The sequence below is a fragment of the Desulfitispora alkaliphila genome (assembly GCF_050433185.1).
Classification (GTDB): Bacteria; Bacillota; Desulfitisporia; order Desulfitisporales; family Desulfitisporaceae; genus Desulfitispora; species Desulfitispora alkaliphila.
The window spans coordinates 1-57,671 of record NZ_JBNPXS010000004.1; the positions used below are offsets into that span (position 1 = coordinate 1).

A 57,671-nucleotide genomic window follows, 5' to 3' on the forward strand; every position below is an offset into this window, starting at 1 on the left:
GTCCTACTCCTCATAAAAACCAGTTTTAAGACCTGGGGTAGGAAGCGCACACTGTTTCAAACTGCTGAAATCCAACGAAAGATACCCATTGGTTGTTTCTGTGTTCTGGTGGCCCAAAACGGTGCTAATGATGGGGAGAGAAACGTTCTTTTTCAGCATATTGGTAGCGAGGCTATGCCTCAATGAATGAGGACCGTGCTTTTTTTGCTGCCAATGGCGGATGTTAGCTCGTTTCATATATTTACTAACAATAGAATGAACCGTCGGTCTGCTCAATTTTTTTCCCCGTTTGCCTGTCTCACAGGAAACGATAATCTCTGGTTCCTCTGTCTGTGGTCTGCCATGCTTTAGGTAATCAATAATGGCGTTTCCAACGGATGAAAGGAGTGGGTATATGACTGCACTGCTAGTCTTTTGCTGACTTAAAGAAATAGTGTTCCTGTCCCAGTCAATCTGTTCGAACTTGAGATTCACAATATCGGAGCTTCTCCAGCCATATTCAGATGCTAGCAGCAGAATTACATAATCTCTTTTACCTATTGCGGATGCTCGCTCAACAGCCTTAAGGATTCGGTGGATTTCTTCTTCTTGGTAGGTCGTTGGAATTTTTCGTTGTTTTTTGTATGAGTCCGGCAAGATGTGGATGGAGTTGTCCTGATCAGTCATGCCCGAATCGTAGGCATAGCGTAGAAACAATTTGAGTGTCGAATTGCAGTTGTGTTTAGAGGCCAGTGAATAGTTTTGGCAGCAATAGAAGTCAGCGATCATGTCTGCGTTGACATCTTTAAGTGCAATAGTATTCTTTTCCAGATAGTTGTTGAAGTAATAAAGGTAATGGCGTTTGTTTGAAATGGTGGCCTTCTTCAGACAAACATTTTCCCGAAGATGAGTAAGATAGGTTTCCATGAGTTGACCAGACTGTCCTGAAAATGAACGCAGAACCGAAGGTGTTCTGAATTCAAAATCACCTTCTTTCTGATAAGAGATGAGCATGCGTATGGCTCGCAATGGCAGTTGGTCTTTCTTTTGGATCCCGGACAAATCACGAGAACCAAAGGTTTCATCACAGTATTTAAAGCCAATACATTCATCAAAGATATCGTATTCTCTTTGTGCCATCCATTGGATCAAATCCTCCCATGTCATACTTATAATTCTGTGGCGGTTAAATGTGTACTCACGGCTGGTCAGTTCCTGTTCACAAAGCTCGACAAGTTTCCTAATCTCTTTTTCCATAAATCAATCCTCCTCAAAGTATATTGATTTATGGATATCATAACCTGTACATTATGTAAAGAGTATTGCTGTATTTATCATTAGTATAAAGGATTTCCGCATATCTTTTTACATAACGGAAGTATTAACATAACCCTTATTATGTAAAGATTAACATAATAAGGGCAAGATTGAACGCTTTTTCCTGACGGTGAGAAGACGATTTCTTCCCCTGCTTGAGGAGAGTGACTTAATTTCCCTCGATACCCTGAACAGAAAATTCTGGATCTGGCTTGAGTCTGATTATCACCGAAAGGTTCATAGCTCTTTAGGGATGACTCCACTAGATAAATTCATGTCTCAAATGATTGAAGTCAAGGTTATCGATAATCCTAATATTTTAAAGCCTTTGTTTCTAAAAAGAGAAAAACGAAAAGTGAAGCACGATGCCACAATTTCTGTCAACAGCCAGCTTTATGAGCGGCTTTATAGCCGCTTTTTCTTTTCCCAATTTAATGTGACAATATGAAAAATCTACCGCTAACCACTAATCTAATATGAATAATTGTCACTTTGCACTAGTTTTTAGACCTACTTTATTGTGAAAATTTCAGGAAATTTAATTTGACAATTCACATTTTGTTTTAGGTATTCTTCGATGGGCATGAGTTAGCCTCCTTTTCCCAACAAACCTATCTTATTTTGTTAGGTGTGAAAATAAATAAGTTGTCGAGTAGATGCAGGCCTCTCAACGGCGTCGATTGTACCTGCACCCCTCCCAGATCCGTGCTTGCGGAACTCCCGCACACGGCTCCTCAATCCTATGGTTCGCTACTGGCTTATCCATAAATGTTCACATAAATCTTGGGTTCTGGCAAAGGGTTCCATTTCAAGTATTGATTAAATTTCTCATAGGTGTAACTTCGTCGCTGACTTCTTCTATTAAGCCATTTAAACAATAGTTTAGTGATGGCATATTTGTAGCTTTGCAGCATTTTGATGTTATCGGTAATGCCGTAGTATCTGTAATGTCCAATTAGTTTCTTTTGTGTTGTTTTGTGTACTAGTTCTTGGTCTAGTGCTCTGAATTCTTTTATCCATTCTTTGAATGCTTTGACTTTAGCATTAAATTTCTTGCGACTGGTTTTGCGTTTGACTCGGTAATTACCATTTCTACCTTGGCTACAATAGTGGGTAAAGCCAAGAAAGTCAAAGGTGTCAGGCTTTTTCTTGCCTTCTCTGTAACACTTTTGTGCTGCAAATCTCCCAAAGGCTAACACTTTGCTTTTCTCTGTAGAGATTTCTAGACCAAACTTAGCCAATCGCTGTTTAAGCTCTTGATAGAACTGGATTGCTTCTTCCTTGTATTGAAAGCAGCAGATAAAGTCATCGCAGTATCGAACCATTTTGGCTTCCCCACGGCAATTCTTCCTAACTACTAATTCAAACCAAAGGTCCAGTACATAGTGCAGGTATATGTTCCCAAATAATGGTGATATGTTACCTCCTTGGATTGTTCCTCTTGTGCTGGGCTCCCAGTGATTGTTCTCTATGATTCCTGATTTGAGCATGCGCACTATTAGTCTTTTAATGTTAGGGTCTTTAATTCTTTGCTCTAGGCATCTCATCAGCCACTGGTGGTCTACATTGTCAAAGAACCCTTTGATATCAACATCTACTATGTAGTTGGTTTTCCCGCGTTGTATAATCTGGTGTAGTTGTTTTAGTGCATCATGACAGTTTCTACCGGGTCTAAACCCATGGGAGCAGTCTAGAAAGCGCTCTTCAAAGATGGGTTCTATAATTTTGTTTAATGCTAGCTGGACTAATTTGTCCTCGTATATGAGAATTCCTAAAGGTCTACTTTTGCCGTCTGCTTTGGGAATGTTTACTCTTCTTACAGGTTGGGGTTTGTACTGATGGTTCTTTAAGCGTTTTACTAAGCTACTAAGGTTTTCTGTCAGATTTTCTTCATATGCTTTCTTAGTAACCCCATCTATTCCCGTGGCCTTGTTAGCTGGTAGTTCTTGGTGACACTCCCTCAGCAATTCCTCATTTATGTGATGATATAAAGCTGTGAACGGTTCTTTTGGATATTGTTTTGCTCGTTTTGCTATGCTTATCAATTTAGTTTCCATCATTATTATCTACCCCTGTGTGTAGTTGATGTGTCCTCGACAAGCGTCATAGGACTGTTGCTGCCTTCCCTCTTCAGGCATTACCCTGCGTCATTAGTACTATTCAGCAATCCGACTCCCTGCTAGTTATTTGGTTTCCTCACTGGTTAAAGTTTGTATACCATACTCCATACTACTGGAGGACTTGCAGGGTCTCCCGGGTTACCGTGTAATCATTGTATAACATGCCTGGCTCTTAGACCCCGGAGAAGTTTCACTGGACTCGCCAATTATCGTTCAGTGTAATGTTGTCTTCCGGCCTTGTCACTCCGTCGACCTTCTCAATTACACCGTTTCGAGGCTCAATCACTTTCAGGCCTATTATCTAACTGTCAACGCTTAAAGCGCATAGTTGCCTATGCGCCTCCATGACTCGCTACTGGTGGCTTGGCTTTAGCCTTTCCAGACGGGAGTTCCACCCGTTAAATTACACGACCTTGCCCGGCCGCACGATAAGTCGGTGTCAGGCACGGGGTCTATCACGTGGTCTATCACGGGGTCTATCACGTGGTCTATCACGTGGTCTATTAGAGTGAGTCTCATTTAATGCACCTTCAGCTGTTTGAATAAGTGAAATACCATCTTGAGCATTTCTTGAAGCTTGATTAAGACCTCTAATTTGTCCTCTCATTTTCTCATTTTCTCACTAATACTTAGTCCTGCTGCGTCGTCTCCAGCTCTGTTAATTCTAAATCCTGAAGATAGTTTTTCCATCGAGTTAGCACCACGGTTCTGTGCCATGCCCAACTGACGATAGATAACGCCCAATTGTTGTTGTGCTTCCTAAAACTTCCTAGCCACAATCCTAAGCAAATCAAACAGTCTAGGACCTTGTTGCTAGTTCCATTTGTGGAAAACAAGAGAAACAAAAGCAACTTTTCCTAAGCTGAAGTTTCCATAGCTGAAACTAAAAAAAGAAAACCTAAAGCCATAGGCCCTAGGTTTTACAATGTTTTTCTCTATAATGTAATGTATTTTACAACTACAAGTTAGTTGCTTTGTTCTGATTTGACTTTTTCCTCTATTTCTCGTAATTTCTCCAGTGGTAAGTCTGTAATTTCTACTACAAAAGCTAGATTTGCACCATTCCTAAAAGCTTTTTCTGCTGTTTCAATCTTACCCAGCTTGATTCCTTGCTTCTCAGCATAAGCAATTTTAGAAATTTCATCTCTCCTAGCCTTTTCTCTAGCTCTATAGGCTTCTAGCATTTTCTCATCAGCACTAACTGTTTCTAGTGACTCTATTGCTTTGCTCATACTCTCACTCCTCCTTTTCAATTTCTCAATTTTCTCCTCATTACCTACCCTCCCGGCTTCTTTTAGAAAGGCAATCCATAGCTCTATTCCCTCTAGTTCTTCTATGTCTTTTGTCAGCTTAGGTACTTCTAAATAGTGAATTTGCAGGTCTTCTGTTAAGGTGAAATATTCTTCTCTTTCTAATAGTTTAAAGTGAGTGTGGAGTTTCTTGCTTTCACTAATAGCTTCATAATCCATGATGTTAATAACTATTGTCTTTTTAAGTTCTTCATAGGGCTCTGCTTCTCCTATTGTTTCTGCATAGGTTCTTGCCCAGTAGTAGAGGCTTCTCTTTCTATAGCTTACCTCTGGTTTTACCTGAACCTCAATGTTTACTCGTTCTCCTTTTTCCGTTTGTGCCTTAATATCTAATACTGATAGTCTGTCAAATTCGTGCTCTTTATAGTTGAATGGATTGAGATACTGTATGCTTACAATTAAGTCCTCCCCCTTAGCTCTTAGGGTATCATTTAGTAGGTCTATAAGCAATTGCTTACTTGTAGCATCTTCTCTCCCAAATAGTGCTTTAAATACGAAATCGTTCAAAGGGCTTAGCATTTTCATTTAATCACTTCCTGTAACTAGATTTCTTCTATACTTATATTTTACCATATTTAGAGAGCTCTTAACTATTTCTTTAGTAATATTTCTACTTCCTGCTTGTAACCATATTTCTTGAAAAATTCAATCAGTGCAGTAGCTACTAAGTCGTTTTGCTTAATATTTTTCTCCTTGCTGAAGTCTGTAATCATCTGAGCTAATGATGATTGCATGTAGATAGATTTAGTTATAGGATGCCCAGAAAGGGTGTACCTGGGAACCTGACCTATTTCTTGTTTCTCTCTACTTGAAACTATCAAATTCTTCAGTTCTTCTTGGTGCTCCCATAGGTAGGATAGTAATTCTTCATATTCAGTAAAGCTGGCATTTTGTTTTGTTTCAGCTAGTTTAACTACAGGTTGATTGAAGTCATCTTCTGAAATACTACCTACTTCTTCCTCTGCCACCTCACCATTACATTTGTAATTACCTAAATCATCATCCCAGTAATATCCTTTTGACTTCATATAAAGAGCTAATTCCCTGTGGTCTTTAAATCCTACTTCCTTAGATACTCTCTTGGGATCAGGACCTAACCTGTCAAAACAGTGAATAACCTCTCTCACCTTGCCTTGTGGAGAGGGGTTTTGAAATTCCCTCTCCTCTGGTAAGAAGTACTTCTTCAGATGCCTATCCCAAGAGTACCCCTGCCTCCTTACAAACATATCCATACTCTTGTAGTTCTTATAGCCTAAATCCTTAGCTAGCTGTTCCCGGTCTTTTCCTTCATCTATTCCCTGGATAATATAATCTACTTTTTCCTGATTGCCTAAGTCCATTGATTCAATAGCCATAATAGCCCCCTTTCTAGCAGCTTTTGCACTTAAAGCTACATCATTGCTACTGCTTCTTCTAACATATCTAACCCTGCGTGAGTGTAAACAGAGGTTACTTTAATGTCACTATGCCCCATCAACTTAGAGATTGACACAATATTAACCTGCTTTTTGACTAGATGAGAGGCAAATGAGTGCCTAAAAGTATGAGGTGTAATTTGCTTTTCTAATCCTAATCTTTTTCTAGTTTCTCTAACAATAGCTTCAATTCTTACCTTAGAAAATTTTCCTGTTTGTTCTGATGCAAAGAAGTATTCTGAGTCCACTCTCCACTTCTCATAGTCCTCAAACACACTTAAAAGCTTCGTGTTAATTGGAACAACTCTATCCTTAGCACCCTTTCCTTGGACTACTTTAATTAGTTTTTTCTCTAGATTTACATCATCTACTTTGAGATTGACACATTCTGATACCCTAAGACCTGCATAGAACATAGTGTAAATCACAACTTGACAGAGCCTGCTCTCAACTGCACCTACAAATTCTCTAACTTCTTCCTCAGTCAAGTAGTCTCTCTCCTTAGGCACTACTTTGATAGGCTCTACCTGCAATGTAACATCTTCAGGACAGAGCTCCTTCTTGTGAGCAAACTTGTAAAACATTTTAATTGCAGCTAAGAGTCTCCTTCTACTAGCTGCTTTGTAGTTCCGCTCATCCTTTAGCATCCTGAGAAAATCTTCAATATCATCTAAAGTAATATCCTCTAAATAAGCGGGACAGTTGTACTTCTCCTTTAGCCATTTGCTGAAAAAGGTTAAGTCCTGTAAGTATCCTTCAATAGTTCTTTGACTTCTATCGGTCCCTTCTAAGTAATCCTTGTAATGACCTAAGGCTTTAGATAGTAACATTTAGTCAGCTCCCTTCACCTGATCGTGGTAGTATCAGGATTATAATATATATTTATAAGTTACCTCATTCCAGGGTTCTACTGCATCAGCATAGTATTTTCCGTTTTCCCGAATTTTTTCAGACATTAAAAATCACAAGGGGTTGAATAGTTACTGCTGAAAGTCGGAAATTCTGAAAAATATTTTAATTTTTTTCGAGAGGATTGTATTAAAAATTAGTGCAAAATCTCTTAATTCTAGGTCAAACCACTTTTGTTTTACATCATTTTTCCGACTTTCAGACAGTCTAACTAACTATTTTTCAGCCCAGCTTGTAGTTATAATGGCTTCAGCTACAACCGGTACTTCTTTCAAATACTTTTCACCAACCTTTTCCATTGCAACTTGTAGCATTACAGCTATTTTCTCAGCCTCAGCTTCCTCACATTCAATTATAATTTCATCGTGAACACAGGCAATTATTTTTGCTGATGTTCCATTAAATATTGTAGGTAAAAAACTCAATACTTTTTTCAGAATATCCGACTCACTGCCTTGGATAGGGTTATTAACTAATTGGGTATACCTTGCTTCTTCATCAAACAACCTGCGTCTGTTGCCTAATGTTCTTGACTCTTTTGTTTTCTTTCTGCCCTCTTTTTTCTGCCAATGTTTAAGCCCTGAGTACTTCTTAAAAAACTTCTCTATGAACTCACTTGCTTCTTGTTCAGTTAATTTCACATTGTAGCTACTCCAGGCATATTTGACCAATCCTGCTGCTCCCATCCCAAAGAGCATTCCAAAATTCAAGGCTTTAGCAGCAGTTCTCATCTCCTTTGTAACTTCATCTACACTCTTACCACTAATTAATGAAGCTGTTAGCTTGTGGAGGTCATCTCCTCTTTGGTACGCTTCAATCATTTCATAGTCCTTGCTAATTTCAGCAGCTATTCTAATTTGCATTTGAGAGTAGTCAGCTACTACCAGAACATTCCCCTTGTCAGGAACAAAGCAATCTCTAAATTCCCTTCTGTTAGGTACCTGTTGTAGGTTAAAATCAGTACAGGATAGTCTCCCAGTGGCAGCCCCTAATTGAAAGTAGTTGGAGTAAATCTTACTAGTGCTCACATCTACACATTCAGGGATTTTTTTAGCAAACTGAAGCTGCTTTTCTATTTCTTTGTGCTTGAGAATTAAGCTCACCTCTTCATACCTAGGAGCAATTTGAGAAAGCTCTTCATGCTTTGTAGAGGTAATCTTTATACCTTTTTCCCCTAATGCCTGTAAGAGTTGGTTAGGGCTATTGAAATTAATATCCTGGGGAAAGTGAGCTCTTAAACTGTCTAAGCATGCTTCCTTTTCCTGCTGCAAGTTCTCCTTTAGTAAGGCTAGTTTTTCCTTGTCTACTCCTACACCGTTTAGCTCCATCTGGACAATTGCTGGTATCGTTTCAAACTCAAGCTTTGCTGTTTCTTTCAAGTCTGAGTTTTCCAGTTCAGCAGTTAATTTTTGTCTCAGTGGAAGAAGGACAGAGGCATCGATTGCAGCATATTTTAATTGCTCATCAGTTAGAGGATCTCTAGCCCAGTTACTCTTTTGCTCCTCTTTGTCTAACTTAATTTTCAAGTGTTTTTCCACTAAACTCTCTAAGCTTAATTTTGGGTTCTTTCGCCCTAGTGTCAACACACCAGCTGCTAAATAGGTATCAAATATATACTCCTGCAAGTTAATCCCTTCATTAAATAAGAACTTTAAGTCAAATTTGGCATTGTGAAATACTTTAACTGTTGGTCTCTCCAAAAATTCTTTTACTACCTGCTTCCCCTCGTCTGAAATTTTGGTCCAATCTACAATCATTACTGGTGACTTTTCCACTGCAATTTGCAAAAGTCTAATCTCACCCTTTCTAGGACATAAGGGATCTTTCCCCATGGTTTCTATGTCAACTCCAATCACCTCAGAGTCTGAGTATTTCTCTATTGATTTTTTTAGAGTTTCATCCTTAGTAACATATATATAATTAGCCATGACATCTTCCCCCTCAAGTTAAATTTGGTAAAGAGAGATGTGCTTTAAACAAACACATCTCTTTTTGAATCAGTTTTAGTAATAATGCTTTCAACAAATTGCTCAATCTCAGTTGCTTCTTTAGTCGGAAATTCTGAAATTTTTTCGGACTTAACATCTACTTTTTTAGAATTATTATTGATTTTTATTTTCATCTCACTTCTAGTGCTAGGGAGGTCAGAACTTTTTTCAGTTTCTCCGGCTGTATCAGTGGCCTCCCAGTCAATGAAAACACAGTCCTGGTTTGGTCTAGTGGGTCTCTCAACTCTTACATTGGGGATATTGCCTAACTCTCTTTTAAATGCTCCCCTGGCAAGGGGTTTAATTTGTTCTTCATAACAAAAGTCTCTATATCTATCCAAGCACTGCTTTAGCAGGATATACTCACCGTCTCGCTCTAACTCTGCCACTTCACTGTTAAACCAGTGGAGAACACTATTATTTTTCTCTTTGATTGAGTATTTTAATTTCTGCATGGAGGGACTCTCTATAAATCTTTCTCTTTCATAAAGCCGTTTTCGCCCTTCTATAGCCCAGTTCAAAATACCACTAAGCTCCGCCTTCAATTCATCCTTAAGCTTATAATTGCGCTTTTTCTTAGGCACTACTTTGTTCATCGGTATACATAGGGCCCTCTCATACATGGCATCAGAACTATCTAATATTATTGGGACATGATTTGACGCAAACATGAACTTAGCATTGTTTCTAAAGGAGACTAAGTTCTTGTGCAGGTATCTCCCAGAGATTAAATCTTCACCTAGAGCCGATTTTACAAAGGCTACATTAAACTTCTCATTTTGTCCTATTTCCGGGCCGATGTTAACTAGCTTGTCAAACAGGTTGATTGCATTAAACTCCTTGTCAATCTGCCCGATTGCCATGGCAGAGATGTTTTCTTCCCCCAACAGTGCTGAGAGGATATCTAAGATTACCCCTTTACCTGTTCGTGACTTGCCAATTAAGAACATCATTCTATGAAAATCATTTCCTGCTATTAGACAGTAACCAAACCACTCTTGAAGTGCACTAATGCTTAATTCTCTATCCTCAGGGTTTAGCAGGCTAAAGGTTTCCTCTAGAAAGCTTTCCCATTTAGGGCATTCTGCATCGGGTTCGTACTTAATGTTTACTTGATTTAAGGCATAGTAATCTTTGTCATGAGCAAGTAATGAAGGTCTGTCGTCTGAATTCATCTTTAACATCCCGTTGTCAAGACAAATCATGTTCTTCTCTCTCTGCCTGTTAATTTTGCTAACATCTATGTAGCTCTTTGTTTTAAGATAGAAATTAATATTATTTAAGTTATCCTTAGTGTACCAGTCGGCAATTTTATCTAGAATTACCTGATTAATGTTACCATCATATTTCTTCCAGCAACCAGCTCGGTAAGTATAAAATTCTTCCCCAATATAGGCTAACTCGTGTTCTTCTAAAATTTCCTCTCCTATTTTTACAAACAAGTTCTCTTTAGCTTGTTCGCTAGTATCTGTTTTGATTTGCTTTTTAAGGGCCGAAAAATTGCCCCTTTCCGGGATATTTAATTTTGATAAAGCTTTTCTAAGAAAAGCTTCTTTCATTGCTATAGAAGCATCCACTTGATTAAGTTTAGTTTCAATAAAATTTTCCAATAATTTCAAGTCTTCAATCTCATCTTCTTTAGAAAACAAGTTTTCAATTTCATCAGTTATATTAATTTCATTATTCTTCCTTTTATAACCCTTGCCTTTTTTCATTAAGTTACTTAAAATCATTCCTGCCGGGGTTGTTTGTTTACAGTTTTTCGAGCATTGAAACCCTGCCTCGCCAATGGTGGTGCACTTAGAAGGCGTATATTTACCACCCTCAACATTTCTTAAGGTATCGTTGAAGATTTTTTCACTCTCTGCTTTACTGTATCCACGATATTTTTCACTAATTTTGTGGAATATTACTCTCCCATCCTCACCAAAGACTGCTAGGTTAATGGCTAGGTGAAGCCACAGGAAGTAGTTTTGCTCTGTCGGATTTCCAGATAAATGGTTTAAGAAGTCGCATTTACTAGCCTCTTCTTTCAAGTCTTTCGCTAAAACACCTAACTGCTTATATGTATCACTCATGGTCCCTTCAGAGGGGTTTTGGTTTACAACTAGCTCTTTTTCATCAATCTCTAAAACCTCAATCAGGTACTCCAAGTCGTAAAGATTGTCTTCTTCCCAAATAGTTTCACATGGCTTTATATTTTCAGGATCCTTCATATTGTTGGTCCCTGGCATTCTGAGCATATGAGCTATATTTGTAACTGCCATATCCCCTTGAAACCTATCTGCTAGTTTCGCTATTCTTTTCGAAACCGCTTCGATTACTCTTGCCCGCTCTTGTGCATTAATTACTTCTGTTAGCTGCCAGTATGCCTGTACGCCATTACCTGAGCTAACAATGGTTGTGGGCTCAATCTTGAGCGTTTTTAATTCCGCTATTATTTTCCCCTTACAGACTTCACGATCTTTTTCAGGCATACTCTTCAATTCCTGGCCCTCAAATTCATCGTAATCTGCATACATAGAAATTGCATAGTTTACATTCTCTTTTTTGCCATCTGGTTTGTTAAAAGTATTGGGGCAAATGTATATGTCACAGTTGCTGTTTTTCTGTACAAACTTTACGGCTTCGTCAAATGTCTTGTTAAAATCTTCATCTATTTCGAAAAACTCTTGTTTGTAGAAGTTAGCTTTCCTGTTATTAATTCCAACTTTTATATAGCTGTTAACTAATTCCGTTTGAGCAAACAATTTTTTCAGGTAGGTTCTGCATTGAGTCTCATTAATGGTCATGGTGGTAAATCCCCCTTAGTATTATTTAATTAGCTGCAGCTAAAAATTTCTTAACACATTGATGCTTTTCTGATATTATATAAGTAACATAATTCATTAATTAGATTGGGTCGATTGTTCCAGCAATCGACTCCTTTTTTTAATCATCAGATGGAATGAAAGTAGGTACGGTGCTGTAATCATTTATTCCACCTTTCTCCAGCATTTTCGCTAGCCTTTCTTCTAGTAAACTTACCTTGTAATCAAATTCTTCTACAGTATCTATCTCTTCTCCCATTTTCCCACAAGCCTGTCCTTCGACAGACCCCGGTCTCTGGTACGCTCAAGCTTTCGCTCGTCATGGCATACTCTGTTGTGAGAGAACTCTTATTCAGTTGTAGCTGGCATCACCTCCTTGCTGTTCTGAATTCATCTTAACTCACAACTCTATGAATAGCACTGACAGAAAAAATCAAAAAAAATGTCATTGACAAACAAAAAAAAAAGAGCCCTATTTAGGCTCCTTGGTCCGTTTCCTCTAGTAGACATTCTAGCTCTTCAATCCAGTTATCTAAGGGCTCATGCAAACTTTTAATTACTTCAACCCTCTTTTTAACTGGTAATTGATTAACTATACTTACGGCTTTATTAACTCTTTTCATTGTTTCATCATATAGTGAGTTTACCTTATACATCATAGCGTCTTCGGCTAATTTTATTGCTTGACTTCTAAGAGGTTCATTAAATTCTTCCGCTTTTTGCAACAACTGGTCATGAAATTCTCTAGCTTCTTCATAGGTTGTCTCTTTTTTAAGCAAAGTGTTTTTTAAGTATGGTGTATCTAGCTCACTAATGAACCACCTTATGTATTCAGCAAGTTCTTTATCAAACTCTAAGCCTCCCTTCTCATTTTTAAATTCATCTTGATGTATTCCTAAAAAATCTAGTAGCTTATAAAGGCGTCTTCTCACAGTTTTTTCCTCCAAATATAGCCCTTCTGCTAGTTCTTCAAAGCTTATTGTCTCCACCTTCATAGCTTATCACCTCCGGGTAATTTTAGTTGCAATTCTATCAGCTATTTTAACATTTTATTCATTCGTATAGAAGAAGAATTTAGCACAACTTACTAAACTACAGAATTCTGTACAAAAAAAGAAGAGGGTGTCCTCTTCAAAATCAAAGTCCTTGCTTTTTAAAACGCTTCCATTGGTCCGTTATACAAAACTTGCTTACCTTAACAAGTTTCCTCCCTACTTTTTCACCCTTTTATCCGCAATTAAGATTATGATTTCTGCAATCAAGTCTACAATTTTGGTTGTTAGTCTCATTTTCATCTTAATTCCCCTTTCTTATATGTGACCTAACTCTTTTAGGCTTTTGAATTTATTCTCGCCAATTATGATGTGGTCTAGGACAGGTATTCCCATTACCTCACCAGCTTCAACTAGTCGCTTAGTAATTGCAATATCCTCACTACTTGCTTCAGGGTTTCCGCTAGGATGATTGTGGGATACTATGATACTAGCTGAATTAGAAATTACTGCTACTTTGAATACCTCTCTAACACTCACATTGCAAGAACTTAAGGATCCTATTGCGACTACATTTATAGCTGTGGGTTGGTTTTTGGTATCTAGGCAAATTACTATGAACTTTTCTCTATCTGCTTCAGCAAGAAATTCCTCCATCAGACATGCCACATCTGATGGAGAGGTTATTTTCCTCTGCTGGTACAGGACTGTTGCTTCTCTGACCATTTTTAGGCTCACTATGTTTACTCTTTTAGCTGGATTGTGCTTTTTCATTTATTTCGTCCTTTCTTTATTAGGTTTAGAATTCTTTTAGGGCTGCCAGTAGCACAGCTTGGTTATTAAGGATACAAATTTCTACAAACTCTAGCTTCAACAGCTCCACATGGGGCTCTCTTATCTTCATTAGTTCATCTACTGCCTCTTCCTTAGTGGTGTTGTCTATCCACATTTCAACTATCTGTTCCTTATCAAAGAATTCTTCTACATAGTAGCTGTCTTCTAACAGCTCTATGAGTGTGTCTCTAGTGTAGTCTTCCAGGTCTGCATCCCTGAGTTTCAAGAGGTAGTCATCAGTTTCTATGTAGCCTTCCATTTCTAAGTCTGTTATGTATTGCTTGGCTGTATCTATTGAGATTGGGTTGTCATGCTCATTTAGCCAGAGGTAGAGAGCTATTACTGGGTATTCTTCTTCAGCTAGCTCTAGGGCTAAGTCTAGATCTAGTTCAGTTAGGTAGCTTTCTTGGGAGGTGCTTTGGTACAATTGCTCTAGTTTATTAGCTCTTTCTCTAGAAATGCCTTTGTATTTATCCACCAGCTGCTGCAGCTCTCTACTAAAAAATCTCTGCAGCACTGGTTCCTGGGGTAGCGTTATATTTATATTCACGGCTAATCATCTCCTTATAGGTTAATGCAGTTATAAATGTCTGTTATTACTTCCTTAGTAATTCCAATGTAGTTAAGGGTCATGGTCTGACTGCTATGGTTTAGCATTTTCTGCAGGGTAGGCAGGATCATGGGGTTTTTGGCTGCGTTATTTATATAGATTTGGTAGGCCCAGGTCTTCCTTAGGGTGTGACTGCCAAAGTTACCTTTTATATTTAGCTCCCTGAGGGTTTCTTTGATTATTTTTCTAGCTGAGTCTACACTAAGGTGGGTATTACCTCTTTGACTGGGGAAGAGGTAGTCATTAGGATTTGGCTTATTGTGTGAGTAGGTGCTTTGCAGGTAGGTCTTAATTGCTTCTTTGGCACTGCTGTTTAAGACAAATTCTCTAGGCTTCCCTGTTTTTTCTTCGTAAATATAGACACTATCAGCAATTCCTTTCTCTGTAAGCACATCTTTTAGCTTTAGTGAGAGTAAATCTCCTGCTCTAAGTCCCACATTAATTCCCATTACAAAGAGCATGTAGTCTCTTTTGCTCCCTTTTCCAATCAAGTACTGCTTAACCTTCTGAATGTGTTTTGGGTTTTTGATGGGTTCAACTTCACGAGCCTTTGGAATTCCCCTGCTGGTGCACTCATTTTTCACTCATCCTTCACCTCCAGGTTCTAGCTGACTTTTTGTTCTAGGTGTTAGTTAGTCAGCATTTGGTTTTTGTTTTTGACTGAGGTTAGTGACTTGTTTTCCCTCAATCCCTTACAGCCCAATGATTTTAGTAAAAATTAAACTCGCTGACTTCTTTAAGAAGTTAGCGAGTCTGGTTAGGTGTAGGTCAGGTCACTTTTTTATTTTCAGCTTGTTTCTGAGGCTGCTACTGGCCCTACAGGTGGTGCTTTTTGATGTAGTCTTCAACTGCAAGATTAATTAGAGCAGTGATGCTCGAAATCTTTCCAGTGGCTTTTAGTTGGGTAACCTTACTATGAAGCGACTTTTCTAGGTAGGTTGTTATCCTTTTATGGCTATCTTCAAAGGGTAGTTTTGGTGCTAGGGTATTGTCTATTTTTGGTGAGGTAGGGGGGACTTGAGGTGAGGGGCTTTCTGGTTGAGTTTCTTTAGGTTCTTTAAATTGATTTTTAAACTTCTTTTTGCTTTCAATGGCCTGCTTGGCAGTTTCAGCTAGCTTAATTTTCTTCATTTAATCAGCTCCCTATTTTTAGATTTGCATCAACGGCTACATCAACATCTTCGTAGAGGTCTATGTAGATGTATACGTAGATGTCTATGTATTTGTTTAGGGAGATGGTGCTTTTTTTGTTAAAATTAACTCTTGTCTTGAGGTCTGCTTTTTACTAATGGTCTTAGGATACTAGCTACTATTTCTGCCTTAACATCATCTAGGTTATACCAGGCTTTTGAGGTAAAGAGAGTAGGTAGTCTTCCTTTTAGGTGCAGGGTCAGAATGTAGCTGCCACTATGCTCTTCTCTGCCTGTGACTAATAGGTATTCTTCTTGCAGGACTTGCTCTAGGATGCTTTGGTAGAACTGACACAGGTTAAGCTCATTGTATTTTAGGCTGTAGTCAGCTAGGTTTTCTACATCTAGTTCTTGAATTACTTTCTCTAGCTTGTTCAGCCAGACTTCTAGCTGTGATGGATTGTCTAGTTTTAGGTAGTATAAGTCTGCTAGCTTATAGGTCCAGTTTAGGGCATCCACAACTGTTCCTCCGTGGAATTTAGGCTCGTAGGAGGCCCACAGGTATTCGAAACGCTGACAGTCAGCTAGTCCCTTGTCTAGGTCTAGATGGAAGTAGACATCTGTTCCATCTACATAGGGTGAGCAATCAGTTTTTATTATTACTCTAGCAGTGTGAGTGGGTAGCTCTCCTTCTTCTAGGTCATCTGTTCTTTCATCTCTTTCAAATGGTGCTACTGCAACAGCCATTACCCACTGACTGTTACCTGTATCATCCTCTTGGTCTATTTCCCTTTTTAGTGCTTCTAGGATTAGCTTCTTTCTCATTGGCTCTTTGATTAGTCTTTCTTCTAGGCTCATTTTCATCTCCTCCTAAGTTTGGATTTAGACATAGATTAAGCCCAGAAATAGAGGTTTGATTTATCTCTTCCTGGGCCTGTCAAGGTAATAATATATTATTGATTTGTCAGTTATTTCGGGTAGGTTAGCTGCAGCTAACTTAGGAGGAGACTTAGGGTTACTTACTGTAGAATTATTTTTAACAGCGAGTTTTAGGAGGGCAGTTTTAGCAGAAGTTCTTAGTATTAGTGGAAAGCAGACAAAAAAAGCCCCTCTTAAGAGCTTTTACCCCTTCACATCAAGCTTAGCTCCTAAGTGGGGGTTAACCGATTGTTCCATTAGTTTAGCGTTTGAGTCCATCAGCTTTTCAAGGCCTGCTCCTTGCTGGCCCATGGCCTTCTTTAGGACCGATGTGCTCACTTCGTTTTTAAGCTGCATTTGGCTTAGTCCCATGGATAGGGCTGCTATGTCCATTTAATCAGCTCCTTTCTTTTAAGATGCTGTATACTTAGCAAAACTCTTTTCCAGTTCTGCTTGCCACTTCTTGTACCTAGGTAGTAGTGTGAATTGCATTACTTCCACTGGTCTCATGTTTTCCTCTTTTTCGTAGGCTGCTAGCATTAGCTTAAATCCTTCTATTAGTGATGCGGTTAGCGGTTCGATTTCATTCTCATCTAATTCAGGAATGATTGGTTTAATGGCCTGCTCTACTTCAGTAAAGGCGTGGAATACATCTTTAAACAGGATAGCTGTTTCTTCAAACTGGCCCTCTATTGTTTTCTTGTGGATGTGCTCTAGTCCTTCAAGTCCTGTTCGGGATAGTTCTATTGCTTTTGTCATCACTTCTGTTTGCTTCTCCATTTTAAACTCCCTTTCCTTAGTTGCAGTCTCGCCAGAAGGTTCTGCTCTTATCGTCTAGTTGGTTTACTTCTTTTTCTAGTAGCTGTACTTTGCGGTTGAGGTTTGCTCTTTCGACATCGGTGAGGTCTTCTCCTTTAGCTTGCTCTGCCAGCTCCCGCATTTCAAGTAGCTTTGCTTCTATTTCATCTAATACTTTTAATCTATATTTAACCCATTCTAGCTTTTGCTTTAGGTATTCTTCATTGGGCACGGATTAGCCTCCTAGGATGTTATAAAAGGTTTTTAGAGTTGAATACAAAGGAACCGTCCCTATGTGTTCCTTCTATGTTTCTTTATTTTCAGTCTTGTTAAACTTAAAACCTAGGGTCATTGCATTTAGTAGGATCGTATTCCCACAACTATTACATGTTAAGGTTATAACTGGAACCATTTGTCTGTTAGTTTGACCTGTCAATCCAAATTGACCTATTTCATATATTTTATCAGATACAGTCCACTTTTCTTCCATGCAAATTAAACATTTTTTATTCGATTTCATTATTTGGTTTATTTTACTTATTACTATCTTTTGTTGTTCTTCAGTTAGTTGCATTAATATTCACTCCTTTATGTAATAAGAGGGTCAGAGATTGCTCCCTAACCCTCTATTTTAGAATGATACTGCTCAAATTAATTCGAACCTACATATTTAATTATCCCAATAACTGTAGCACTGATTGTGGTGCTTGGTTTGCTTGAGCTAACATTGCAGTTGAAGCTTGTTGTAAGATGTTTTGCTTAGTAAGCTCCATCATTTCTGCCGCCATGTCTACGTCTCTAATTCTAGACTCTGCTGCTTGTAGGTTTTCTGCAGAGTTGTCTAAGTTAGAAATTGTATGCTCCAGTCTGTTTTGGAAGGCTCCTAGCTTAGATCTTTCTGCTGATACCTTTTCAATAGCTTGATTAATTACTTCAACTGCTGCTGAAGCATTTTCATGACTAGAAACATCTAGTGCATATTCAGCTTGTGTGCTATCTGTTCCATCTGTAACATTTTTAGTAGATACAAACTGAGCTCCAGCTGCTTTTTCTCCTATTCCGTCAGCAACTGCTTCTGCTGTAGTTCCAGATATACCTAGAGCTGCCGCTCTCATATCTGAAATATCAACTCCAAAACTTTGCCCCTGGTTTGCACCTACTTGCATGGACAAAGAATTGTCTACTGTACTGTCGATTATCTCTAAAGAAGCTTGAGCACCATTCGTTACACTATTATCTGTCTCTATGCTTAGCCCGGTAGTTCCAAAGGTGATAGTATCTCCTTTATCAAATTGCTCAGCACTTCCTATTTGACCTTCTCCTACCTGTGTTAGTGTTGCTTCGAAGATTTCAACACCGCCTTTTACTGAGAAGAAATGACTTCCACCATCAGTTCCAAGGTTATCTCCTTCATAGCTAAAGCTTACACCCTCACCAAGATCAACAACAGTAGTTCCACTGTCATTAGTTAGTGTAAACATTCCTGCAGGAGTCGCAAGGTCTGTACCGTCGGCATTTTTTAATTGTGCGATATTTCGTGTAGCCTCTTCAACAGTGAAATTAATAGTATCTGTTCCTACACTCATTGTTGCTAATTCCGAACTATTCAAGTCAACAAACAAACCGCTTCCAGCATCGCCTAAAGCAATGTTTGTAACATTTGCTGAATCAGCAATATCCGCCGCACTTAATATTACTGCATCACCAACTTCAGTACTACCCTCTTTCAGTTGTATAGAGTATGTTGTTTCTTCTTGAACGAAGGTTGTATGGGCTCTATCGCCAACAAAATTGGCTCCTGTATAATCTAGTTCTAACGTTCCACCATCACCAGCACCAAATGTGAATGTTTTTGTTCCATCGTCACCTTGGTTTATAGTGTCTGTTTGAGTATTAGCCGTATCTCCTTCATAGGTAACAGAAATCTGGTCTTGGATTGTGTTATCACCAAAGGTAATAGCATCTCCATGGAAACTACTGTTTGCATCTGTGTCACTCGCTGTCGGGTCAGTAGCACTCCCATATACAGCTTGCTGGTCTACATCAAAAGAAATATCCCCTAACTGTATTGTTCTTGCCCCTGATGTATTAGTAAAGGTAGCTGTCACTGTTTCTTGTGCAACACCATCGAGTTGCAATTCAAATGTAAGTTCAACTTCGTCAGCAGTAGTTTGATTATCGCCAACAATATTAATTGTCCATGCACCAGCACCATCTTTCATAGTTGAGTCAGCAGCAATATTGAAGTTTGAAAGCGCTTCACTACCTGATTCCATAATGGCATCTGTACTAGTCGCACCAGTTAATTTACTTGCATCAAAAACAGTAGCCGTTTCAATAACAAAGGCTCCTGCCTCGGCAGAACTGGAATCTATATTACTGATACCATCAGCACTCACTGGTGTATGAGATTTGCTTGTTGCTTTCTCAATCTCAATAGAGTGGGCTCCATTCGCAAGGCCAGAGTTACTTTGAATAGAAATAGCTTCATTTCCACCTGTGCTATTTAATAGGTTCGTATCTCCAGTAGCTGCACCATCTAGAGCTTTAGCTGTATTATTCGTAATCTCTACTTGGTAACTTCCTTCTGATAGTTGTACATCTGCTCCAATTACATCCGTATTAGCACTAGGTGGTAGAGTATTAGATTGTCCACTGGCAACTTGATTTACTGAAGAACTGGTGATATCCACTTCATAATTACCCGTTTTCAAGGTAGAATTTGCTTCAACTTCTAAGCCTGAAAGACCTGTGTCATAACTAGCTCCTGATGCCACTACTCTTCCATCACCAGTAATAGCAATATCACCTGTTAACAACTTTTGCGTATTAAACTCAGTAGTATTCCCGATTCTATTGATTTCTGAAGATAACTGATTCATTTCTTTTTGGATTTCTTCACGGTCAACATCCACATTAGTGTCATTCGCTGACTGAACCGCCAATTCTCTCATTCTCTGAAGAATAGAATGAGTCTCACTAAGAGCACCCTCAGCCGTTTGGATTAACGAAATACCATCTTGAGCATTTCTAGAAGCTTGGTTAAGACCTCTAATTTGTCCTCTCATTTTCTCAGAGATAGATAGACCTGCTGCGTCATCACCAGCTCTGTTAATTCTGAAGCCTGATGATAATTTCTCCATCGAGTTAGCACCCTGGTTCTGTGCCATGCCCAACTGACGTTGAACCTTATTTGAAAAAACTGCTTATGTTATTTTTGATAATATGCTCTCTATTATCCACACTGATTAAACCCCGTAATTTCAAAGGTTTCAGGCTTTTTTATCCTTACATTTTTACCTAAAAATTCAGTTGGTTCTATCAACGATAATCCCATGAAACTATCAATTAATCGCTCTCGTCATTTGTGTTTCAAAGCTTAATGGAAGTGAGAATATTACCTTATCTAACGTTAATTTAAGCGACTATTCCATGAGAATAGAAAAAAGGCCATGCAGATTCTACATTTTCTGTAGTTCCCACATGGCCTTTTGCTTTTCTTATTCTATGCTTTTTAGCATCGTCTCTACCTCTTTATGGTATCCATACTTTTTAAAGAAGTCTACTAATGCAACCTCAAAAATATCTCTTTGTGAAATATTGTGGTCTGCACTAAAGTCTCTCACCATTTGGTCCAGTTGATTACTCATGTGAACCGATTTTGTAAGAAAAATCCCTGGCACCACATATCGCGGCATACTCCCTGACTCTCCTGCTAGATTAGACTCTATAATCTCTACAAGCTTTTCCTTTCTCTCAAAGAGATATTCTAAAAGAGGTTTGAACCTTTCAATTGTAAACTCCTCATCATATTCTCCTTCTTCTAAATCTTCCGTAGGTTCTAAATCAATCTCCTTTTGCTCAGGGATATAGTTATTACGATGAGAGTCCCAAATAAACCCTTTGGACTTCATATAGTTTGCCATCTCTTTTGAAGTCTCAAATCCTGATTCGTGGGCGATTCTTTTAGGACTCATCTCCCCTTCATTAAATCGTTTAATAATCTCTAGAGCTTTATTAGTAATACTGGCTTTATGGGGCTTGTTTTCATTTTGAATAATGCCTCTACCGTTTTTAGGAAAGTAATTTCCTAGCCGCTTTTCTTTAATATAGCCTTCTCTTCTCATAAACATATCCAAAGATTTATAATTCTTATACCCTAAGTCTTTTGCTATATCATCTGTGCTTTTACCTTCCTCAATACCATCCAAAACATACTGAATTTTCTCTTCATTATTTCTAAACTTTTTCATAAGAACCTCCTCCTTTAAAGACTTTTTATAGCTTCAACTAGCTGCTCTCTAGAAGTGTGGGTGTAGATTGATGTAGTTTTTAAATTTGAGTGCCCGAGAAGTTTTGAAATGCTAACAATGTTTACATCATTTTTAACTAACTGGCTTGCAAATGAGTGGCGAAATACATGGGCTGTTACATGTTTTTTAAGACCCATTCTTTTTCTGGTCTCCTTAATAATTGCCTGGACTCTTCCTACTGATAAAGTACCCGTTTTTTCAGTTGCAAAGAACTGGGGACTTTCTACTCTCCATTTTAAATAATCCTCAAGTATAGGTTTAAGTTTATCACTAATAGGCACTTTTCTTGGTTTCCTTCCTTTACCTTGCTTTACATTTATCCAAGAACTATCTAAATCTACATCTTCCAAAGTAAGTGCTAAAGCTTCAGAAATTCGAAGTCCTGTATAAAGTAGGGTCGTGGTAAATACTCTAACTACTGGATGCCTAATTTCTTTTATAAAATCAAGTGCTTCTTCCTCTGTTAAATACTCTCTTTCTTCTTGAACACATCTTACATTCTCAATCTTTAATGAAATATCATCTTCTATTAGTTTTCTTTTCCATGCATATTGAAAAAACATTTTAAGGGAAATGGACATTCTCTTTCTACTTGCTGGTTTATAGTTTCTTTCTTCCCTTAAGTATCTCAAGAATGTTTCTACATCCTTAAATGAAATGTCCTCCAAGTAAACAGGCCCATTCCATTCTTTTTCTAGCCACTTTCTAAATAAATTTAGGTCTTGTGTATAACCTGAAATTGTTTTCTGACTTTTCTCTTGCTGCTGCATATTCAGTTTATAATTCTCTAGTACTTTTTCTAAAATCATTTTACATTCTCCTTTCAATAGGTATTCCAAAATCATTAGTTTAACTAAGCTTTGGTTAGTGTCACACATTACCTCTATAAGTGTTATATAGCAAGTAAATTCAAAGGTTATCGGGAGGTTTATAAGTAAAAAAAGAAAGGCCCAGGGGATTTCTCCCCTAAAGCCTATGGTCTAAAAATCATAATGGTTGCATCAAAACCTGCGTCTTTTAGTCTCTTTACCTGACGGTTGGCATTATCTCTGTTAGCAAAGGATCCTGCCATTACTCGGTAGAAGACTTTTTCATCAGCGGGAGTTGGTGATGGTGCTTTCGCAGGAGTGGATGGTGCAGATGCCTTTTCTTGATACTTCACTCCTAGCTGCTGTAAAATAGCTTTTGTAATACCATCAATCAGCTCCTGCCTTTTCTGGTCAAATAACTGATTGTCTCCCGTATTATCTAAAAATCCAATCTCAATCAGAATGGCAGGGCATCTGGTCTCTCTTAAAACATGGAAGTTAGCATTCTTCACTCTACGGTTCACAAACCCCACATCCACCATGGCCTTTTGCACTTTATCAGCCAGCTCTTTGGATTTTGCTGAGGGTCTCGTAAAGACAAAGGTTTCTGCCCCCCTTGCCTGTTCTGGTCTAAAAGCGTTACGGTGAAAGGAAATGAAGTAATCATAATCCCCACGATTAGAAAAATCACTACGTTCCCTAAGACTCACCGTTTGGTCACGGGTTCTGGTCTCTCCGACTTCCACACCGTGACGTCTTAGCTCTTTTGTGACTTCCAGACCTATGGCTAAGTTATCATCCGACTCTTTCCTTCCTTGATATACAGCACCTGGATCCGTTCCACCATGGCCATAATCTAAACACACTTTACTCATTGTTCTTCTCCTCCTTCATCTCCATGAATACTTTCTTCAGCTTCTCTGGTATGGGCAGTCCAATGCGACTGGTATTTTCCAAGATACTCAGTCCCTCATTGGACAAATAGAAAAACACCACCGCTGTTCTGATGGCGCTTCCGTTTTGGATAATGTAAAAATCCAGCATCTGTCCAATCCCTACAAGAGAGAATATCACCACCTTCTTGGCGATCCCCTTAAATCCTATACGGCTTGAAACTTTCTCTGTTGTAATGGCAACCATTAAACCGGTGATGTAATCAATGACTACAAATACCACTAATGTATAAATCAGTCCATCAAATCCACCTAAGAACCATCCGATAACTCCTCCGAGTGTTGCAAATATTATCTGAACAACATTCCAAATCTCCCTCATGTTCTTTCCCTCACTTTCATAAAAGTTTTATCTATTAAAAAAACGCCCGGTGAAGGACGTCATATCATTCTCTTAAGTTGTTGTATTTAGTAAGGAGCGTAGTATACAAACCCGTTCCCCTTTACATAAAAACCATCTCCTGGCACATAAATAGCCCCACCAAACATATTCCCATGAGGTGAAAGAGAGAAGCCCGGCTGCTCTACCCCTTCCCAATAAATCCCGTCTGCTGAAGCGTACAGCATGTTCTCAGTAAAAAGGGCATATTTCCCCCAGTCCTTCATCCATACGATGTTTTGAGGATTTGGTGCTCTGTTATCTGCCAAATCTCCATAGTGTGATAGATTGGTCTCAATAAGCTGGGTGGCGCTATCGTTTAGAACACATAGATTTACACTAAAATTCCCCGGAGATCCATGGTATCTAAACCGGTGGACAAAGAGTTTATTATTAACGGAGCGAATATACATATAACGGTGGTCCAGTGGATCTTCTGGAATGGTAGTGGTCCAGGACCAAGGGGAAGCTGAACTTGCCCGAGCGATGGATTTATCTCCTCCAACCACCCCTACAAAGTTTCCTTTATGGGCAGTCATATACTTAAAAATCGGTACTGAGTTTCCATCAGAGCCTGTAAGGGTCCATTCTGTTCTTTCTTCTAAAGAATCGAAGCTATAATAGACGGGTGACTTATACCACCACCAGCTTACAACCCCTACATTCCTTGTAATGTCGTAAGCTCCCGTTTCCATATGGTTTTGAGCTCCTCTACAAAACCCTGCGTTGTGCCAGGTGATGCCGTCAAAGGACGCGATGATGTTGGCAAGCCCGACAATCCTTGCTAAAAACACACCATCTCCTGCCCATAGAATTTCTGGTATTCCGTGATTCCACCAAGGCACATCAACGATGGTCCACTGCTTCGTTTGATGGTTAAAATATGACATCCTGGGGTTGGCCGCACGGTACACAGCGATTTGGGCATTCCCATTATCAAAGACATCAATCCTTGTGGCACTGCCGGTTTGAGGGTAGCCAAAATGGTGATAATAGCGTTTTTCCCACTTTAATGTTGGAATAGGAAGAATAAGATTTCCCCTACCACCAAAGGCCGTCCATATGGCCAGTGTATTATTAAATCTTTCATGATAGGTCACTTTACTCCCCCTCCCATACCTTTTCTATTGCTGTAATTCTTCCACTGCTGTCTGTGGTGTAGTTGTATTTTGCTTTTTTCCCATCAGCGTAAACAATGTCGAAACTTGTCATATCGACTGTCAAAGTGGATACTTCTTTTAATAGTAGCTTTGAAAGTATTCCTTCAAGGGTAATACTGGTCATACGGCCTGAGTCATCTAAGGTAAAGCTATAATCTGCATGGTACTGATGGGTACTGCCTCTTTCTACTTCATAGGTGACGTGGATCATATTTTCTTCAATCCTAATGTTTTTTACAATGGTATAGGATACTCCCAAATCATCTAACTGGGTCCTAATACCACCAATAGATTCATCCACCTCTTGAAAGTTTTCATCGACATTCTCTTTAAATTCCTCAATGTACTGGTCTAGTGTATAAAGAGGTTTTCCCAGTTCCACTTTGGTATTTTGAGATCTTAGGATGTCCTTTTCTATGGAGATTACTTTTATTTTAAAATCTACTCCCAGTAGCTTATGCTTTACGGTTACGGTGTCTCCAATGCTTACTTTTAAAAGCGGCTTATATTCTTCATATTCTCTTGTATGTTCAAGCTGGATAAAATCTACTTGATAGTTTACTGCAAAGCCTGCATGTTCATAAAGGTAGTTCTCTGCCATTTGTCTAAGGGTTTCTTCATCCTTGGCTTCTTTAAAGTCCACTCTCTTAATCAGTTTAAAGTCAGGATAATCTGCTCCTGACCACTGGGCATTAATAAGATATTTCTCTGGTAGGGTTATTCCTTCTGCCCCTACAGGATAAATTCCTGTTAGGACTTCATCAGCACTGAGCTTCTCGTTAATCCCCGTGATGTTTTTTCCATGGGCTACAGTAACCCCTTTATCATTTAAGTGTCTTCCATTAATCTTTATATGAAAATTATCTCTGAAAAGCTCACCCTTCCACCTATTAGCTACCATAAACATGGCCTGGGAAGCGGACCTTCTAATAAAATACTGGGTGTTTAATGCTTCAATATCACTTTCAACGGTATAGGTCCCAACGAGACCTGATTCTTCTAAAACCATCTCCATAGCATCAATAGCCTTTTTATCTACTGCCCTTCGATCTTCGATGAAATAATGATTAAGATCATAAAAGATATGCCTTCCACTAACCCTTAGAAGGTTACTGGGTGTGTCTTTTTCTACATGATAAATCCTGAAAAGCTGTCCATCTGCTTTGATAATATTAAAAGGCTTTAGATGCTTTTTCTTCTCTAAATGCAGGGGATAGGAGAGCTTAATTTCATAAATTCCGTTTAGCTTTTCTAGGGTTTTACACTCTGAGCATTTATCTAAAATACCTAGGCCATTAGATGAGAAGTTACTTTCCTTCTTGTCATAAACCGTAATCATTATAACCACCGCCAATTTGGAAGTACTTCAAGTTTTGTCACATTCCCAGTCCAGGATATAATATTCTCACCAGACTTTAGAAGTGGAAACTCTCCTGCCATTTTAGAGTTAAGATTGTTCATGGTATCATCATAACAGTCCTGGATTTCAGAGTTTAAGATGATTTTTCCTTCAACTCCACTTAGCCCTATGGATTGGTCATTAATATTTAATAGGATATCCCCACTTCCATACACATAAATCACAGGCTCACTCTCTAGAGAACCTGGATTGTGGACTGTTGCATCTGTTTCATTAAGAGTGATTATTTCATTTTCTACTTCATATTTAAAAGGCTGGCAGTTAAAGATTACCGGAAAACTTGAAGTGTATTTATAGACTTGGGTGAAGTCGATGGCATTTACCACTTGAGCGATGTATTTCTTATCCTCAGAAAAACTAAAAATAAGGTCATTTTCCTCAGCATTAAAAAGCCAAGCTTTTATGGTATCAAATCTTTCTACTAAATTCTCTGTATCTTTTAGGCCACATTCCACCACAATGGTAATATCTTCATAGGTGTTTTCATCGTACTGAACCCTTCCATGCCTTCCTGGAATATCCATATAATGTACTCTTCTTTTAGGAGAGGGAAGGTTTGGCCTTTTGGCAATAACTATCCCGTAATCTTCATAGCTGTTTTTCCCACCAAATGTAAAACTAAGCATTAGCCTCTCCCCCTTCCAAGTGATACTCTTTGACGATAAAACTCAAGCTCATAGGCAAGCTGCTCGATATCTTTTTCAGTGTTGTTTACAAATTTATCTATATTAAGGGTAAGCCCTCCACCACGACCAGTGCTATCTCCCATAATTTGATTGGTCTGATAATCGTTATAGATTTTACTTCCACGAGGTAGTTCTACAAGCTCTGGTCCAAGCTCTCCTACCATGGTTAGTCCCCCTTGGAAGAAGGAAGTTCCTGCAAAGTTCTTTCTAAAAGGAGCGGTTACGGTGTTAACCACATTCTCTGTAATATTTCTAATTCTATTGGTGAAGGTGGCTTCTTTGTTTTCCACCCTTTGGTTATTCCATTCACGGATTCTGCTAATTCCACCTTGGATGGCATCTCTTACCCTTGAAAAGGCACCGGATACTTTACTTGCCATAGAGGAAAACTTTCCACCGGTTACGCTATCCATGGTGTTTAGTGCTGCGCCCCAAACGGACTTATAGCCTTCAGTATAGGTGGTAATAACCCCTCTAATACCTCCACCGTTTTCTTCGATTCTTCCTTTGATGTTACTCCAAGCTGAAGCTGTGTTAGTTTTTAGAAAATCCCAAGTCTTACTAGTATTATTTTTTACATTGTCCCAGCTAGAGCTTATATTTTCTCTAATATTCCCTAGAGTCTGTGAAGTGCTGTCTTTGATGTTTCCCCACTTATCTGAAATACTTCCTCTAATGGATTCCCATCTTTCAGCTGTATTCTCTCTAATTTTATTCCAGCCTTCACTGACCGACTCCCTCATGGAAGATAAAGTTTCGCTAGTGCTTTCCTTGATGCTATTCCATCTTTCACTGATCCCTGCTTTAACATTTTCCCAAGCTTCAGCTGTGCTTTCTTTGATAGAGTTCCACCGTTCAGCGATCGCGTCTTTCAGTTCCCCTGCCTTCTCTTTAATGGTGTCCCAGTTTTTATAAAGAGCCACACCAACTGCAGTAATTCCAACAATAGCTGCAACAGCAATCCCAATAGGTCCTGTTAAGGCTGTAAATGCTGCGGCTAATACTCCTTTTATTGCAACAAGTCCACCTGCAGCTGCAGAGGCCCCTCCCACTGCTGCTGTTTTGCCTGCGATAGCGAGTGATATCTTAGAGAATGCACCAATAATGGCTCCTGCTCCTGCTACAATCTTTCCTCCAATAATTAAAAGAGGTCCTACTGCTGCAGCCAGAGCCGCTACTTTTACTATGGTTTCTTGGGTAGCTGGACTAAGGTTAGAAAACCACTCCACCGCTCTTTGAAGGTTTTCAACTAAAGTCTTCAGATGCGGAACGAGAATTTCAAAGATCTCAATGGCCACTCCTTCAAGTTGAGATTTTAAAATGGTAAGTTGCCCCTGAAGGTTGTCCTGCATAATATCTGCCATTTCACCGGCGGCACCGCTATATTCTCTTGTAGCATCTGTAAGCTTTTTATAATCCTCATCGGTGGCATTAATAACTGCAAGCATCCCACTCATGGCTTCTTTCCCAAAGAGAGTGGCGGCATATTGGGCCTGTTGTTCTTGGGTAAGCCCATCAAAAGACCCTCTTAATTGATCCATTACATCTTTGAAGGGCAGCATATTCCCCTGTGCATCGGTAAGATTTAAACCTAATTCATCAATAATTTTAGCCGCTTCCGATGTAGGTTGAGTAAGCCTTGTAATGGCACCTCTTAAAGTTGTACCGGCTTGGGACCCTTTAATTCCCGCATTGGCCATAAGCCCAAGGGCTAAAGCCGCATCTTCAGCACTGTAGCCTAAAGAACCAAAAAGAGGCGCTACATATTTAAAGGACTCCCCTAGCATTCCTACATTGGTATTGGCATTACTGGATGCACTGGCAAGTAAATCTGCAAAGTTCCCCGCATCTGAAGCCTGCATACCAAAGGCGGTGAGGGCATCTGTGACGATATCAGATACTGAAGCTAAACTTTCTCCACTGGCTGCTGCAAGCATCATGACACCATCTAGACCATCCATCATCTGAGTTGTGTCCCAACCTGCCATGGCCATATAGTTTAGAGCCTGGGCCGATTCGCTGGCACTGAACTTTGTAGAAGAACCCATCTCTTTTGCCTTGTCACTAAGCTTCTCTAAATCCTCTCCTGTGGCGCCAGAGATGGCCTGAACTTTACTCATTTCAGCTTGAAAATCTGAACCGATCTTCACTGCTGCTGCTCCAATACCCACAATAGGGAGGGTGACTTTTTTGGTGAGGTCTTTTCCTACGCTCTCCATCTTTTTACCGATGTCTTGCATAGACTGGCCGATTGGCTCTAGACTTTTGCCAAGCTTATACCAACTGGAGGACTGGACTTCGATTTGTCGATTAATGCTGGTTAGGTCCTGCTCCATCTGAACAAGTCTTGTTCTTGCTTGATTTAGCTTTATTTCTAAATCTCCAGTGGCCTTAGCATCTTTCCCTTTAGTCTCCACTGACTTTTGATGAGCCTTTTCTAAAGCTTCTACTTTTTGTCTTTGGAGTTCTTTTTGTTTGGTTAAAGAGTCTGATTTAGTTCTTAGTTTATCCAGCTCACTACCATGTTTCCCAAGCTCTGTACTTGCCAGTTTAAACTCCGACTGGACCTTTCTCATTTCTTGATTCAGTTTTCCAATCCCGTTTTGAAATCCAGTAGAGTCAAGACCTACCCTGACATTTAATTGACCGATATCTGCCATATCCCTCACCTCCCCTTGGCATAAAAAATACACCCATTACAGGTGTTATAGAATCTCATCGATATATGTTTGTTGGTTTATCATTTTTCTTTTAAGAAGCTTTAGATAATAAATCATGTCCATATCATCGATTTCATGAAGCTTCCAGCCTTTATCTAATAGAGCTAGATAAAACTGGTCAATAAACTCCTGGGGATCCATGAAGTTCCCCTCTATTCGTTTTTTTCATCACCTGCTGTGGCTTCTCCCATTTCCCCTACCACTTCATTGATGCAATTCATCATGGTTGGAATCAGCTCTTTTGATGGTAGTCCATCATAGACATCGTCAATGGTAAACTGATGAGAAAACAGTTCTACAATAAAGCCTACCATTTGATCCAGTTCCTCTGGACTCATGTCGTTAAAGTTAATGCCCTTTGATACTTCAATGGTTCTTCTCACCATTCTTGCTGAAATAAAATCAGTTATAAAGGTTTTATCTTTCCCCTTTATCTTTAATGTAATCTGCATCTTTTAGCCTCCCATCTATTCTTCTAGTCCTTCACCATTTTCCTCTTCAATTGCATCACCTGGTACTTTTTCAAACCAAGCATCTGCTCCGGTAAATTCAGGTGTGCCTTCATCGGCAGTTCTCTTCCACTCTCCATCATAAGCCCTTGGCATAAAAACAAACTTTAGCTGTGGCGTCTTATGCTCCACATTGTCCTTTTTTGTTGAATAATCCTCTGCCATTGGCTGGGCCACACCTTTTAATAGCCAGATGTATCTATACTTCCCATTTGACTTTTGACTTCTAAAACCTAGGGCCACATGAGGTGGTTTATCCGAGGCCTTTTCAATTAAAACTCCATCTTTAACCTCACTACCTGTAAGCTCCCCTCTCGTTTCAAGCTTAAGGTCTGCAGTTTCAATTTCTACATCAATCTTTCCAAGAGCCGATACGGATTCCCATAGCTGATCGTCTGCATAAAGTTCCTGGGTATTGACTGTAGGGTTAATGGTGGCGTTCATGGCACCTGCCAGAGGTTTAATTACACCATAAAGCACACCCTCGTTTGTATCTTCCTCTAAAATAGCATAGTGTAAATCCTTAAGTCCTACTTGAGCCATTTACTTTTCCTCCCTTCGATAGCGCATCACTTTGTGATACACCTTTGTATCCTTTTCGTAAAGGTCATAAAAATTCAGTTTAATAAATCCTGCTTCTTTCATCTGCTTATGCACTTCTTTTACTAAATCCGTATAGTCATTTTTAGACCATAAATCTATCTGAATATACTCTCCTCCTATTTCCTCTTCATCATCTGCATGAAGCTCTGCCTTTTCCAGATAAGCAAAGAAGGTGATATAGATGTCTGCCTTCCCACTATAAGTCTGAAAAGCTACTGGAATATCTAAAGGACTAAGGGCCATCAGAATATCTTTATTTAAACTCATAGCCCCAGCCCCCTTCTAATCTCTTCTGATATCTTATTCATGGCTTCATTTTTAGATTTTTCATAGCCCCTACCCATAAAGGGATTAGCTTTAATGTGGACCGTTCCAAATTCTATAAACTTGCCATAAAAACCATCATTCCCAGGACCTACTTCCACATGCTTCATCCCATTTTTGGTTTTCACACCGGAGGTTTTAATGCTTTTCTTAAGGGTTCCAGAGCGAACAGGCGCTTCATTTTTTATGGCATCTTCCACCACATTACCGGCTTCTCGCAAGGCTTTATTCTCAACCCTTTTACTTTGATCACCTAATTTTTGTAGTTCTGATAGAAGCTCCTCTACTCCTTCAAGTTCCATCTTAGCCACTCGGCATCACCTCCTGGCCCATAATCTCAATCCACTTATTTTTATACTTAATATTATCGATGGCGATGATATTATAGCGTTTCTCATTAAAGAGAATCAGCATGGAAGGCTCAATCCCTTTTACATACCGAATGGTAAACTTAACCGTATGCTCTGCCTGGACCTGAGCTGCTTCATAAAACTCTCTACCATGAAGATGGCTTGCTGCTGCCCACACCGTCTTTACATCCTCCCACGTTTCTATTTCAAAGCCATTTTCATTCACGGTAACGTTTTTCTTTTGAAAGGTAATTCTATGTCTTAATTCTCCTATCTCCATAGCATCACCAGCTTTCTTTTCTGAGATTACCTAATATATTTTTCATCACATCGATGGTTTCTAAAATTCCTCCACTTTCATTTTTCATATAGTGATGGGTTCCCTCTCTTTTTTCATACATATTGGCTATGCAGTAAAGCATAGCTTGTTTCACTAATACTGGAACTTCTTCAAATTCTGAAAGTGGGTATCGTAGGATGTCTTCACAAATACTTCTAGCGATTTCTATAAAGGAAGAGATGAGGGCATCTTCCTCATCACCTTCCACTCTCAGATAAAGCTTCACTTCTTCTAAAGGGATCATGCCCTCACCTGCCTTTCTACTCCATTAGTCCAGCAGCTTTTAACTTTGAAAGAAGGGCATTGAAATCAGCCACTATGCCTTCTACATCACCGGCTGTACTATCTGCTTGAGTACTTGCTGGCTTTAATTCTTTTTCATTAAAAATGAGCTTGCCACCATTACTGATTACAAGCTCACCTTCAATAACTGTTTTATCTCCACCCTGTTCGGTGTAGTTCTTTACATTACTCATAGAAACCACCTACCCTTTCATCTGTAATACTTTCACAGCTTCAGGAAGAATAAGTTTACCATCCACCCTTTGAGTAGCCTTAAAACCTACCTGCCCTGTTGCTGCATAAAGTTCGTTTAGTCTTTGGAAAGATCTACCCTGTCTATCAGCAATCCAATAATAGGAGATGTCTCCAAAGGCGATAGGCTTTGATCCAACATCAATTAGTGGAACATAAGCCGAGGTCTTTACTGGGCGATTAAGGATAGTATCCGGCTCTCCTGCAGTGACAGATGGACTCCATAGATACTGGCCGTTTCCATCCTTTAGTTTTCTAATCTCTTTGATAGTCGCATCATTGGTAATAAAGGTTGCTTTCTTTCTATATGGTGACTTTAGGGAATAAAAAAGGTCCATCAGGTCATCAAACTTAAGTGCTGCTGCCGTAGTTGTGTGACCTAGCTGGGCACTTCCAAATAGTCCTGTCGGCTTTCCATTTCCATCACCAATAATGAAGGCCTCTTCCTCCCTTTGACCTATTCTTCTAGCAAACTCTTTTGCGATATAGGTTCCAAGGTTAAATACACTGTCTTGAAGAAGTTCTTCTGAAACCTTAATCATAGTAGCCAGCTTATATGCCCCAATGGACATAATTCCAAAACTATCATCAGACTCTGGAATAGGTCCTTCTTCATCTACCCAAGATGCAGTTCCTTTAGATGCGACAACTGGAATTTTGCGATCCCCAGAAGATGTTCTAATAATCTTCGCAAGGCTTCTCATTAGGTTTTCTTCTTCCAAGGCTTCAATAAGGGTTCTTTCAAACTCATCTGGTGCCAAATAACCTCCTTCACTGTCTTCTCCAATCCTTAGTGAGTTCCTTACAGATTCAGTTGTCTTTCTTCTCATAGCATTCCAGAAGGCTGATGTATATTCATTTGATGCTCTGCCTTCTTTCTCTGGTTCATTTCTGTTCTCCGGTGTATTTCTAATTGCATTGGTTGTAGCCCTTGATAGTTCTAAATCAAACATTTCCTGTCTTTCTAGCCTCTCTACTTCTTTTCCAAGGGCTACTACTTCTGCTTCCATCTTTTCATAGGTGGCAGTATCCTCTGCTGATAGCAGACCATTGTCTCCACGCTTTTCATCTAAGAATTTCTTAGCCTGATCCCATACTTTTGCTCGTTTTTCCCTTAGTTCTAATACTTTACTCATTTCACATTCCTCCTATTTAATTAGATTTAATCTCTTCATTAACTGATTCACATCGGTTCCTTCTGCCTTTTCTTCACTTTTAGCTGAAGGTTTTGATTTATTTAACCTGCCTATAAAGTGATTCGTAACCGTCATCTTGTCAAAGAGAAAGCCGTTTATAACTGCCTCTGGAACCTTTTCTTCTGTATAAAGCACATCATCGCAAAATCCCAGTTCTAATGCTTTACCTGCACTCATCCAAGTTTCTTTGTCCATCATGGTTGAGATTTTTTGTCGAGAGAGCCCTGTTTTCAGTTCATAGGCATTGATAATGCTCTCTTTGACCTCAGATAAGACTTCAATGCCTTTTTTCATATCCAGCACTTCTCCCCATACAATGGTGCTTGGGTTATGACACATCAGCATGGCTGTAGGTGACATGAAAACTTCATCACCTGCCATGGCAATAACAGAAGCTGCACTGGCTGCTATGCCATCAATCTTTACAGTGACTTTACCGTCGTATTCCTTTAGCATGGTGTAGATTCTGCTGGCAGCAAAGCAATCACCTCCTGGGGAATTGATAAATACTGTGATATCTCCTTTTTCAGCTTCTAATTCCTCTTTAAAAACCTTAGGCGTTACATCATCTTCAAACCAGCTTTCCTCTGCAATATATCCATCAAGGTAAAGTGTCCTCCCTTCTTCTGTTTTATTAAAATTCCAAAATTTCATCTAGTCATCACTTCCTTTCTTTACGTAAGCCCCTATGTCTTGGAGTTTTAGGAGATTTCCGTTGGCGACATAAATATCACCGTGCTCAATGGGATTCATATCTTCCAGATGCCTTACGTCGTTTGGACTTAAAAAGCCATTTTGAATGCCAATGCTGTATCCTTCCATGCGGGTTTTATAGTCTCCACGAAGGAGACCTTCCACGTTTAGCTTAAAGAAATAATCCTTTTTCTCTGATGGTGAGAGTAATGTCTTTTTCATGGCCATCTCCCACCTTGAAAGCCAAGGAGTCAAAGTGTATTTTACAAACTCAAGGCTCTGCTGCTCAATATTTGAGAAACTGGACTTTTCTAGATCTCCAATCATATGGGGAGGAATACGAAAGATTCTCGCAATCTCATTAATCTGAAACTTCCTCGTCTGCAGGAACTGGCTCTGCTCCGGTGGAATGCTAATAGGTTTAAAGGATAACCCTTCTTCCAGCACTGCCACTCGATTAGCATTGTTACTGCCTCCATAGACACTGTTCCAGCTATCCCTCACCTTGGCTGGATCCTTTAAGATACCGGGATGCTCTAGAACTCCGCCGGGGTTCGCTCCATTTTTAAAGTAAGTAGCTCCATATTCTTCTGTTGCGATAGCCATGCCTATGGCTTGTTTTGCCATGGCAATTGGGGAATGTCCTAAGAGTCCATCGAAACCAAGCCCTGGAATATGTAGGACTTCAAAGCTTCTTAGGATAAACTCTTCACTGTCTTTTTGATAGCTGTAATAAATCTCCCCACCCTCACTTCGTTTTACCGTCATTTTGTCAGGCATTAGTGGATATAAGGAAATCACTTTTCCTCTACCGTCACGCATCACTTGGGCATATGCATTTCCCCATAATAATAGATGACCCATCAGTGTCTCTCTGAACACAAAGGAGGTCATCTCATCGTTTGGTGCATCATGGAGCAGATTGTATAAAGGGTGGTCCAGAGCCTTTTCTTTGCCTTTATTTGTGCGAACATAAGTGTGAAGCGGTAAAGATGCAATTGTCTCAGATAAAATCCTCACACAAGCATACACAGCACTTGTCTGCATTGCTGTTCTCTCGTCCACATGCTTTCCACTACTGGTTGGACCAAAGAAAAAAGCATAGGTACTCTCCCACATGCTGTTCTTTGGGTCTGCTCTTGAGTTAAACAGTTTTGACAAAATCGGTATCTTCAAATTTGATCACCTCCTGAAATTGAGCATGAAAAAAGCACCTCATTTGAGATGCTCATAAAAGCGAAATTAGTGATCTTCATCAATATATTTTGTAAAGATTGCATGCTTATAACCAGAGTATGGCCTACAGGACTGGTATTCAAAGTCTTTGTACGGAATTTCTTCTATTTCCCTTATAATGTAATCATCAAAATATAAAGCACCTTCCACTAATACAACTTGCTCTGATAAAATTTCCAGTAAATACTTAGTAAATAAAAGAAGTGAATCTTTTCCAGATTGATATATTCTAATAAAGTCTACTCCTTTTCCTTCATCATATCCTTTAACTGTTAATTTTCCAGCTTTCAAAAACAATACTACGTCTGGCCACTCTACAAATAAATCTTCAAATTTTTTTAATTGCTCGGTTTCAAAATTTTCTCCACCATTAATAAAAATAGCACATGTTTTTATTGATTCAGACACACTCAAGCAACCTTCGTATTCATTGCTATTATATAGACTTTCTATTCTTGCTTCAATATCGAACAGCCTGCTATTTATGGTATGCCTATGTTGTCTTATAACCGATTTTGCAGTTTTAGATTTTACAACAACATTCTTTTCTGCATCAGAATTATAATTAGTTTTTACCTCAATAACAGCATTTACAGACTCTGCAAAATACATTGAATGACCATTCATCTTCAATTTAGGAAAATTAAATGAATCCCATAAAACAATATCTGTTTCATTACTCCTTGTAAATGCACCATATACCATACCTTGTCCAATCTCAAAGCGCTTTGGGATAATTTCACTTAAGTAAATCTTGATTAGATCTTCTCTGTGACTACCTTTAAGACCATTATGCTCGCAAACAGCTTGATTTGAAACTGCTAAAAGTTGATCGGTCTTATTTTCAAAATACTGTTTTATTAATCTACCGGTATTGGCCTTTAACAAAATACTCACCTCCTAACTTGGATCAGATTTTCCATTCGTATGTCTCTAAGTCAGAATTAACAGCCCATACTTGAGCATGCCAGGGATATGTTCTTTTTAATAATTTCCCTTTCTTTCTTACTGCAAAAGTTTTTTTGTTTGAGCATCGAATTTCATCTAATACATTTTTAATTGCTTTGTCATATTCCTTTTTATTACCTATACTATTTCTACCCCAAGCAAAGATTACTTCGTCCACTTCAGCCAATACTGCCTTTAAGGTGTTTATGTTGTTTTTCATCTGAGGGGCAAAATGTGCCGAAGATATAAATTTCTTTACTCCCTTAGGGTTTGTCGAATAACAGGGAAATAAATTCATTATATAGACTTTTTTATAATCTTTTCTACAAAACTTAAGAACATTATTAATAGTATGATCAGACTGCTCTTTATCTGCTTTACTTGGATTTTTCAGTATCACTAAAACACTTTTACAACCCGAGTTTTTTAGCGGGATACTAAGTAAATATCGATAAAAACCATTCTTCTTACTTGGATCAATAGCAATGTTAGCATTGTCAACGTATCCTTTATACCTATAGACTTTTTTATTCATTTTCAACATCCACATCCTGTGGGCAATCAAAAAAGTAAGTTGCACTTTTAACATTTCTTACTCTAACTGATATGCTCTTTTGATTTCTATAACCAAAAACAAATTTGAAAATAAACCCCCAAAAGGCTCCTATTGCCTTCTTATCGTCATCTGATAAGTTATCACTTATGTTTTTATTTGCCATTAAAAATACCTTTACAGGTGGTATCTGTAAAATATCATTACAAAAAATGATATTGTTCATCAACTTGGGGTTTAAAATAGTATTGATACACTCATTCCAAAGTAAACCACTATTCGGAAAGTTAGAGAAGGGCTTATACGTATTGGAAAAATCAGAGTTAATCTTATTAATAATATCTGTTGATTTGAAAATCATTTATCCACACTCCTTACACAGTTTTATTACCCTTTGTTTATAAGGGTTATATAATTAGTGTATTGTATTGAGTGTTATCTGTCAATAGTTTTTGCTATAGTATTTTAAAACACCAAAATTCCCCTCTCATCATAAACACTGCCCCCATCGTTTTTATTTCTAATGCACCTATCTAAGGCCATAATGGTGGCAACTATACCGTCTATTTTCTCCACGGATTTATCCTTGTCCGGCTTAATGTTTCCAGCAGGGTCTTGCCTCATGACCACATTTTGTGCCATCCACTTAAGCACTGGATGTCCTCCATGGTTGATTGAACCACTCATTAAAAGCTTATACAGTTCTTTACTTGGTGGTGACATATCCTTATATCCCTGTCCAAAAGGAACAACTGTAAAGCCCATACCTTCTAAATTTTGAACCATTTGAGTTGCATTCCAGCGGTCAAAGGCGATTTCTTTAATGTGGTAATTCTCTCCAAGCTCCTCGATAAACTTTTCGATAAACCCATAATGGATTACATTCCCTTCTGTGGTTTGAATATGGCCCTGCTTTTCCCAAACATCATATAAAACGTGGTCTCTTCTGCATCTTAGTTCTAATGTGTCCTCCGGTAACCAGAAAAAAGGCAATACGATGTACTTATCATCTTCAGTTCTTGGTGGGAATACAAGAACAAAAGCGGTTATATCAGATGTGCTTGAAAGGTCTAGTCCTCCATAGCACTCTCTTCCTTTAAGTGAATCTATATCAATAGAAAGGTTACCTCGATCATAAATATGGTCGGGTATCCAGCATACAGTTGCCGATGTCCACATATTAAGCCTTAGCTGTTTAAACACATTCTCTTCGGCTGGATTCTCTAAGGCATTTTTGTATGCTTCCCTAACCCGGTCAATAGATATCGTATGTCCAAGTGAAGGGTTAGCCTTATACCAGTTTGCTTCATCATTCCAATCATCTTCTTCTGTCAAACCATAAACTATTGGATAAAAAGAGTTATCTTTCTTTCTACCGGCTTTTATATCAAGGGCTTTACTGTGCAGCTCATAGCAAATACTGTTTTTATCGGTTCCAGCGGTTGTAATAATAAAAAACAACGGTTGTTCTCTGGCATCACCAGAACCCTTTGTCAGAACATCATAAAGCTTTCTATTAGGCTGGGCATGAATTTCATCAAATACAAGTCCCGATACATTAAGTCCATGCTTTGTGGCGGTTTCCGCAGATAGAACTTGATAAAACCCTGTATTAGAATAGTTAACTATCCGTTTTGTAGCGACGGTTATTTTTGAACGCTTAAGTAATGCTGGTGACATCTGAACCATCTGCTTGGCCACATCAAATACAATAGAGGCCTGTGACCTGTCACAAGCAGCACCATAAACCTCTGCGCTAGGCTCATTATCTGCATATAGGAGATATAGAGCAATTGCTGCCGCAAGCTCAGATTTCCCCTGTTTCTTTGGTATCTCAACATAAGCTGTTCTAAATTGGCGTCTTCCCTGTGAGTCTACAATGCCAAATATATCTCTTATAATCTGCTCCTGCCATGGCAATAAGAGAAAATTCTTCCCCGCCCACTTCCCTTTGGTGTGTTTTAGGTTTTCTATAAACGCAACTGCCCTATCGGCCTTTGCTTTATCATAATGAGATGTTTCAAGCATAAAGGGTGACGGGGTATATTTAAAGCTCATTAAATATCACCCCTTAATAGCTTCTCCATTTCATCTGTTGGCTCTACCGAACCTTCTCCCGCTGCAATTCGACTTCTTGCAGATGGTGTAAGTCCAAACTGTTCACAGAACCTTAACATTATTTTAAGATTAGTCTGGGCGATGGAAACCTGTGGCACCTGCTGCAAATAACCGTTAGGTGTTCGTATCATGGTGCCATGCTGGGTAATAAATTCTTCTGCTTCCTTCCACCTTGCATAGGCCTGACAGTAACCCGCAAAAGCGGCCATATCCATTTCTGTCAGGATTCCCATCTGCTCAAGTAGCTTCCCCATCCGTTTCCATTCTTTCTTTGCTTCCTGCTCTAACCATGAAGGGCATCTGGGAGCTTTTTTTGGCGGCTTTGGCTCTTTATCGTTGAGTGCACGTTTCCCAGGGTTACCTTCTAGTTCTTTTAATGCTGTCGGTTTGGGTTTTCTTCCTCTCTGTGCCATAAGTTCCACCTCCTCTCATTGGCTTATAGCAAGAAAAAAGACCTCCGTAGAAGTCTTTCACTTGGTTTAAATCTGTGTTTTTATCCCTCAACCTTCCTGCAGCTGTCCTCCCCGTAAACAATACTGAGTCCGCTACCATTATCCCAAGAAACCATAATACTTCCGATATCATCTACACCGATTACAGTTCCATGTGTTCCAGTGGGTGGTGCTTGCTGATCATCCATTTTTATGAGCTTTACTCTTGTTCCAGGTGGGTACTGTTTTCTTAATCTCTCTAGGATTTCTTTTCTAATAAACATCTTCATCCCCCTCTACCGAAGAATCCTCTAGTGCTTTTTCTAAGATGGCTTTATCAAAGCCAAATCTCTCATAGGCATCTTCAAGGGTTTTATAGTAATGGTAGCTGGGCTGTCCTAGTTTCCTGTTATGATCCATCATGTAAACCATGCCTTGAATCTTCTCTCCATCAAGGTCTAACTCCAACCACTGCTTGTAGTAGAATGTTGGGAAACCTTCATAACGGTCAAGGTTATGTTCATCTGTCGCTTCAATCTCCCAAAGAACCACTGGCACCTTCCGCCCTTTTGCTTTTTCAATGGTAGCATAGGTACCTGTCTTAGAACCTTTGAAGATAAGCCTGTAGTCTTTTACTTCTGACACACCTTTAAGTTTTGCCTTCGGACACCTGAAGGCCATTTGACCTTCATCCATGTTACTGCCGTAGGCGATATACAGTTTTGTTTTCATTTCTTTTCATCCTTTCTTCAAGGGCCATTCTTCCCCGCCAGCTTGCCTGTGTAAGCTTTTCAGCCGCTTAAGGAACCCTTCTACCACCTTAAGGGCGGTTCTCCCGCCCCGGTACGCCTGTGGCTAGTTATTTCATGCTACCTGTCTGAATGCAGAGTTCCCTTCAAGGTATTTTAGAAAATGGAGCCTGCAGGTTTTGAACTCGTCCCCGATAAGGCCAAGTCTTAGCATCCAACATCTGAATGTGTATTTCTCGTTGTCCGTCACCGTTTTTCTGGCGGATGCTTTCTTCTGACTTAGGGCTTGGTGGCTCACTGCCAGGCAAAACTGAATGTATGCCTTTATCTCGCCTGCATGGGTGGTGGAGTTGAAAAGCCTAAATTCTACAGTGCCCTTGGTAAAGGTAGCGTGTAAGTTGAGTCCATAATATCTGGTGGCGTTATAATGCCTGTCTCTTCCGTAGGGATCCTCGGCGTACCAAATATCTGAAAGCTCGGTCATAGTCTTTGGCTTTTTCTTGTTGATGGTTTCAAGCAGCTTCTCATTGGTTTTCTTGCAGTACCTGATTCTTCCACGGTCTATCTTAAGCGCCTTGTAAAGGATGTCTTCCTTACTGGCGATGATGTTGACAATGTTTCTTAAGGTTTGAGGGGTAAAGCGTTCTGCTCCAACATGTACATGTATCCCGCAGGAATTGTTTACAATGGCGCCCTTGCGTCTTAGCTGCCTAACCAGTTCCTGCAGATCTTCTATATCCTCGTAGGTGAGAATTGGACTAACCACCTCTGTTTTGTATTCATCGCTGGCTGAAACTCTGGTTCTTCCCTTTTTCTTTTGAGGAACAATGCTTGAGTCGTACATGGCCTTCCAGGTTCTCCCCTTGTTGTCCTTAGCTTCGTAGGTTCTGTAGGATCCCCCTATGTAGATGTTTCTTGTTCCAAAGTAGTCTGCGATGACCTGACCTGCCTGTTCTCTCGTAATCCCCGTTAGTTCAATTTCAATCCCGAAGGTTTGCGTTTTCATCTAGCTCTCATCCTTTCTATCACCTGTGTTTTAACCGTTTTGGTAGTACTATATATCACTCTAAACACAGGTAATAGCAAGCTAAATGTGCATATAAAACGCATATATTTTCTATTCTTCTAGGGCAGTGTAGAGGCAATAATCATAGCCTTCGCTGGAAATAAGAAGTCTCTCCCCTGTTTCTATGTTAATAACTCTAATGCATCTAAGGTCTCCATTTTCATTGGACCCGCCATCAGACTTTTCAATCCAAGGTTGTTCATTAAAGAAATCTTCAGCAAGGGCTTTAAACTCATCACCTTCCAGGGACACCTCTTTGGTCACTTCATAAAAACTACCAAGCTGCCCCTTCTGTTTCGCATAGGCTGTAGCCTCTTTTAGTTCCTTCAGGTCATTGAGCTTTCTCCCAAATAAGGCTCTCGGTCTATTCGTCATGTCCATCACCTTCTTTTCTTTCACGCAGTCTCGCCTTGTGTTTCTCAGCATCATCAGGGGTACGAAAAGCTGTGTGGCCTTTTAAACCTTCAAGTAGGGCTTTTCTCGATTCCTTTGCGCCACTTCCCCCTAGTCCCAGTCTGACAAGCCATACCCGAAGGTAGTATTTCTCATTTTCAGGTTCACTAACTTTTGGACTTATTCTCTTTGCCTCTTTTGCATGGGCCACCATCATGGCTGCCAGTTCTACATAGGCTCGATTCTTTTTCGGCTTTTCTGAACCTGGAAATGTGAAGGTTACCTTGTCATCTTCAAAGCTCAGTCCTGAAATGGCTTCAGCACTTTCACTGCATAGGTTAAGGAACTCTTCTTTGTTTTCTGGCAAATTCGTTTGCAGCGCATTAATAAATTCATCATTGATGGAAAACTGCTCTTTTCCAACCACCCGGTTGAGCAGGTACTGTTTGCTTTTAAGCATGTAGATCAGGTTTTGAAGGGCAAGTCCCTCCATACCCTCTAAAGGAACGCTGACCTCCAGAGTTTCAAGTTGCTGCATTGGTTCTACAAATCCCTGCTCTTCTAAGTGTGCTCTCATCCTTTCACCATCCATTTCTGTTTCACTTACCACCGTTCCATCTCGTTCAATGATAAAGCCCTCTGCCCTGTATGCATAACTTGGTGGTCCTACATACTTAGGCTTCTCTCCTAAAAATTCACCGATGCTTTTCACCAGCTCTTTTCGATTTTCACAAGTTGTTTCAATACGCATTGACTGATACCTCCTTTATTTTTGGTACTATATACATCACTCTAAAGGAGATATAAGTCAAGCCTTTTAGGGCCATTCATTTGGCTCTTTATATATTAAATAACCTTTACTCTACTTCTGCTTCCTGCTTTACATCCTCATAGGAAATTTTCTCCCCATCTCTTACAAGAAACACATCCGCACTGGTCCCTGCATGTAACACGAACCTTTCTACAATCACATCCACAAACTTTTCATCCAGCTCTACCATATAACAAATTCTATTGGTCTGGTCGCTACTGATAAGTGTACTTCCAGAACCGCCAAAGGGATCTAAAACGATGCAATTAGCAAGGCTTGAGTTCTTAATGGGGTAGGCTAGTAGCTGCAGCGGCTTTGTCGTTGGATGAAGTTTTGATTTCGTTGGCCTATCAAAGTTCCAGACGGTTCTATTTTTTCTATCCCCATAAAACTTATGACTTGCTGTCGGCTTCCACCCGTAAAGAATGGGTTCATGGGCGTATAAATAATCAGATCTTCCAAGTACCGGAGCATTTTTCACCCAAATACAGGTTTGGTGGCAAAAGAAGCCAGCTTCTTTAAAAGCGGATCTAAAATTAACTGTCTCCCTATCTGCATGGAATACATAAATTGCTCCACCATCAACAATATGCTCAAACATATTTTGATATGCTTTTAAGAGAAACTCATAGAACTCTTTATCCCCCATATTGTCATTTTTAATTTTCCCAGCGGTGCCTTCATAATCCACGTTATAGGGCAAGTCCGTAAGAATCATATTGGCTTTTTTACCATCCATAAGTTTTTCATAGGTTTCAGGAATCGTGCTATCTCCACAAACTAGACGGTGTTTTCCAAGTAACCAAAGGTCTCCCTGTTTTGATATAGGTTCTTCCTTTAGGGCTGCGTCCACATCAAAATCATCATCTTTAATTTCTTTGTCATGGACTTTAGAAAATAGCATCTCTATCTCCGGTGGCTCAAAACCCGTAAAATCTGTATTAAAATCTGCAGCTTGAATATCCACCAATAGATCTGCTAGAAGTTTTTCGTCCCACTCACCAGCGATTTTATTTAGTGCGATATTAAGGGCCTTGACCTTTGCATCTTCTTTAATATCAAGGACTACACACTGTACTTCTGTATGCCCTAGATCTTTAAGGACCGTTAACCTCTGGTGTCCTCCAATCACTGTCATATCGTAGTTAACAATAATCGGTTCTACATAACCAAACTCTAGGATTGAGCTTTTAATTTTCTCGTATTCCTTATCTCCGGCTTTTAGCTTTTTCCTGGGGTTATATTCAGCCGGCTTTAAATCTCCAACCGGTATGGTTTTCCATTTCATATCACTCATAATATGCCTCCTCTATCATGGAAGGTCCAACATAGGGTGCTCTTCCTTCTTCTTTTCTCCAAAACCTATCATGTACATAGCAGTTGTGACTGCAATACTTCCTGTTCTTGTTTCCGTAGACCTTGAAGTCCTCGCCGCAATAAGCACAGGTCAAGTCATAGTAGGCTGTTTCTTTTCGCTGAATGTTATCCGAATGCTGCATCCACCACTGACGTCTACAGGTATCTGAGCAAAACTTTCTCTTCCTACCAGTGGCCGGTTGTTTCAAATCTCTGCCACAGCTTAAACATGCCTCGCCCTTCTCCATTTTTTCTAAGATATTTATCCTAACATCCGATGCTAGGCCATCTAGGTCATGGGTCTTACAGTAATTTCTAACGATATCTCTTGAGAGTCCGGTAATTGAAGCAATGGCCCGATAACCAACACCTCTCAACCGAAGCTCCCGTATTTGTTTGGCTTGAAATTTCGTCACTGCTTCACATCCTTTCCTTCATTTATTGCATAAAAAATGCTGCAAAACTCTGCACTCAGCAGCTGTTTCACAGCAAAAGTAGTAACTATTTAGCAAAACCTTTCAGTGATTTAAACTATAAATTCCTTGTAGTTTGGCTATTTCATTAAGTTTTTTTCAGACGGTTAAGCTATTTTTAGGTATCCCCCCTATTTAATTCTGCGTTTTTTTACACGAAGGGGGGCGGCGGTCCTGATACCACTGGGTTGTAGAGATTATAACCGCCCCTCCCCCCATATTTGGAGTCAGTACGTGTACTCCTGGTACTGATCCTTACTTCTTGTCTTTCTATCATGACACTTCTTACAAAGAGCCTGCCAGTTACTCTGATCCCAAAAGAGTTCACGGTCTCCACGGTGGGGAACGATATGATCTACTACCGTAGCTTTTACAAGTTTACCTTCTTCCTTACACTTAACGCACAGGGGACTGGCCTTTAAGAACCTGGCTCTTGCCTTCCTCCACCTGCTGTCATAACCTCTAGCGGCAGCACTTGGTCTGTCATCAGTGTGTATCTCGCAGTAGGTCTTGTCTGTTAAGTTTGGGCAGCCTGGATACTTACAGGGTTTCTTTGGTTTCATAGGCATTGCCTTCACCTCTCAATGATAAACTCTTCGTGAAGGTACTTTACCTTTTTCACACTCGTCCCAAGGGCCTCGGCTATATCTTTCCAGCTTAGGAAGTGTACATGTCTTAGCACCAGTATCAATTTGACTTTAGGGCTTTCGACAGTTTCCAAAAGCCTGTAGAACCGTTTAAGTTCCACCTTTCTTTGTCCTAAAAGCGCCTCTCTCTGTTCCTCCATAAACTCCAGTGAACACAATAAATCCTTTTCTTCTTGGCGGTCTCTCCCTCGGCGATCGTTCTCGATTTTTTCACAGTTGATATCCAGCATTGCTCGTATCAGTTTCTCATAGTCCTGTTGTATTTGATACAACCTGCCCAGCCTGGTTCTCATATCCTGTACCGATGGTTTTCTTCTTAGATCTTTCCATTCCGGTTTCATTTTCTTCATCCTTTCCATGAAAAAAGCCTCTGCAGTTTTTAATGCAAAGGCTTCTCTTTATGACAAAAACCCTCAGGACGCTAGTCCTTTGGGCTCTTTGGTGTTTTTTATATTCTTCTACACTTTATACTATAGCACACTTGCTATATGAACTTCTATGAATTTTACTGAAGTCCTTGTCAATTTATCAAATTAATTTTTACTGATAAATCATTCTCTCATACTTCTACACTTTACACTATATCACATGTCCAATATGAACTTCTATGAAGTTTTCTGAAGTCTTAGTATTTTATCCACTTTTTTTAATGCTCTACCGTGCAGCTCCATAATCCACCTAACATCGTAACCCATTGTAGCAGCAATCTCATCCCAGCCTTTTTTGCTAATGTATCTCATCTCAAGTATCAGCCGGTAGTTCATTTCCTCTAGCTGATTGATGGTCTCCATAATTTCATTTCTTAAATCTATATACCTATCCGTAATTTCATTGGTTTCATGTCTCAGGTCAATGAGTTTGACATTGCTCTCTTCACGGGTGTTTTGTCTTTCCCCACCTGTAACTTTCACCTCTGCAAAATTAGACGTCACCTTCTCCGCCATCGCTTTAAGTCTCTCTTGCTCTTCCAACTTTTGATTAATCATTATGTCAAGCCACATAGCCTGTGATAAATATGTTTTAGCATTCATAGTTTCCCCATCTCCCTTCTGAAATCTACTATCAACATCTATCCATTTAAACTTAACACCCCTTAAGTTTATAAAATGTAACTCTCATCACTTTTACTGCATTTATAACTCTAGTTATAACCCTTTTTTCTTTCATGGATTCATTACCTTTTCTATTGGATCCACGAGATCAAAGGCGGCATAAACTCCGGCTAAAAAACTTGTTATAGGGCGACCTTTATGTTTCCAGACTGTTTTACCGTTATAGCTTACGCCGTAATGCTCATCGTTAAAATTACTACATATCATCTGTATATATGAGCTTTTATACATAAGGATATAATTACCATTAGGGGTTTCCTTCCACTTCCTTTTAGGAAAGTTTCTTTTTCTTCTCGCCCTATTTTTCATTAAGCGTTCTCTTTCCTTAGCTGCTAGAATATCTCCTTCCATAATTCCAGCACATATACACCCAACGCTTACACTCTCAAAGTAAAGATCATGCTCCATTACATGGACAAATCTCACTCTACTACACCCGCAAAGTTCACAGGTAAAAAGGCTATTACTTGAATTTTCATCTTCAATGTCAATCAAGTCTGTTGGGTACCAATCACTAAGTGGTGCGTTCCACTCTTTTAATTCCTTCTGACATCTTGAGATATATGCACTTGAACTCATCATATTAACCTCCTGTTCTTATCGTTCTCAAAACTCCAAAACCCCTATACGCGCGAAATATACAAGTATTACTCTATACGGGGTTATTTTATATAATTTATAATTAATAATAATTATTAGGATTATAAGAACATAACCTATCTAAGGCTTACCGCTAGAGGGCTTTGAGTTGTTCCATAATTTGTTCCTAAGCATTATTTAAGGAACAACTCAAAATCGGGAACATGTACCCAATTTACTGTTTTTTAGGAACAGCGCTAGGAACGTTTTTAGGTACATAAATATACTGTGGACCATAAAGAGTAGTCCGCTCCTTTTTATCCCGTCTCATCCAGCCTAGTTTAATTAATATGGCAGCTAGATTATTAGAATCTGCTCTGCCTAAATTGGCTCTGTCCTTACCAAAGCATTCACACCAAATTTCCATATTGCATACACTGCTTCGTCGAATTTTCCCCATTCTTTCTTCAGCACCAAATTCATTTCCGCTTAAGAAGTTTCTTCTCTCAAAGAGATCCATCTTATCCCAATCCTCAGAGAGAAGGGTATCTAGGTATTCCCGAACCAAACCTTCACGCTCATCAGATTCCATGGCATCTCTTTGTTCATCCTTGGCCAGCTGCTCCATGGATGCATCAAGATATAGCTTTTCCCCAGCTTTCACGTATACTAATGCCTCTGCCCATATCTGCTGAATCTCTTCATTAGAAATTTCCCATGATTTTTTACATCCATTACCCGGGGTTTTCACTGGCCAGAACCTACGATTCCCTGTTGTATCCCTTAGGTAGCCGGACTCTGCATTGGTGGTACCAAAGAAAATGCACTGGCGAAGATGAGGTGTGGCACGTTTTCCAAAGGCTGCACGGTAAATATCGTTTTGCCTTGAGAGGAAGGATCTTAGGGTTTCAACTTCAGCTTTTCTAAGGCCTGCCAGTTCACCAATCTCAAGTATCCAGTAACCCTGAAGTTTCTCTGCGGCGGTTTTGTCTTTAGTATCTCCAAGGTTTAAGCTGTCGGAGAACCATTCCCCAGCAAGCTTTGAGATCAGAGTACTTTTACCAACTCCTTGAGGTCCATTTAAGACAAGCATGGAGTCAAATTTACAGCCAGGATTTTGAACCCGACTGATAGCTGCACATAGGGTTTTTCTCGTAACAGCACGGACGTATTTGTTATCATCTGCACCAAGGTAGTCAATGAGTAAGGTATCCACTCTTGGCACCTTGTCCCACTCTGGTAAAGAGTCCAGGTATTCTCGAATAGGATGATAGGACCTGTCATCTGTCACTTTAGCCACAGCGATTTGATAATTACGCTGAGAAAAGGTCCCATAGTTGGAGTCAATATAGCTAATGAGTTGGGCATCATCTGCATCCCTCCAGTACTTTGAAGGATGGTTCCAAGGGACGCTGCCTTTGATTTCCATACCATCAAGCTGCTGATTAAATACTATCCCTTGTAAATTAGGATCATTTTGTAGAATCAGGGTGATGTTGTGTAGATTGTTTTTTAGTACCGTGGAGCGGGATTCATATTCCAGTCTTTTCTGCCATTCATCATCTTCACTAAATTCCTCCTTGGCCCTAGCCTGTCTCTCTTCTATGAGAAGAAGCTTAACCTTCTCATCCTTTGAGGCAAACTCCATCATGGCCTTATAGGAAGGTAGCTTGCTTACTGGAGTATCTTCATTACATTTATCATCTAAGTTTCTAAAACGGTGGATGCGGACTAAATCAAAAGCGTTTAGCATCATCCCATAAGCTGGATCAGTGGAGTGATGGGAGAAGGAGAACTTATCATCCTCTATCCACACTCCTGCGGAAGAATCCGCTGGAATATAATCATAACGATCTGAGGCTGCACTTGGCTCATAGACCTCGGATAAAAAAGTCGCAATGGCTTCTCTTATGGTATAGCTCCTGCAGAATGCTCCAATAAGACCAGACTTTGAAAGTGGATCTTGCTGTTTCTTCTTCTCCCTTTGCGCAGCGTCCGTTTGCCTTGATGGACCTGGCCAAGAGGATATATCTTTCCAGTTATGGTATTTTGCCAGTATGGAGTCTGGATCTAGAAATGGCCCTTTCATCTCTTCAAAGACATATTCTCCATCACTGGGTGTACTCGGCCAGTACATAAACTGGCTTGGCTTGAAGGAAGCTTCGTCAAAGTACTCTAATCCAATTTCAAAAGCAACCATCCTACTAATGGCTTGATATTCATCAGCTGAAACCGGCCTAGAAAAAGGGGCCACTGTTCTTAGCCTTGGCTTATCAGGTGTATGACTATGGGTAGAATGAGTACAAGAAGAATAAGGAAATTCTGATTTGACATCCGCCATATAGCTGGCTACTGATTTTAAATAATCTGCATCAAGGGATAGCATCGTCTTTGATGCGATGTGTTCATTCTTGCGGCTACCATTCTTAAGATCTGCTGCAATATATCCGCCCACATCTTTGATATCATCCTGCTGCTTTTTCTTCATTTGATGATATTCAACTTGGGTCTCCCTTGTATAGGTGGTACGGGAGAGTTTTTTTACAAACTCATCCCATGTCACCACTCTTTTTTTCCAGTGCTTATCACGTCTGGTATTTCCTGTGGATATAATAAAGTCCATGGTGTCCTCCTTTCTAGTGATAGGTAACCACCTAGTTTTCATTCCATGGTTCAGCTGTAACGGATACTTCTTCCGATGCATAACTTACAAGATTGGTGTATTCACATAAGCTATAGATGTACTCCGTATCACAGCCTGCATCATCTAGTGCTGCTATAACCGATTCTTTTACCTCTTCATCATCGCTGAAGGCTAGCAGCTTTAACTGCTCTAAAATCCTTCCGACAACCTCCTCTTCACCATAGATTTCAATAAGCTCTTTTAAAGATTTGTTCATAACATGTTCCTCCTTTGGATTTTTAATTTTAGCCTCTATATATAGGGCACGGGAGAGCAAGAATTAAACCCCCTTTTTAAAAAAATTCATTCCTTATATATAAGCCGCTAGAAAGTTTAATTTCGTAAATTTTTTCAAAAATATTTTTGCCCCCTATATATAGGTCACGAGAATCTAAAAAGTTGCCCCCCTAAATTAAAAAAGTTCTCTCACTTGTTAACCAATAAAACCAATATCTTGGTAACCTATTTTTGTAGCCAGCATTTTAAATATAATGTTTTTTTGCGTTTACGTAATTTCTTAAGCAAAAAAAATATCATTGGGATCATCTATCTCAAGATATTGACAGATAGCCTGAATCTCCCTTCTATAGAAATCGCTGTTACCATTGATTTTTCTATACAGTGTGGCTTGATTTATCCCTAGTAAATCGGCAATGTTCTGCATAGTCTTGCCTTTTATAACGAGTAGTGCTTTAAATTTTTTCTGATCAAACACTTTACTCCCCCCTTTCTTTTTTTGCTTTTACGTAACTTTATTTTAATACATCTCACTTTACTCGTCAATACGTAAACGCAATTTTTATGTGGTATTTTTAAGTTTATATTGCAAATACGCAAATTTTAATGTATAGTAAAGTTAAATGATATTCTCATGAAAGCAGGTGAGGTAGTGGAATTTAAAGACAAAATTAGAAATAGAAGATTAGAGCTGGGCCTTACCCTAGAGGAAGTTGCAAAAGCTGCGGGTCTAAGTGCACCAACGATTCAAAGATATGAAAGCGGAGAAATTAAGAATGTAAGAAAAGACAAGATTAAAGCTTTGGCGGATGCACTTCAACTCACGCCTACCTATTTAATGGATTGGGAGAAAAATCCCGAAGTTAAGAAAAGCTTTGACTATTACATGGAAATGCAGCTCCACCTACTTGGCTATAAAATTATTTATGATGAAGAGGATGCCTATATTATTTTAAAAGGCAAAGAAGGTGAGTTTGAAATAACTCAAGAAGATCTCGAAAAACTAAGTGGAGAGTTGCAATCGTTCTTGAATTTTAAAATTTTTGACCTTATGCAGAACTCCCGGAAGTTCGGAAAATAAAATAAGCATCTACCTGGTCACTCAGGCGGATGCTTATTTTATTATTATTCAACACCAAGAGCTTTAAAAACTGCGTCTTCAGGTGTCTGATAAAAGATTAGATTAAATTTCCCCATCAATTCCGGAGGGACGGAAGACATATCCGCAGCTGATGTAATTGGCAATAGTACTTTTTTAGCGCCACTATCTAGGCAAACCTGAAGAACGTTAGCGAGTTCTTCCACTTTTATAATACTTCCACTAATACTTAAATTTCCTAGAATCGCAAGACTACTGACCACCGGCTTATGCAGTGCCGCTGAACATAGGCCCACAAATGCAGCTAAAGATAGTTGATTAGTGATACCTATTCCATTTAAGTCTTGAAGATGCATTAAATAGTCCTTCGTTGAGGTGCTGATGGTACCACTAACATTTTTACCATTTGCTTTTAGATATCTATACGCTGTATCTATAGATTCTTTTGCTTCCCTATCAGACCCTATTCCTGTACGCTCAAATTTACCAGATCCAGAAACCATTTCTGTTTCCAGTTTGAAAACGCCAAGCATACCAGATTTCCCTCGACTTACAGTATATACCTGTCCAGGCTTATGAAGTCCTTCAGGAATCAGTTTGCCACCGCCTTGCTCTGGTACAGGAACGAATTCTTCTGTGAAATCTGTATTATCTATATAGGAGAAATTCACATCATAAAATTCCATACCACCGATTTTCTTAAGCTGTTCTTTCACACGTCTACGACTCTCCAGTGCAAATCGGAGAATTTCCTCGATATCTTCCTTCTCGAACTTTCCATTTGGATAGATTAACTTTATAAGTCCAGATACCATTTTCCTTACGGCAATTACATCACGTTGATTTAGATTATTTCCTATTTTAAAATATTGATCCAGCGCATCTGCATAAGAGGTTTTTCTCAACTCCCTTAAAAATTCTGCCAGATAATCAGTAATAAAGCCATATTGGTTTGTAAAAAAGTCAGGTCTGTATTTAGGTATCTCCCATCCAGGTAGATAACAGTGCATCCTATCAAAAAAAGCACTATCATATGCCATAGCTTCCGGGAATGGATCAAATAAATGGGATGTTTTAAGGAGTACATCCACACTTTGATTAATATTTCCCACAAAAACCATAGATGCAGAAGCATTTTTTTCTTCTTTACCTCTTGAAAAAGATCCGGATGCCATATAGTCTTTCATAATTTGTATGCCATCTTTATCTTTAAAGGTAATCCCTGCCACTTCATCAAATGCCACACAGTCCCACATACCAACTAGACCAACTGTCTTATTTGACATGTTATAAAAAAGATTTGCCACAGTAGTTTGTCCCCCGGAGACCAGAATGCTATTTGGTGAAATCTCCTTATATACATGGGATTTCCCCGTGCCACGAGGTCCTAACTCACATAGGTTAAAGTTGTTCTCTACAAGCGGAATCATTCTAGCTAGGAGTAGCATCTTTACCCTAAATGAAAATTTGATAGGCTCCATTCCTATGGACCGAAGAATAATGTCTATCCATTCTACTTTTGTAAACTGATCTCTTCCATCTAGTACCTCAGCCATATTTAAATTCGGCATTTGAATAGGAGTAAGTTTCGTTATGATGAAGGGGATTCTACTCTTATCTGCCTCATCATAGAAATACTCCAACTGAACAATACACCAGATACCTCCACTCAGGAGGCGTTCAAAATCTGATGCATATTTCTCTGAAATGGGTACATTTTTGATTCCCAAATTGGAAAATTCCGCCTCATAGATATCATGTCGATAATTTAATTTGACAGAAAGCTTATCTATAACTGTATAGCTGCCCCGTTCTCTTAATTTAGAGATAATCTTCTGCGCTTCATCAGGACGAACGAAGTTTTCAGCCAAGATATTTTTTACATTGCGTACACCTTCAGCTATGGCGTCTTCCTCCGTTGTTGCGCAGTACATCCCGAGAAGATATTCCAGTACATATACAGGTACATTAGCGCCTTCTTTAATCTTCTTGGTCAAATCTTTACGTACGATCTTCCCTGGAAAAACTTCATTTAGTTTCTCATTAAGATAATTATCTGAGGCCATCATATCATCAGCAGTCTCTTCACTAATATGTTTTATATCAAAGTCATCTTGAAATTCTTCTATTTCAATTTCATCATGGTTTGATTCTCTTTCATCCACCTACTCACCCCTCCTTAGAAGCCGAAGCCAAAGTCATCCGCAAAGGCTATATCCATTACGACACCATGACGTAAAACTTCAACATTGTTTTTATCATCATAAGCTACTAAATAATAACTCTTAGATTTATCATATTGTTTGTTCTTGAAATTAAACTTTAATCTAAAAATTCTCTTACTAGGATCGTTATCCTTTTTATCTGCTATATAGATGCATTCATTAGATATTTTTTCATTATCTTCTGAAATGAAGAAGATTTTGTAGCTGGTTTCTTTCACCACATCACTCACTGCGTCAGACTGAATAAAGTCTAGTGAAGAGATTAGGTTCGTAACCTTTTGAACCATACTAACCAACATAATTTGTGCTGGTCTTGTATCTGCATGACCTTTTTCAACTTTCACGTCAATAACAGGAATAATCATTTCCTGAGGCGAGGATCCACCGTGAACAAAATTCTGACCGCCACCAGATACTTTAAATACATTAGAGCTGATGGGGACGGATAGTATTTTTGAATCACTATTACCTAAGATCTCTCCCATGGATAATGACATAATTCCATCATCTTCTACCGCTTCTTCTGAAACAATAAATCTTCTATTCACAAAGGCATCATTATCTGCAAAATGAACAATTTTATCTCTTTCTTGTAACTTGTCTCTTTTGTAAATAAAACCGTGATCTGCTGTTACGATAAAATGATAGGTATTTGCACTCACTGATAGCCGTTTAATCAATGTAAACACCTCTTCTACAGCTTCAGCACAAGCAGTAAATACTTCATTTTCCGTATTTAATTTATCCCCTCTAGCATCAATCTGGTTATGATAAATATAGACCACATCCATGCCTGTGAACACTTCTCTAAGCTCAGTTTTTTTCATCAATTTAACATCATCAAATTGAATGGTTCTACTTTTCTGTGTATTAGAATTTAGTATAGACTCTCGCTGCTTAAGAGATTCCGAAGGCATTCCATCAACTAAAACCTTGCTATCATCATTTAATTCAAGAGTTCTGTGGGGAAGTAGTGCTCCCATACCAAGTCTGGTATAAGAAGGTAAAACGCCCATCATAGCTTCAAATTTAGGAGAACATTTCTCGTCATTCTGTAGCTTTGTGAAGAGTGATTGACCCACTTCATATCGCATAGCATCTGAAATAATTACCACAACTCGGTCTTTGCTAGGCTGAACATACTTGCTATAAAAACTTCTCTGAAGAGGTAAAACAGATTTCATATCCCCCTTCTTCAGAGCACTGTTCCAACTGTATACGCTTTTCGCCAGATATTCATTGGTGTATATGTTTTCAACCAAATCTCTCAATTTTTCAAAAGGTGCATTATCACTTAACTGATCGTAGTTTAAATAAAATTTTCTGTATTGACTATCGATCTTATAGTCAGATGTTATATACTGGATGACAATATCTTTTAATCCTTCTTCGCTTTGATAATTGGCAGCTAAGATCACATTATAGGCACTTTCGAGCAGATGATACTCGGTTCGATATTTCTCTCTAAAGTGCTTTTTACGTCTATCCTTACAAATTTCAGTCATGGATAAATTATTAAGTTTTGCTCCTACATCTTCACTAAGAAGGCGATCTTTTATCCAGCCAATTATGATTTGATCTACTACCTCAAAGGTATCACAATTTAATAAGGCTTCCGGGTTGTAGCTCTCTAATGCTGACTTTGCATTGAGGCTTTTCGAAACAAGGGATGATAAATCATCATATTTTCCCCTGTATAGAACATTGTTCATTAGATTATCAAGGAAGGCGATAATGTTACCTGATTTATATGAAACAAAATTCTTCCAAGAGGAAGGGACCTCACCTTGAATATATCGCTGTGTATAGGTCACAAACATGGTGATCACAAGTTTTTCTAGTGTAGGCTCTACATCTGTATAGCCAAACTGTTCTTCACATAAACGCCAGAAGGCCTCTAAGAGATCATACTTCTTAAACGCATCTAAAAATTTATTATCTTCCAATTTATCCTCTGTCAAAACAACGCGTACAACCTCGTCAAAGAAGGCTATTCTTGTTTTACATAAAACACTCATAAGAGCTACTTCAATGCTTTCTTTAGTAAAATTTTCAAGCTCCAATTCATAAAATTTCTGTGTTCGATCTTTTGCGCCAAAGAACTTGATATGCTTCTGTATAACAGGCTTATACTTCTGATCAATCCCCAAATCTACAGTCAGAAGTGATGCCCGATCAGCAAAAAACTGTTTGGAGTAGAGTAACATATCCTCCAGATGGTTATCTCTTACCTGGGGGCGTGGGAATGGTGCATAGATAAGATAGTTAGTTTCAGTATCTTTCCGCTCAAGAAAATATTTAGTATAAAATTGATTGTCTTTTTCCAGATGATATATCTTAGCATTGCTAATCTCCAAAGAATCAATGTCCTCTTCAAATTCTGCTTTATCATCATACCAGAACACCAGCTTACGGGTTCCTCCAGTGAACTCATTATTGAGCTTATCGGTTATCTGTTTTAGATTTAATTCTGCCATCTCACACCCTCCTTTCACTTAGATTTTAGCAAGTACATCTAACTTCTTGCCCTCCGTATCCATTTGTACTTTTTCATAATTTACCTTTACACCATCATCAAGATCTATAGGAGTACGAGCTAATGCAAGATGGGCAATCTTTTCATCGTACTCTTTAGTCTCTTTTAGCTGCTTTATAAGCTTTTCTTTTCTCTTTGTGGCCGCAGTAACTTCACGAGCATTATTGCTGTTTTCAATGGTCTCCTGCATTCTTGTTATCTCATTTTCATAAATTCGTTGCATCTTGTGTAGGTAATCAATACGCAGATTACCTATGGTATTTTCATCATATCGGTGCATATATATCAATGCTTTAAAACCATTATGTTTGCCGCTGTCAAACAGCCAATAGATTGGTCGCTTTTTATAAATTTTACAATGATCTTTAAAGAAATCCTTGATAAAGTAATTTCTAATAACCTCACGTGAAATATTACCTTTATTCCCTAAGGCTTCAGCTATAAAGTCAAGATTCTCTTCAATGGTATCCTCTCCATACACTTTTTTCACAAACGCTACAAATAAGCCTACGATATCATCTTTAAAATACTCTTCATCAGTAATTGGTATGATATTTTCCTTATCAGGTATAAAGGTGCTATATTTACTATTATCCCAGTCTCCACCTGCATAGGCAAGGCCTTCTACATCTAAGGAGTAGCGACCAATCATGCAGCCTACAGCATAGGAGATAAAGCTCCTGATATCACGACCAATATTAGCTTTTCGAATACTAACATCCTTTTCCTTGACTTCTGGTGTCAATTCATCTGAGAGCCCATAAATGTCTATGAAAATACGATTAAGTTCTTCTTCATTCTCTTTAAGCCGATTAAATCGTGATTTAGCAAATTGTTGCCAATCAATAAAAACTTCAGAAAGTATTTCTTTATTCATTATAAGTGGGTGGATCTTAAAATCTGCAGAGGTTTCAAAACTATCCCAATCCAATTTTACATAAGAGATATTCTCTTTGACTAATTTCTCTATAATATCTTTTTTTTCATAATCAAATATTATAGGCAACGCTTTAATATCTTTAACTTGTAAATTAATAGTTGGATTCATCATATTTAAAATCATACCTGCTACCTTCGTGTTAAATAAACCAAGAACATAATATAAATCTTTAATATAGCAAATCGTAGGACCCCCTTTATCAAATCCCCCTATAGGTGGATAATATCGAAATCCAGTCCCTTTTGTAGTAACAGCTGAATAAGTTATACCCTCTCTGTACCAATATTTTTCATTTAAATAATTTGATGTGGAATTATTTTTATAAAAATTAATCGCAGCAGAGCTTGTATCAACTACCAGTTCAATGTTTCCGTACCACTTCCTAAAATCGCCACCTTTTGCGTAAAAAGACCAATTTTTGTTTTCTCCAATATGTTTATTACTAATTTCCCATATATACCTGATGAATTTTTCATTATTCGCTGTAATATTTTGTGATCCGGTAAAATCACTAATACCATCTATTCTTAAACCTTTTTCAAAATTTGACACAAATTTCTCACTTACCCAATATGCAATTGGCATACTTGGAATTTTCAATAAATTATCTTGATGAGGATAATACCTGTTTTTAGCCTCAAAAAATTCTCCTTCTTTTTCGCCTCTACGAGAATAACAATAATCAACAAGTCTGATTCCTACAATTTTTCTATTTGTATGACAAGTGTGATTTACCCAAGCTACAATAGGATTGTGACCTACTTTACCTTCAAATAATTCAGTGCCAAAATCTACTATTGATACGAAGTCAATATTATTTAATATATACTCCCTCAAACTCTCGAAACTTTTTAAATACATCCATGAGGATGTTGTTATAAAAGAGATGTAGCTGTTTTCCTTAGAAAAATCATCAATGGCCTTTTTATACATAATCATTGATAAATCTGATTTAACACTTGAGTAATGGTTATTCACATACTCTAATAATTTAGTACTAAACCTTAGACTGCTGAAATATGGAGGGTTAGTTACTATCACATCAAACTTTCCTGCTAAAACAGAAGCCACTTGAACGAGCTTAATAAGTTGTTTCCGAGTCATGTCAATATTGATTGTGTCAATTGTGATCTGTCCAGAAATATTGATACTGTTTAAAAAGTCATTTAGTAAAACCCAATCTAATTTCTCTATTTTTAGTATAGAGCCATACTCCTTAGCATCATACATCTGGTCTATCAAGTATTCCATCTGACTAAGTGCATTTTTACGCATTCTTTCGTTCATTGCCGAACCAAAGAATTTTAATTGATTTCGATCAATCGTATTACTTTCTATTATCTCATAAACATTGCATGAT

Annotated in this window: 61 protein-coding genes and 2 pseudogenes (1 of these 63 running past the window's edge); 2 read left to right on the forward strand and 61 right to left on the reverse strand. The window is 38.9% G+C overall.

The genetic code is table 11. The features are described from left to right. Positions 1-3 precede the first annotated feature (3 nt). A complete protein-coding gene (locus tag GGQ84_RS02365; RefSeq protein ID WP_429158651.1) occupies positions 4-1,236 on the reverse strand; it encodes a tyrosine-type recombinase/integrase in 1,233 nt (410 codons plus the stop codon). Between the two features lie 157 nt (positions 1,237-1,393). On the opposite strand from GGQ84_RS02365, the pseudogene GGQ84_RS02370 reads away from it, so the two are divergent. Next, a pseudogene (locus GGQ84_RS02370) lies at positions 1,394-1,696 on the forward strand (IS481 family transposase); the annotation flags it as partial. A gap of 358 nt (positions 1,697-2,054) precedes the next feature. On the opposite strand, the gene ltrA reads toward GGQ84_RS02370, so the two are convergent. From ltrA to GGQ84_RS02655, 57 genes and pseudogenes are all read right to left on the reverse strand, one after another. Next, positions 2,055-3,356: a group II intron reverse transcriptase/maturase gene (gene ltrA / locus GGQ84_RS02375; RefSeq protein WP_429158653.1), complete on the reverse strand. Its 1,302-nt coding sequence runs from the start codon at positions 3,354-3,356 to the stop codon at positions 2,055-2,057. A gap of 547 nt (positions 3,357-3,903) precedes the next feature. Beyond that, positions 3,904-4,133, reverse strand: a pseudogene (locus GGQ84_RS02380) (flagellin N-terminal helical domain-containing protein); the annotation flags it as partial. Between the two features lie 248 nt (positions 4,134-4,381). Continuing rightward, positions 4,382-5,251, reverse strand: coding sequence for an Rpn family recombination-promoting nuclease/putative transposase (locus GGQ84_RS02385; protein ID WP_429158656.1), 870 nt, complete (start codon positions 5,249-5,251; stop codon positions 4,382-4,384). 65 nt (positions 5,252-5,316) lie between these two features. Further along, on the reverse strand, positions 5,317-6,081 hold the full coding sequence (locus tag GGQ84_RS02390) for a hypothetical protein (RefSeq protein WP_429158658.1): 765 nt from the start codon (positions 6,079-6,081) through the stop codon (positions 5,317-5,319). Positions 6,082-6,116: 35 nt separating this feature from the next. Beyond that, a complete protein-coding gene (locus GGQ84_RS02395) occupies positions 6,117-6,971 on the reverse strand; it encodes a tyrosine-type recombinase/integrase (protein ID WP_429158660.1) in 855 nt (284 codons plus the stop codon). Positions 6,972-7,265: 294 nt separating this feature from the next. Next, complete coding sequence (locus GGQ84_RS02400) at positions 7,266-8,978, reverse strand: DNA polymerase (protein ID WP_429158663.1); 1,713 nt, start codon at positions 8,976-8,978, stop codon at positions 7,266-7,268. A 44-nt stretch (positions 8,979-9,022) separates the two neighbouring features. Then, positions 9,023-11,830: a DNA primase family protein gene (locus GGQ84_RS02405; RefSeq protein WP_429158666.1), complete on the reverse strand. Its 2,808-nt coding sequence runs from the start codon at positions 11,828-11,830 to the stop codon at positions 9,023-9,025. 139 nt (positions 11,831-11,969) lie between these two features. Beyond that, positions 11,970-12,107, reverse strand: a complete 138-nt coding sequence (locus GGQ84_RS02410) for a hypothetical protein (RefSeq protein ID WP_429158668.1) — start codon at positions 12,105-12,107, stop codon at positions 11,970-11,972. 217 nt (positions 12,108-12,324) lie between these two features. Further along, positions 12,325-12,843: a hypothetical protein gene (locus GGQ84_RS02415; protein WP_429158671.1), complete on the reverse strand. Its 519-nt coding sequence runs from the start codon at positions 12,841-12,843 to the stop codon at positions 12,325-12,327. Between the two features lie 315 nt (positions 12,844-13,158). After that, positions 13,159-13,614, reverse strand: a complete 456-nt coding sequence (locus tag GGQ84_RS02420) for a JAB domain-containing protein (RefSeq protein WP_429158673.1) — start codon at positions 13,612-13,614, stop codon at positions 13,159-13,161. Between the two features lie 25 nt (positions 13,615-13,639). After that, positions 13,640-14,224, reverse strand: a complete 585-nt coding sequence (locus GGQ84_RS02425) for a hypothetical protein (RefSeq protein ID WP_429158675.1) — start codon at positions 14,222-14,224, stop codon at positions 13,640-13,642. A 14-nt stretch (positions 14,225-14,238) separates the two neighbouring features. Beyond that, positions 14,239-14,868 carry a tyrosine-type recombinase/integrase gene (locus GGQ84_RS02430; protein ID WP_429158677.1) on the reverse strand — a complete coding sequence of 210 codons (630 nt, stop codon included), beginning with the start codon at positions 14,866-14,868 and terminating at the stop codon, positions 14,239-14,241. A 232-nt stretch (positions 14,869-15,100) separates the two neighbouring features. Next, complete coding sequence (locus GGQ84_RS02435; protein WP_429158679.1) at positions 15,101-15,415, reverse strand: hypothetical protein; 315 nt, start codon at positions 15,413-15,415, stop codon at positions 15,101-15,103. A 125-nt stretch (positions 15,416-15,540) separates the two neighbouring features. Next, the gene (locus GGQ84_RS02440; protein WP_429158681.1) at positions 15,541-16,272 is read right to left on the reverse strand and encodes a hypothetical protein; all 732 of its coding nucleotides are present in this window, start codon (positions 16,270-16,272) and stop codon (positions 15,541-15,543) included. A gap of 264 nt (positions 16,273-16,536) precedes the next feature. Next, positions 16,537-16,725, reverse strand: a complete 189-nt coding sequence (locus GGQ84_RS02445) for a YjfB family protein (protein ID WP_429158684.1) — start codon at positions 16,723-16,725, stop codon at positions 16,537-16,539. A gap of 18 nt (positions 16,726-16,743) precedes the next feature. Then, complete coding sequence (locus GGQ84_RS02450) at positions 16,744-17,112, reverse strand: DUF8042 domain-containing protein (RefSeq protein ID WP_429158686.1); 369 nt, start codon at positions 17,110-17,112, stop codon at positions 16,744-16,746. A gap of 16 nt (positions 17,113-17,128) precedes the next feature. After that, the gene (locus GGQ84_RS02455; protein WP_429158688.1) at positions 17,129-17,362 is read right to left on the reverse strand and encodes a hypothetical protein; all 234 of its coding nucleotides are present in this window, start codon (positions 17,360-17,362) and stop codon (positions 17,129-17,131) included. Between the two features lie 72 nt (positions 17,363-17,434). Continuing rightward, the gene (locus GGQ84_RS02460; protein ID WP_429158691.1) at positions 17,435-17,704 is read right to left on the reverse strand and encodes a hypothetical protein; all 270 of its coding nucleotides are present in this window, start codon (positions 17,702-17,704) and stop codon (positions 17,435-17,437) included. 100 nt (positions 17,705-17,804) lie between these two features. After that, a complete protein-coding gene (locus GGQ84_RS02465; protein ID WP_429158694.1) occupies positions 17,805-20,273 on the reverse strand; it encodes a flagellin N-terminal helical domain-containing protein in 2,469 nt (822 codons plus the stop codon). Between the two features lie 357 nt (positions 20,274-20,630). After that, positions 20,631-21,383, reverse strand: coding sequence for a hypothetical protein (locus tag GGQ84_RS02470; RefSeq protein ID WP_429158697.1), 753 nt, complete (start codon positions 21,381-21,383; stop codon positions 20,631-20,633). Between the two features lie 14 nt (positions 21,384-21,397). Next, on the reverse strand, positions 21,398-22,252 hold the full coding sequence (locus tag GGQ84_RS02475) for a tyrosine-type recombinase/integrase (protein WP_429158700.1): 855 nt from the start codon (positions 22,250-22,252) through the stop codon (positions 21,398-21,400). Positions 22,253-22,416: 164 nt separating this feature from the next. Next, the gene (locus GGQ84_RS02480; protein WP_429158703.1) at positions 22,417-23,127 is read right to left on the reverse strand and encodes an N-acetylmuramoyl-L-alanine amidase; all 711 of its coding nucleotides are present in this window, start codon (positions 23,125-23,127) and stop codon (positions 22,417-22,419) included. Then, entirely contained in the window at positions 23,120-23,527 is a 408-nt protein-coding gene (locus GGQ84_RS02485; protein ID WP_429158706.1) for a phage holin family protein, read from the reverse strand. The genes GGQ84_RS02480 and GGQ84_RS02485 overlap by 8 nt, the downstream gene beginning before the upstream one ends. 86 nt (positions 23,528-23,613) lie before the next feature. After that, complete coding sequence (locus GGQ84_RS02490; RefSeq protein ID WP_429158709.1) at positions 23,614-24,684, reverse strand: hypothetical protein; 1,071 nt, start codon at positions 24,682-24,684, stop codon at positions 23,614-23,616. Between the two features lies 1 nt (position 24,685). Continuing rightward, complete coding sequence (locus GGQ84_RS02495) at positions 24,686-26,083, reverse strand: phage tail spike protein (protein WP_429158712.1); 1,398 nt, start codon at positions 26,081-26,083, stop codon at positions 24,686-24,688. Beyond that, complete coding sequence (locus GGQ84_RS02500) at positions 26,083-26,790, reverse strand: distal tail protein Dit (RefSeq protein ID WP_429158714.1); 708 nt, start codon at positions 26,788-26,790, stop codon at positions 26,083-26,085. The genes GGQ84_RS02495 and GGQ84_RS02500 overlap by 1 nt, the downstream gene beginning before the upstream one ends. Beyond that, a complete protein-coding gene (locus GGQ84_RS02505; protein WP_429158717.1) occupies positions 26,790-29,510 on the reverse strand; it encodes a phage tail tape measure protein in 2,721 nt (906 codons plus the stop codon). Before GGQ84_RS02505 ends, GGQ84_RS02500 begins: the two co-directional genes overlap by 1 nt. Before the next feature lie 45 nt (positions 29,511-29,555). Beyond that, complete coding sequence (locus tag GGQ84_RS02510; protein WP_429158719.1) at positions 29,556-29,711, reverse strand: hypothetical protein; 156 nt, start codon at positions 29,709-29,711, stop codon at positions 29,556-29,558. An 11-nt stretch (positions 29,712-29,722) separates the two neighbouring features. Then, the gene (gene gpG, locus GGQ84_RS02515; protein ID WP_429158722.1) at positions 29,723-30,022 is read right to left on the reverse strand and encodes a phage tail assembly chaperone G; all 300 of its coding nucleotides are present in this window, start codon (positions 30,020-30,022) and stop codon (positions 29,723-29,725) included. 15 nt (positions 30,023-30,037) lie between these two features. Further along, complete coding sequence (locus GGQ84_RS02520; protein ID WP_429158724.1) at positions 30,038-30,622, reverse strand: major tail protein; 585 nt, start codon at positions 30,620-30,622, stop codon at positions 30,038-30,040. Then, complete coding sequence (locus GGQ84_RS02525; RefSeq protein WP_429158726.1) at positions 30,623-30,949, reverse strand: hypothetical protein; 327 nt, start codon at positions 30,947-30,949, stop codon at positions 30,623-30,625. Beyond that, positions 30,946-31,308, reverse strand: a complete 363-nt coding sequence (locus GGQ84_RS02530; RefSeq protein WP_429158911.1) for an HK97-gp10 family putative phage morphogenesis protein — start codon at positions 31,306-31,308, stop codon at positions 30,946-30,948. Before GGQ84_RS02530 ends, GGQ84_RS02525 begins: the two co-directional genes overlap by 4 nt. Position 31,309: 1 nt before the next feature. Next, positions 31,310-31,636, reverse strand: coding sequence for a phage head closure protein (locus GGQ84_RS02535; RefSeq protein WP_429158727.1), 327 nt, complete (start codon positions 31,634-31,636; stop codon positions 31,310-31,312). Between the two features lie 4 nt (positions 31,637-31,640). Continuing rightward, positions 31,641-31,940, reverse strand: a complete 300-nt coding sequence (locus GGQ84_RS02540) for a head-tail connector protein (RefSeq protein WP_429158730.1) — start codon at positions 31,938-31,940, stop codon at positions 31,641-31,643. Between the two features lie 16 nt (positions 31,941-31,956). Beyond that, complete coding sequence (locus GGQ84_RS02545) at positions 31,957-32,172, reverse strand: Head fiber protein (RefSeq protein WP_429158733.1); 216 nt, start codon at positions 32,170-32,172, stop codon at positions 31,957-31,959. 9 nt (positions 32,173-32,181) lie between these two features. Beyond that, positions 32,182-33,366 (reverse strand): phage major capsid protein, encoded by a 1,185-nt coding sequence (locus GGQ84_RS02550; RefSeq protein WP_429158736.1) that lies wholly within the window; start codon positions 33,364-33,366, stop codon positions 32,182-32,184. 12 nt (positions 33,367-33,378) lie between these two features. Next, positions 33,379-34,080 (reverse strand): head maturation protease, ClpP-related, encoded by a 702-nt coding sequence (locus GGQ84_RS02555; RefSeq protein WP_429158739.1) that lies wholly within the window; start codon positions 34,078-34,080, stop codon positions 33,379-33,381. Continuing rightward, positions 34,081-35,289 (reverse strand): phage portal protein, encoded by a 1,209-nt coding sequence (locus GGQ84_RS02560; RefSeq protein WP_429158913.1) that lies wholly within the window; start codon positions 35,287-35,289, stop codon positions 34,081-34,083. A gap of 72 nt (positions 35,290-35,361) precedes the next feature. Next, the gene (locus GGQ84_RS02565; protein WP_429158741.1) at positions 35,362-36,243 is read right to left on the reverse strand and encodes a DUF6602 domain-containing protein; all 882 of its coding nucleotides are present in this window, start codon (positions 36,241-36,243) and stop codon (positions 35,362-35,364) included. A gap of 22 nt (positions 36,244-36,265) precedes the next feature. Beyond that, a complete protein-coding gene (locus tag GGQ84_RS02570) occupies positions 36,266-36,838 on the reverse strand; it encodes a DUF1643 domain-containing protein (RefSeq protein WP_429158743.1) in 573 nt (190 codons plus the stop codon). Beyond that, entirely contained in the window at positions 36,831-37,217 is a 387-nt protein-coding gene (locus GGQ84_RS02575) for a hypothetical protein (protein WP_429158745.1), read from the reverse strand. Before GGQ84_RS02575 ends, GGQ84_RS02570 begins: the two co-directional genes overlap by 8 nt. A 104-nt stretch (positions 37,218-37,321) precedes the next feature. Next, a complete protein-coding gene (locus GGQ84_RS02580; RefSeq protein WP_429158748.1) occupies positions 37,322-38,914 on the reverse strand; it encodes a terminase large subunit in 1,593 nt (530 codons plus the stop codon). Next, entirely contained in the window at positions 38,914-39,387 is a 474-nt protein-coding gene (locus tag GGQ84_RS02585; protein WP_429158751.1) for a phage terminase small subunit P27 family, read from the reverse strand. Before GGQ84_RS02585 ends, GGQ84_RS02580 begins: the two co-directional genes overlap by 1 nt. Positions 39,388-39,467: 80 nt before the next feature. Continuing rightward, on the reverse strand, positions 39,468-39,689 hold the full coding sequence (locus GGQ84_RS02590; RefSeq protein WP_429158915.1) for a DUF4314 domain-containing protein: 222 nt from the start codon (positions 39,687-39,689) through the stop codon (positions 39,468-39,470). After that, on the reverse strand, positions 39,679-40,137 hold the full coding sequence (locus tag GGQ84_RS02595) for a gamma-glutamylcyclotransferase family protein (protein ID WP_429158753.1): 459 nt from the start codon (positions 40,135-40,137) through the stop codon (positions 39,679-39,681). Before GGQ84_RS02595 ends, GGQ84_RS02590 begins: the two co-directional genes overlap by 11 nt. Positions 40,138-40,269: 132 nt before the next feature. Next, on the reverse strand, positions 40,270-41,160 hold the full coding sequence (locus tag GGQ84_RS02600; protein WP_429158755.1) for an amidoligase family protein: 891 nt from the start codon (positions 41,158-41,160) through the stop codon (positions 40,270-40,272). A gap of 111 nt (positions 41,161-41,271) precedes the next feature. Continuing rightward, the gene (locus tag GGQ84_RS02605) at positions 41,272-41,595 is read right to left on the reverse strand and encodes a hypothetical protein (RefSeq protein WP_429158757.1); all 324 of its coding nucleotides are present in this window, start codon (positions 41,593-41,595) and stop codon (positions 41,272-41,274) included. After that, positions 41,585-42,364, reverse strand: a complete 780-nt coding sequence (locus GGQ84_RS02610) for a hypothetical protein (RefSeq protein WP_429158760.1) — start codon at positions 42,362-42,364, stop codon at positions 41,585-41,587. Before GGQ84_RS02610 ends, GGQ84_RS02605 begins: the two co-directional genes overlap by 11 nt. A 106-nt stretch (positions 42,365-42,470) precedes the next feature. Beyond that, positions 42,471-43,712 carry a site-specific DNA-methyltransferase gene (locus GGQ84_RS02615; RefSeq protein ID WP_429158917.1) on the reverse strand — a complete coding sequence of 414 codons (1,242 nt, stop codon included), beginning with the start codon at positions 43,710-43,712 and terminating at the stop codon, positions 42,471-42,473. 1 nt (position 43,713) lies between these two features. Then, on the reverse strand, positions 43,714-44,196 hold the full coding sequence (locus GGQ84_RS02620) for an RNA polymerase subunit sigma-70 (RefSeq protein ID WP_429158761.1): 483 nt from the start codon (positions 44,194-44,196) through the stop codon (positions 43,714-43,716). A gap of 284 nt (positions 44,197-44,480) precedes the next feature. Next, positions 44,481-44,822, reverse strand: coding sequence for an HNH endonuclease (locus GGQ84_RS02625; RefSeq protein WP_429158764.1), 342 nt, complete (start codon positions 44,820-44,822; stop codon positions 44,481-44,483). A 5-nt stretch (positions 44,823-44,827) separates the two neighbouring features. Beyond that, on the reverse strand, positions 44,828-45,259 hold the full coding sequence (locus tag GGQ84_RS02630; protein ID WP_429158766.1) for an RNA polymerase sigma factor: 432 nt from the start codon (positions 45,257-45,259) through the stop codon (positions 44,828-44,830). A gap of 246 nt (positions 45,260-45,505) precedes the next feature. Continuing rightward, on the reverse strand, positions 45,506-45,931 hold the full coding sequence (locus GGQ84_RS02635; RefSeq protein WP_429158768.1) for a DUF1492 domain-containing protein: 426 nt from the start codon (positions 45,929-45,931) through the stop codon (positions 45,506-45,508). 132 nt (positions 45,932-46,063) lie between these two features. Then, positions 46,064-46,594: a hypothetical protein gene (locus tag GGQ84_RS02640; protein WP_429158771.1), complete on the reverse strand. Its 531-nt coding sequence runs from the start codon at positions 46,592-46,594 to the stop codon at positions 46,064-46,066. A 232-nt stretch (positions 46,595-46,826) separates the two neighbouring features. Continuing rightward, positions 46,827-49,214, reverse strand: coding sequence for a virulence-associated E family protein (locus GGQ84_RS02645; protein WP_429158774.1), 2,388 nt, complete (start codon positions 49,212-49,214; stop codon positions 46,827-46,829). A 31-nt stretch (positions 49,215-49,245) separates the two neighbouring features. Next, positions 49,246-49,491 (reverse strand): hypothetical protein, encoded by a 246-nt coding sequence (locus GGQ84_RS02650; protein WP_429158777.1) that lies wholly within the window; start codon positions 49,489-49,491, stop codon positions 49,246-49,248. A 300-nt stretch (positions 49,492-49,791) separates the two neighbouring features. Then, on the reverse strand, positions 49,792-49,989 hold the full coding sequence (locus tag GGQ84_RS02655; RefSeq protein WP_429158779.1) for a helix-turn-helix domain-containing protein: 198 nt from the start codon (positions 49,987-49,989) through the stop codon (positions 49,792-49,794). A 174-nt stretch (positions 49,990-50,163) separates the two neighbouring features. On the opposite strand from GGQ84_RS02655, the gene GGQ84_RS02660 reads away from it, so the two are divergent. After that, positions 50,164-50,592: a helix-turn-helix domain-containing protein gene (locus GGQ84_RS02660; RefSeq protein ID WP_429158782.1), complete on the forward strand. Its 429-nt coding sequence runs from the start codon at positions 50,164-50,166 to the stop codon at positions 50,590-50,592. A 44-nt stretch (positions 50,593-50,636) separates the two neighbouring features. Here the strand turns inward: GGQ84_RS02660 and brxL are convergent, their stop codons facing one another. The 3 genes from brxL to pglX form a co-directional block, all read right to left on the reverse strand. After that, positions 50,637-52,676, reverse strand: coding sequence for a protease Lon-related BREX system protein BrxL (gene brxL, locus GGQ84_RS02665; protein ID WP_429158920.1), 2,040 nt, complete (start codon positions 52,674-52,676; stop codon positions 50,637-50,639). 113 nt (positions 52,677-52,789) lie between these two features. Beyond that, a complete protein-coding gene (pglZ, locus tag GGQ84_RS02670) occupies positions 52,790-55,312 on the reverse strand; it encodes a BREX-1 system phosphatase PglZ type A (RefSeq protein ID WP_429158785.1) in 2,523 nt (840 codons plus the stop codon). 18 nt (positions 55,313-55,330) lie between these two features. After that, positions 55,331-57,671, reverse strand: partial view of a BREX-1 system adenine-specific DNA-methyltransferase PglX gene (gene pglX / locus GGQ84_RS02675; RefSeq protein ID WP_429158788.1) — the 3' portion only. It continues 1,214 nt past the right edge of the window; the window shows 2,341 of its 3,555 coding nt (coding positions 1,215-3,555); the start codon falls outside the window, past its right edge; the stop codon is at positions 55,331-55,333.

Bases quoted from the DNA above. Each gene is read 5' to 3' on its own strand.
- GGQ84_RS02365 (WP_429158651.1), bottom strand. From the start codon at position 1,236: ATGGAAAAAGAGATTAGGAAACTTGTCGAGCTTTGTGAACAGGAACTG.
- ltrA (WP_429158653.1), bottom strand. From the start codon at position 3,356: ATGATGGAAACTAAATTGATAAGCATAGCAAAACGAGCAAAACAATAT.
- GGQ84_RS02385 (WP_429158656.1), bottom strand. From the start codon at position 5,251: ATGAAAATGCTAAGCCCTTTGAACGATTTCGTATTTAAAGCACTATTT.
- GGQ84_RS02390 (WP_429158658.1), bottom strand. From the start codon at position 6,081: ATGGCTATTGAATCAATGGACTTAGGCAATCAGGAAAAAGTAGATTAT.
- GGQ84_RS02395 (WP_429158660.1), bottom strand. From the start codon at position 6,971: ATGTTACTATCTAAAGCCTTAGGTCATTACAAGGATTACTTAGAAGGG.
- GGQ84_RS02400 (WP_429158663.1), bottom strand. From the start codon at position 8,978: ATGGCTAATTATATATATGTTACTAAGGATGAAACTCTAAAAAAATCA.
- GGQ84_RS02405 (WP_429158666.1), bottom strand. From the start codon at position 11,830: ATGACCATTAATGAGACTCAATGCAGAACCTACCTGAAAAAATTGTTT.
- GGQ84_RS02410 (WP_429158668.1), bottom strand. From the start codon at position 12,107: ATGGGAGAAGAGATAGATACTGTAGAAGAATTTGATTACAAGGTAAGT.
- GGQ84_RS02415 (WP_429158671.1), bottom strand. From the start codon at position 12,843: ATGAAGGTGGAGACAATAAGCTTTGAAGAACTAGCAGAAGGGCTATAT.
- GGQ84_RS02420 (WP_429158673.1), bottom strand. From the start codon at position 13,614: ATGAAAAAGCACAATCCAGCTAAAAGAGTAAACATAGTGAGCCTAAAA.
- GGQ84_RS02435 (WP_429158679.1), bottom strand. From the start codon at position 15,415: ATGAAGAAAATTAAGCTAGCTGAAACTGCCAAGCAGGCCATTGAAAGC.
- GGQ84_RS02440 (WP_429158681.1), bottom strand. From the start codon at position 16,272: ATGAGCCTAGAAGAAAGACTAATCAAAGAGCCAATGAGAAAGAAGCTA.
- GGQ84_RS02445 (WP_429158684.1), bottom strand. From the start codon at position 16,725: ATGGACATAGCAGCCCTATCCATGGGACTAAGCCAAATGCAGCTTAAA.
- GGQ84_RS02450 (WP_429158686.1), bottom strand. From the start codon at position 17,112: ATGGAGAAGCAAACAGAAGTGATGACAAAAGCAATAGAACTATCCCGA.
- GGQ84_RS02460 (WP_429158691.1), bottom strand. From the start codon at position 17,704: ATGCAACTAACTGAAGAACAACAAAAGATAGTAATAAGTAAAATAAAC.
- GGQ84_RS02465 (WP_429158694.1), bottom strand. From the start codon at position 20,273: ATGGAGAAATTATCATCAGGCTTCAGAATTAACAGAGCTGGTGATGAC.
- GGQ84_RS02470 (WP_429158697.1), bottom strand. From the start codon at position 21,383: ATGAAAAAGTTTAGAAATAATGAAGAGAAAATTCAGTATGTTTTGGAT.
- GGQ84_RS02475 (WP_429158700.1), bottom strand. From the start codon at position 22,252: ATGATTTTAGAAAAAGTACTAGAGAATTATAAACTGAATATGCAGCAG.
- GGQ84_RS02480 (WP_429158703.1), bottom strand. From the start codon at position 23,127: ATGAGTAAAGTGTGTTTAGATTATGGCCATGGTGGAACGGATCCAGGT.
- GGQ84_RS02485 (WP_429158706.1), bottom strand. From the start codon at position 23,527: ATGAGGGAGATTTGGAATGTTGTTCAGATAATATTTGCAACACTCGGA.
- GGQ84_RS02495 (WP_429158712.1), bottom strand. From the start codon at position 26,083: ATGATTACGGTTTATGACAAGAAGGAAAGTAACTTCTCATCTAATGGC.
- GGQ84_RS02500 (WP_429158714.1), bottom strand. From the start codon at position 26,790: ATGCTTAGTTTTACATTTGGTGGGAAAAACAGCTATGAAGATTACGGG.
- GGQ84_RS02505 (WP_429158717.1), bottom strand. From the start codon at position 29,510: ATGGCAGATATCGGTCAATTAAATGTCAGGGTAGGTCTTGACTCTACT.
- GGQ84_RS02510 (WP_429158719.1), bottom strand. From the start codon at position 29,711: ATGGATCCCCAGGAGTTTATTGACCAGTTTTATCTAGCTCTATTAGAT.
- gpG (WP_429158722.1), bottom strand. From the start codon at position 30,022: ATGCAGATTACATTAAAGATAAAGGGGAAAGATAAAACCTTTATAACT.
- GGQ84_RS02520 (WP_429158724.1), bottom strand. From the start codon at position 30,622: ATGGCTCAAGTAGGACTTAAGGATTTACACTATGCTATTTTAGAGGAA.
- GGQ84_RS02525 (WP_429158726.1), bottom strand. From the start codon at position 30,949: ATGAGTTTAAATAAAGATATTCTGATGGCCCTTAGTCCTTTAGATATT.
- GGQ84_RS02530 (WP_429158911.1), bottom strand. From the start codon at position 31,308: ATGGAACTTGAAGGAGTAGAGGAGCTTCTATCAGAACTACAAAAATTA.
- GGQ84_RS02535 (WP_429158727.1), bottom strand. From the start codon at position 31,636: ATGGAGATAGGAGAATTAAGACATAGAATTACCTTTCAAAAGAAAAAC.
- GGQ84_RS02540 (WP_429158730.1), bottom strand. From the start codon at position 31,940: ATGATCCCTTTAGAAGAAGTGAAGCTTTATCTGAGAGTGGAAGGTGAT.
- GGQ84_RS02545 (WP_429158733.1), bottom strand. From the start codon at position 32,172: ATGAGTAATGTAAAGAACTACACCGAACAGGGTGGAGATAAAACAGTT.
- GGQ84_RS02550 (WP_429158736.1), bottom strand. From the start codon at position 33,366: ATGAGTAAAGTATTAGAACTAAGGGAAAAACGAGCAAAAGTATGGGAT.
- GGQ84_RS02555 (WP_429158739.1), bottom strand. From the start codon at position 34,080: ATGAAATTTTGGAATTTTAATAAAACAGAAGAAGGGAGGACACTTTAC.
- GGQ84_RS02570 (WP_429158743.1), bottom strand. From the start codon at position 36,838: ATGAATAAAAAAGTCTATAGGTATAAAGGATACGTTGACAATGCTAAC.
- GGQ84_RS02575 (WP_429158745.1), bottom strand. From the start codon at position 37,217: ATGATTTTCAAATCAACAGATATTATTAATAAGATTAACTCTGATTTT.
- GGQ84_RS02580 (WP_429158748.1), bottom strand. From the start codon at position 38,914: ATGAGCTTTAAATATACCCCGTCACCCTTTATGCTTGAAACATCTCAT.
- GGQ84_RS02585 (WP_429158751.1), bottom strand. From the start codon at position 39,387: ATGGCACAGAGAGGAAGAAAACCCAAACCGACAGCATTAAAAGAACTA.
- GGQ84_RS02590 (WP_429158915.1), bottom strand. From the start codon at position 39,689: ATGTTTATTAGAAAAGAAATCCTAGAGAGATTAAGAAAACAGTACCCA.
- GGQ84_RS02595 (WP_429158753.1), bottom strand. From the start codon at position 40,137: ATGAAAACAAAACTGTATATCGCCTACGGCAGTAACATGGATGAAGGT.
- GGQ84_RS02600 (WP_429158755.1), bottom strand. From the start codon at position 41,160: ATGAAAACGCAAACCTTCGGGATTGAAATTGAACTAACGGGGATTACG.
- GGQ84_RS02605 (WP_429158757.1), bottom strand. From the start codon at position 41,595: ATGACGAATAGACCGAGAGCCTTATTTGGGAGAAAGCTCAATGACCTG.
- GGQ84_RS02610 (WP_429158760.1), bottom strand. From the start codon at position 42,364: ATGCGTATTGAAACAACTTGTGAAAATCGAAAAGAGCTGGTGAAAAGC.
- GGQ84_RS02615 (WP_429158917.1), bottom strand. From the start codon at position 43,712: ATGAAATGGAAAACCATACCGGTTGGAGATTTAAAGCCGGCTGAATAT.
- GGQ84_RS02625 (WP_429158764.1), bottom strand. From the start codon at position 44,822: ATGCCTATGAAACCAAAGAAACCCTGTAAGTATCCAGGCTGCCCAAAC.
- GGQ84_RS02630 (WP_429158766.1), bottom strand. From the start codon at position 45,259: ATGGAAAGGATGAAGAAAATGAAACCGGAATGGAAAGATCTAAGAAGA.
- GGQ84_RS02635 (WP_429158768.1), bottom strand. From the start codon at position 45,931: ATGAATGCTAAAACATATTTATCACAGGCTATGTGGCTTGACATAATG.
- GGQ84_RS02640 (WP_429158771.1), bottom strand. From the start codon at position 46,594: ATGATGAGTTCAAGTGCATATATCTCAAGATGTCAGAAGGAATTAAAA.
- GGQ84_RS02645 (WP_429158774.1), bottom strand. From the start codon at position 49,214: ATGGACTTTATTATATCCACAGGAAATACCAGACGTGATAAGCACTGG.
- GGQ84_RS02650 (WP_429158777.1), bottom strand. From the start codon at position 49,491: ATGAACAAATCTTTAAAAGAGCTTATTGAAATCTATGGTGAAGAGGAG.
- brxL (WP_429158920.1), bottom strand. From the start codon at position 52,676: ATGGCCTCAGATAATTATCTTAATGAGAAACTAAATGAAGTTTTTCCA.
- pglZ (WP_429158785.1), bottom strand. From the start codon at position 55,312: ATGGCAGAATTAAATCTAAAACAGATAACCGATAAGCTCAATAATGAG.